General features: G+C 71.0%; 52 protein-coding genes, 1 tRNA gene and 1 riboswitch (2 of these 54 running past the window's edge). Of the genes, 27 read left to right on the top strand and 26 right to left on the bottom strand.

Going from position 1 to position 55834, the window contains the following annotated elements:
• The 3 genes from G408_RS0103140 to G408_RS0103150 all read left to right on the top strand — a co-directional run.
• Window positions 1–399, top strand: partial view of a GGDEF domain-containing protein gene (locus tag G408_RS0103140; RefSeq protein WP_037412059.1) — the 3' portion only. 645 nt of this gene lie to the left of the window's left edge; the window shows 399 of its 1044 coding nt (coding positions 646–1044); its start codon lies beyond the left edge, outside the window; its stop codon occupies window positions 397–399.
• Window positions 400–413: 14 nt separating this feature from the next.
• Window positions 414–1985, top strand: coding sequence for a protein adenylyltransferase SelO (locus G408_RS0103145; protein ID WP_028769902.1), 1572 nt, complete (start codon window positions 414–416; stop codon window positions 1983–1985).
• Window positions 1986–2071: 86 nt separating this feature from the next.
• Entirely contained in the window at window positions 2072–2965 is an 894-nt protein-coding gene (locus G408_RS0103150; RefSeq protein WP_028769903.1) for an acyltransferase, read from the top strand.
• 352 nt (window positions 2966–3317) lie between these two features.
• Here the strand turns inward: G408_RS0103150 and G408_RS0103155 are convergent, their stop codons facing one another.
• Complete coding sequence (locus G408_RS0103155) at window positions 3318–5102, bottom strand: phosphoenolpyruvate carboxykinase (GTP) (RefSeq protein ID WP_028769904.1); 1785 nt, start codon at window positions 5100–5102, stop codon at window positions 3318–3320.
• Window positions 5103–5301: 199 nt separating this feature from the next.
• Window positions 5302–5883: a TetR/AcrR family transcriptional regulator gene (locus tag G408_RS0103160; protein ID WP_028769905.1), complete on the bottom strand. Its 582-nt coding sequence runs from the start codon at window positions 5881–5883 to the stop codon at window positions 5302–5304.
• Window positions 5884–5990: 107 nt separating this feature from the next.
• Between G408_RS0103160 and G408_RS0103165 the strand changes: the two genes are divergently transcribed.
• From G408_RS0103165 to G408_RS0103175, 3 genes are all read left to right on the top strand, one after another.
• Window positions 5991–6893: an alpha/beta fold hydrolase gene (locus tag G408_RS0103165; RefSeq protein WP_028769906.1), complete on the top strand. Its 903-nt coding sequence runs from the start codon at window positions 5991–5993 to the stop codon at window positions 6891–6893.
• Window positions 6890–9364, top strand: coding sequence for an acyl-CoA dehydrogenase (locus G408_RS0103170; protein ID WP_028769907.1), 2475 nt, complete (start codon window positions 6890–6892; stop codon window positions 9362–9364). Before G408_RS0103165 ends, G408_RS0103170 begins: the two co-directional genes overlap by 4 nt.
• A 72-nt stretch (window positions 9365–9436) precedes the next feature.
• Window positions 9437–9928, top strand: a complete 492-nt coding sequence (locus G408_RS0103175; RefSeq protein ID WP_028769908.1) for a hotdog fold domain-containing protein — start codon at window positions 9437–9439, stop codon at window positions 9926–9928.
• A 16-nt stretch (window positions 9929–9944) separates the two neighbouring features.
• Here the strand turns inward: G408_RS0103175 and G408_RS0103180 are convergent, their stop codons facing one another.
• The gene (locus tag G408_RS0103180) at window positions 9945–11282 is read right to left on the bottom strand and encodes an NTP/NDP exchange transporter (protein WP_028769909.1); all 1338 of its coding nucleotides are present in this window, start codon (window positions 11280–11282) and stop codon (window positions 9945–9947) included.
• 127 nt (window positions 11283–11409) lie between these two features.
• Here G408_RS0103180 and G408_RS0103185 point away from each other — a divergent pair, with 127 nt between their 5' ends.
• On the top strand, window positions 11410–13005 hold the full coding sequence (locus tag G408_RS0103185) for a GMC family oxidoreductase (RefSeq protein ID WP_028769910.1): 1596 nt from the start codon (window positions 11410–11412) through the stop codon (window positions 13003–13005).
• Between the two features lie 7 nt (window positions 13006–13012).
• On the opposite strand, the gene G408_RS0103190 is transcribed toward G408_RS0103185, so the two are convergent.
• Together G408_RS0103190 and G408_RS0103195 are read right to left on the bottom strand one after the other, a co-directional pair.
• Window positions 13013–14914, bottom strand: coding sequence for a M48 family metallopeptidase (locus G408_RS0103190; protein WP_028769911.1), 1902 nt, complete (start codon window positions 14912–14914; stop codon window positions 13013–13015).
• Window positions 14915–14920: 6 nt separating this feature from the next.
• Window positions 14921–15517, bottom strand: coding sequence for a LemA family protein (locus G408_RS0103195; RefSeq protein WP_028769912.1), 597 nt, complete (start codon window positions 15515–15517; stop codon window positions 14921–14923).
• Window positions 15518–15593: 76 nt separating this feature from the next.
• Between G408_RS0103195 and G408_RS12930 the strand changes: the two genes are divergently transcribed.
• The gene (locus G408_RS12930) at window positions 15594–16814 is read left to right on the top strand and encodes a serine hydrolase domain-containing protein (RefSeq protein WP_051282559.1); all 1221 of its coding nucleotides are present in this window, start codon (window positions 15594–15596) and stop codon (window positions 16812–16814) included.
• A gap of 98 nt (window positions 16815–16912) precedes the next feature.
• Here the strand turns inward: G408_RS12930 and G408_RS12935 are convergent, their stop codons facing one another.
• The 7 genes from G408_RS12935 to G408_RS0103235 all read right to left on the bottom strand — a co-directional run bounded on the left by G408_RS12935 (window position 16913) and on the right by G408_RS0103235 (window position 23699).
• Entirely contained in the window at window positions 16913–17206 is a 294-nt protein-coding gene (locus G408_RS12935) for a hypothetical protein (RefSeq protein WP_084628040.1), read from the bottom strand.
• A 744-nt stretch (window positions 17207–17950) separates the two neighbouring features.
• Window positions 17951–18337, bottom strand: a complete 387-nt coding sequence (gcvH, locus tag G408_RS0103210) for a glycine cleavage system protein GcvH (protein ID WP_028769913.1) — start codon at window positions 18335–18337, stop codon at window positions 17951–17953.
• Window positions 18338–18425: 88 nt separating this feature from the next.
• Window positions 18426–19550, bottom strand: coding sequence for a glycine cleavage system aminomethyltransferase GcvT (gene gcvT / locus G408_RS0103215; protein ID WP_028769914.1), 1125 nt, complete (start codon window positions 19548–19550; stop codon window positions 18426–18428).
• Between the two features lie 65 nt (window positions 19551–19615).
• Window positions 19616–21139 carry an ABC transporter permease gene (locus G408_RS12940; protein ID WP_169719201.1) on the bottom strand — a complete coding sequence of 508 codons (1524 nt, stop codon included), beginning with the start codon at window positions 21137–21139 and terminating at the stop codon, window positions 19616–19618.
• A 56-nt stretch (window positions 21140–21195) separates the two neighbouring features.
• A complete protein-coding gene (locus G408_RS0103225) occupies window positions 21196–22260 on the bottom strand; it encodes an extracellular solute-binding protein (protein ID WP_037412062.1) in 1065 nt (354 codons plus the stop codon).
• 68 nt (window positions 22261–22328) lie between these two features.
• Window positions 22329–22778 carry an NfeD family protein gene (locus G408_RS0103230; protein WP_245584247.1) on the bottom strand — a complete coding sequence of 150 codons (450 nt, stop codon included), beginning with the start codon at window positions 22776–22778 and terminating at the stop codon, window positions 22329–22331.
• A 15-nt stretch (window positions 22779–22793) separates the two neighbouring features.
• On the bottom strand, window positions 22794–23699 hold the full coding sequence (locus G408_RS0103235; RefSeq protein WP_084628053.1) for an SPFH domain-containing protein: 906 nt from the start codon (window positions 23697–23699) through the stop codon (window positions 22794–22796).
• A gap of 161 nt (window positions 23700–23860) precedes the next feature.
• Here G408_RS0103235 and G408_RS0103240 point away from each other — a divergent pair, with 161 nt between their 5' ends.
• From G408_RS0103240 to G408_RS0103250, 3 genes are read left to right on the top strand one after another with little or no spacing between them, the layout of a single operon-like run.
• Window positions 23861–24430: an RNA polymerase sigma factor gene (locus G408_RS0103240; protein WP_245584248.1), complete on the top strand. Its 570-nt coding sequence runs from the start codon at window positions 23861–23863 to the stop codon at window positions 24428–24430.
• A complete protein-coding gene (locus G408_RS0103245; protein WP_028769919.1) occupies window positions 24423–24977 on the top strand; it encodes a hypothetical protein in 555 nt (184 codons plus the stop codon). The genes G408_RS0103240 and G408_RS0103245 overlap by 8 nt, the downstream gene beginning before the upstream one ends.
• 30 nt (window positions 24978–25007) lie before the next feature.
• Entirely contained in the window at window positions 25008–26048 is a 1041-nt protein-coding gene (locus tag G408_RS0103250; RefSeq protein WP_028769920.1) for a PDZ domain-containing protein, read from the top strand.
• A 7-nt stretch (window positions 26049–26055) separates the two neighbouring features.
• Here G408_RS0103250 and G408_RS0103255 read toward each other — a convergent pair whose 3' ends face one another.
• From G408_RS0103255 to G408_RS0103270, 4 genes are all read right to left on the bottom strand, one after another.
• Complete coding sequence (locus G408_RS0103255) at window positions 26056–27009, bottom strand: DUF6607 family protein (RefSeq protein WP_037412164.1); 954 nt, start codon at window positions 27007–27009, stop codon at window positions 26056–26058.
• A 61-nt stretch (window positions 27010–27070) separates the two neighbouring features.
• Complete coding sequence (locus G408_RS0103260) at window positions 27071–29344, bottom strand: TonB-dependent hemoglobin/transferrin/lactoferrin family receptor (RefSeq protein ID WP_037412064.1); 2274 nt, start codon at window positions 29342–29344, stop codon at window positions 27071–27073.
• A 100-nt stretch (window positions 29345–29444) separates the two neighbouring features.
• On the bottom strand, window positions 29445–29600 hold the full coding sequence (gene hemP, locus G408_RS15000; protein ID WP_245584257.1) for a hemin uptake protein HemP: 156 nt from the start codon (window positions 29598–29600) through the stop codon (window positions 29445–29447).
• A gap of 150 nt (window positions 29601–29750) precedes the next feature.
• Window positions 29751–30722, bottom strand: coding sequence for an aldo/keto reductase (locus G408_RS0103270; protein ID WP_028769924.1), 972 nt, complete (start codon window positions 30720–30722; stop codon window positions 29751–29753).
• A gap of 334 nt (window positions 30723–31056) precedes the next feature.
• Here G408_RS0103270 and G408_RS0103275 point away from each other — a divergent pair, with 334 nt between their 5' ends.
• From G408_RS0103275 to dusB, 6 genes are all read left to right on the top strand, one after another.
• The gene (locus tag G408_RS0103275; protein ID WP_028769925.1) at window positions 31057–31626 is read left to right on the top strand and encodes a TMEM165/GDT1 family protein; all 570 of its coding nucleotides are present in this window, start codon (window positions 31057–31059) and stop codon (window positions 31624–31626) included.
• Between the two features lie 70 nt (window positions 31627–31696).
• Window positions 31697–33049: a NupC/NupG family nucleoside CNT transporter gene (locus tag G408_RS0103280; protein WP_028769926.1), complete on the top strand. Its 1353-nt coding sequence runs from the start codon at window positions 31697–31699 to the stop codon at window positions 33047–33049.
• Window positions 33050–33065: 16 nt separating this feature from the next.
• The gene (locus G408_RS0103285; protein ID WP_028769927.1) at window positions 33066–34022 is read left to right on the top strand and encodes a ribokinase; all 957 of its coding nucleotides are present in this window, start codon (window positions 33066–33068) and stop codon (window positions 34020–34022) included.
• A 65-nt stretch (window positions 34023–34087) separates the two neighbouring features.
• Window positions 34088–34951: a flagellar motor stator protein MotA gene (gene motA / locus G408_RS0103290; RefSeq protein WP_028769928.1), complete on the top strand. Its 864-nt coding sequence runs from the start codon at window positions 34088–34090 to the stop codon at window positions 34949–34951.
• 24 nt (window positions 34952–34975) lie between these two features.
• The gene (gene motB, locus G408_RS12945; protein WP_051282563.1) at window positions 34976–35959 is read left to right on the top strand and encodes a flagellar motor protein MotB; all 984 of its coding nucleotides are present in this window, start codon (window positions 34976–34978) and stop codon (window positions 35957–35959) included.
• Window positions 35960–35965: 6 nt separating this feature from the next.
• Window positions 35966–36964, top strand: a complete 999-nt coding sequence (gene dusB / locus G408_RS0103300; protein WP_028769929.1) for a tRNA dihydrouridine synthase DusB — start codon at window positions 35966–35968, stop codon at window positions 36962–36964.
• Here dusB and G408_RS12950 read toward each other — a convergent pair.
• From G408_RS12950 to olsF, 3 genes are read right to left on the bottom strand one after another with little or no spacing between them, the layout of a single operon-like run.
• Window positions 36910–38022: a metal-dependent hydrolase gene (locus G408_RS12950; protein ID WP_084628042.1), complete on the bottom strand. Its 1113-nt coding sequence runs from the start codon at window positions 38020–38022 to the stop codon at window positions 36910–36912. The genes dusB and G408_RS12950 overlap by 55 nt on opposite strands.
• 42 nt (window positions 38023–38064) lie before the next feature.
• Window positions 38065–38919, bottom strand: coding sequence for a UDP-2,3-diacylglucosamine diphosphatase (locus tag G408_RS12955; RefSeq protein WP_084628043.1), 855 nt, complete (start codon window positions 38917–38919; stop codon window positions 38065–38067).
• On the bottom strand, window positions 38916–40682 hold the full coding sequence (olsF, locus tag G408_RS0103315) for a bifunctional ornithine lipid synthase OlsF (RefSeq protein WP_028769930.1): 1767 nt from the start codon (window positions 40680–40682) through the stop codon (window positions 38916–38918). Before olsF ends, G408_RS12955 begins: the two co-directional genes overlap by 4 nt.
• A gap of 196 nt (window positions 40683–40878) precedes the next feature.
• Between olsF and metK the strand changes: the two genes are divergently transcribed.
• On the top strand, window positions 40879–42120 hold the full coding sequence (metK, locus tag G408_RS0103320) for a methionine adenosyltransferase (protein ID WP_028769931.1): 1242 nt from the start codon (window positions 40879–40881) through the stop codon (window positions 42118–42120).
• 134 nt (window positions 42121–42254) lie between these two features.
• Window positions 42255–42352: riboswitch (S-adenosyl-L-homocysteine riboswitch) on the top strand.
• Window positions 42353–42399: 47 nt separating this feature from the next.
• Window positions 42400–43824: an adenosylhomocysteinase gene (gene ahcY / locus G408_RS0103325; protein ID WP_028769932.1), complete on the top strand. Its 1425-nt coding sequence runs from the start codon at window positions 42400–42402 to the stop codon at window positions 43822–43824.
• Between the two features lie 22 nt (window positions 43825–43846).
• Here the strand turns inward: ahcY and G408_RS0103330 are convergent, their stop codons facing one another.
• Complete coding sequence (locus tag G408_RS0103330; RefSeq protein WP_028769933.1) at window positions 43847–44977, bottom strand: GGDEF domain-containing protein; 1131 nt, start codon at window positions 44975–44977, stop codon at window positions 43847–43849.
• Window positions 44978–45099: 122 nt separating this feature from the next.
• Between G408_RS0103330 and metF the strand changes: the two genes are divergently transcribed.
• The 3 genes from metF (at window position 45100) to G408_RS0103345 (ending at window position 47512) form a co-directional block, all read left to right on the top strand.
• The gene (gene metF / locus G408_RS0103335) at window positions 45100–45921 is read left to right on the top strand and encodes a methylenetetrahydrofolate reductase [NAD(P)H] (RefSeq protein ID WP_028769934.1); all 822 of its coding nucleotides are present in this window, start codon (window positions 45100–45102) and stop codon (window positions 45919–45921) included.
• 78 nt (window positions 45922–45999) lie between these two features.
• Window positions 46000–46506, top strand: coding sequence for a hypothetical protein (locus tag G408_RS14705; RefSeq protein WP_211226640.1), 507 nt, complete (start codon window positions 46000–46002; stop codon window positions 46504–46506).
• Between the two features lie 88 nt (window positions 46507–46594).
• Window positions 46595–47512 carry a branched-chain amino acid transaminase gene (locus tag G408_RS0103345; RefSeq protein ID WP_028769935.1) on the top strand — a complete coding sequence of 306 codons (918 nt, stop codon included), beginning with the start codon at window positions 46595–46597 and terminating at the stop codon, window positions 47510–47512.
• A gap of 50 nt (window positions 47513–47562) precedes the next feature.
• Here the strand turns inward: G408_RS0103345 and G408_RS0103350 are convergent, their stop codons facing one another.
• The 5 genes from G408_RS0103350 to G408_RS0103370 form a co-directional block, all read right to left on the bottom strand.
• The gene (locus tag G408_RS0103350) at window positions 47563–48672 is read right to left on the bottom strand and encodes a CNNM domain-containing protein (RefSeq protein WP_211226641.1); all 1110 of its coding nucleotides are present in this window, start codon (window positions 48670–48672) and stop codon (window positions 47563–47565) included.
• 8 nt (window positions 48673–48680) lie between these two features.
• The gene (locus G408_RS0103355) at window positions 48681–49982 is read right to left on the bottom strand and encodes a HAMP domain-containing sensor histidine kinase (protein WP_028769937.1); all 1302 of its coding nucleotides are present in this window, start codon (window positions 49980–49982) and stop codon (window positions 48681–48683) included.
• Window positions 49983–49986: 4 nt separating this feature from the next.
• Entirely contained in the window at window positions 49987–50673 is a 687-nt protein-coding gene (locus G408_RS0103360) for a response regulator transcription factor (RefSeq protein WP_028769938.1), read from the bottom strand.
• Between the two features lie 239 nt (window positions 50674–50912).
• Complete coding sequence (rimK, locus tag G408_RS12965) at window positions 50913–51851, bottom strand: 30S ribosomal protein S6--L-glutamate ligase (protein ID WP_051282601.1); 939 nt, start codon at window positions 51849–51851, stop codon at window positions 50913–50915.
• Window positions 51820–52299 (bottom strand): ATP-dependent zinc protease family protein, encoded by a 480-nt coding sequence (locus tag G408_RS0103370; RefSeq protein ID WP_051282565.1) that lies wholly within the window; start codon window positions 52297–52299, stop codon window positions 51820–51822. The genes rimK and G408_RS0103370 overlap by 32 nt, the downstream gene beginning before the upstream one ends.
• 119 nt (window positions 52300–52418) lie before the next feature.
• On the opposite strand from G408_RS0103370, the gene G408_RS0103375 reads away from it, so the two are divergent.
• On the top strand, window positions 52419–53519 hold the full coding sequence (locus G408_RS0103375; protein WP_028769940.1) for a calcium:cation antiporter: 1101 nt from the start codon (window positions 52419–52421) through the stop codon (window positions 53517–53519).
• 41 nt (window positions 53520–53560) lie between these two features.
• Here the strand turns inward: G408_RS0103375 and G408_RS0103380 are convergent.
• Window positions 53561–53634, bottom strand: a tRNA-Gly gene (locus tag G408_RS0103380).
• A gap of 50 nt (window positions 53635–53684) precedes the next feature.
• Here G408_RS0103380 and thiS point away from each other — a divergent pair.
• The 4 genes in view from thiS to G408_RS0103400 are tightly spaced (at most 52 nt apart) and all read left to right on the top strand, a layout consistent with a single transcriptional unit that may run on beyond the window.
• Window positions 53685–53885, top strand: a complete 201-nt coding sequence (thiS, locus tag G408_RS0103385; RefSeq protein WP_028769941.1) for a sulfur carrier protein ThiS — start codon at window positions 53685–53687, stop codon at window positions 53883–53885.
• A 52-nt stretch (window positions 53886–53937) separates the two neighbouring features.
• A complete protein-coding gene (locus tag G408_RS0103390; RefSeq protein WP_028769942.1) occupies window positions 53938–54735 on the top strand; it encodes a thiazole synthase in 798 nt (265 codons plus the stop codon).
• 4 nt (window positions 54736–54739) lie between these two features.
• Window positions 54740–55459, top strand: coding sequence for a tRNA (guanosine(46)-N7)-methyltransferase TrmB (gene trmB, locus G408_RS0103395; RefSeq protein ID WP_028769943.1), 720 nt, complete (start codon window positions 54740–54742; stop codon window positions 55457–55459).
• A gap of 15 nt (window positions 55460–55474) precedes the next feature.
• Window positions 55475–55834, top strand: partial view of an SLC13 family permease gene (locus tag G408_RS0103400; RefSeq protein WP_028769944.1) — the beginning only. 1500 nt of this gene lie beyond the right edge of the window; the window shows 360 of its 1860 coding nt (coding positions 1–360); its start codon is at window positions 55475–55477; the stop codon falls past the right edge of the window.

Genomic DNA, 55834 nt, shown 5'->3' on the forward strand with positions numbered 1-55834 from the left:
CGTTTCGGCCATCTCTACGGCGACGAAGTGCTGCTGACGACCTCGCAGATCCTCAAGCGCAGCTTCCGCCAGTCGGACCTGCTGTTCCGCTTCGGCGGTGAGGAGTTCGTGGTGATCCTGCGCGACACCGACCGAGAGGGCGCACTGGCGGCCCTCGAGCACTTCCGCGCGGCCATGGCGGCCCATGTGTTCCCGCAGCTGGGGCAGATCACGGTGTCGATCGGCGTGGTCGAGCTCAAGGGCCGGGCCGATGTCGTCGATCTCGTCGACCGGGCCGACCGGGCGCTGTATTTCGCCAAGGGCAATGGCCGCAACCAGGTGGCGGTGTACGAGGATCTGGTCGGGCGCGGCCTGGTGCGCGAGGCACAGCCCCGGGCAGGCGAGGTCGAGCTGTTCTGAGCCCTGCCAGGCCAATGGAACTTCTGCCCAGCCGCTTCGCCGCCGCGCTGCCGGGCGATCCTTCGCCGGATCCGCATCCCCGCGTGGTGCGCGGCGCCCTGTGGTCGGCGGTGGCGCCCACGCCGGTGGCCGCTCCCCGCCTGCTCGCGCTCTCAGAGCCGATGGCCGGGGCCCTGGGCTTCGATGCGGCGGAGACCGCCTCGCCGGAGTTTCTCGCGTTGTTCTCCGGCAACCGGCTTCCGCCCGGCCTGCGCCCGCTGGCCACCAACTACGGCGGGCACCAGTTCGGCCACTGGGCCGGGCAGCTCGGCGATGGCCGGGCCATCCTGCTCGGCGAGCGCCGCGACCGCGAGGGCCGGCACTGGGAGCTGCAGCTCAAGGGCGCGGGGCCCACGCCCTATTCGCGGCAGGCCGATGGCCGCGCCGTGCTGCGCTCCAGCCTGCGCGAGTTCGTGGCCTCGGAGGCCATGCATGCGCTGGGCGTGCCCACCACGCGGGCGCTCTGCCTCGTCGCCAGCGGCGAGGCCGTGGTGCGCGACCTGCTCTACGACGGCCATCCGCGCCCGGAGCCGGGGGCCATCGTCTGCCGCGTGGCCCCGAGCTTCCTGCGCTTCGGCCACTGCGAGCTGCCGGCCTCGCGCGGCGAGACGGCGCTGCTGGTGGCCCTCGTCGACCACGTCATCGCCACCCACTTCCCGCAGTTCGACGGCCCGCACGCGCGCGGCGACTGGTTTTCCGAGGTGGCGCGGCGCACCGGGGTGCTGATGGCGCACTGGATGCGGGTGGGCTTCGTCCACGGGGTGATGAACACCGACAACCTGAGCCTGCTCGGGCTGACCCTCGACTACGGGCCTTTCGGCTTCCTCGACGACGTGGACCCGGCCTGGACGCCGAACACCACCGATCTTCCAGGGCGCCGCTACTGCTACGCCGCCCAGCCGGCAGTGGCGCACTGGAACCTCTCGGCCCTGGCCTCGGCGCTCTCCGCCCTGTTCCCGGACGACGCGCCCCTGAAGGCCGGCCTCGAGGCTTATGTCGAGGCCTTCCATGCCGCGCAGGCGCAGGCCTGGGCCGGCAAGCTCGGCCTCGAGACGTGGCGTGCCGAGGATGCTGCCCTGGTCTCAGCCCTGTTCGCCGCTCTGGAGGCCATCGAGGCGGACTTCACCGGCTTCTTCCGTCGTCTCGGCGATCTCGTGGGGACGCCCGGGGCGCTCGAGGCAGCGGTCGCCGACCCTCCCGCGGCCTTCGCCGCCGTGCTCTACGACCCGACGAAGGCCGGTCGCGAGGCGCCGAGGCTGGCCGACTGGCTCGCCGCCTATGCGGCGCGGCTGGCCACCGACCCGCAGCCGCCGGCCCGGCGGCAGGCGCGGATGGCCGCGGCCAACCCCTGCTACGTGCCGCGCAACTGGCTGCTGCAGCAGGCCATCGAGGCCGCCGAGCAGGGCGACCTGTCCGAGCTGCGGGCGCTGATGGCGGTGCTCGAGCAGCCCTACACCCCGCAGCCGGGGGCCGAGCGTTTCGCCGCTCGCCGGCCCGACTGGGCCCGCGACCGGCCCGGCTGTTCGGCGCTCAGCTGCAGTTCCTGAACGCCGACCCGGATGCCGGAGCGCGTCCTCACGACGCCGGCCCGGCCGGGCCCTACACTGCACAGGTGTTCTGGAATCCTGTCCCCATGCGTTTCGCTCCGCTCTCCTGGCTCCGCGCCGCCGCCGCCGGCATGCTGGTCGCCGCCAATACCCTGTTCCATGCCGCGCCCCTGCTCTCGCTCGCCGTGGCGAAGGCCGTGGTGCCGTTCCGCCGGGCCCGCGCGGCCATGTCGCGCTGGATGCCGGCGCTGGGCGAGAGCTGGATCGCGGTGAACAGCTGGGCGATGAACCGCTTCACCCCGACGCGCTGGGTGGTGACCGGCGACGCGGCCTTCGACCGCGCCCGCCGCTACCTCGTGCTCAGCAACCACCAGAGCTGGGTCGACATCCCGGTGCTGCAGAAGGTGCTGAACCGCCGCATCCCCTTCCAGCGCTTCTTCCTCAAGGATTCGCTGAAGTGGGTGCCGGTGCTCGGGCTGGCCTGGTGGGCGCTCGACTTCCCCTTCATGAAGCGGGCCAGCAAGTCGCAGATCCAGAAGCACCCCGAACTGGCGCGCCGCGACCTCGAGACCGCACGCCGGGCCTGCGCCAAGTTCCGCGAGATCCCGGTCTCGGTGATGAACTTCGTCGAGGGCACCCGGGCCAATGCGAAGAAGCTCGCCGAAAGCGGCTACCGCCACCTGCTCAAGCCCAAGTCCGGCGGCGTGGCGCAGGTGATGAACTCGATGGGCGAGCTGCTCGACGGCATCGTCGACGTGACCATCGTCTACCCGCAGGGCCGGCCCAGCATCGTCGACCTCTTCGCCGGCAAGGTGCGCGAGATCCGCGTCGACCTGCGCCTGCGGCCGGTGCCGAGGGAGCTCCTGGGCGGCGACTACGAGAACGACCGCGCCTACCGCGCGCGCTTCCAGCAGTGGCTGAACGGCCTCTGGGCAGAGAAGGACGCGAGGATCGACGCGCTGCTGGCGCAGCCGGCCTGAGGTCGTCAGGGGTCTTGGATTGCGCCTGCCTCGCGTGGCGTGCGCCCCCGTGCCGCTCAGACTCTGCGTCCAGCGCCGTATTCGCGGACGCTCGGCATCCCTGCCTCGCTCACGGGGGCGCACTCCCCGCGGGCGCGGCGCTCCGGGGGTTTCGCCGCGAGCCGCGACGCCGCGGGTGGCGTTTCGCGGCAAGCGAGCCATGGATGGCGAGCGCCCGAGTCGGGGCAGGAGTGCCCCGACCGAGGGAAGAGCGAAATGCCGCACGCGGCAGGCAGGCTCGCCCGCGACCGCCGCCCGCACAAGGCAGGCGCTCCCCGAGGAACCTTGTGCAGCAAGCAGGCCCTTGGGAGCCTCAGGCCGCGGCCTTCGCCGCCTCGGTCTCCAGCGCCGATACCACCCGCTGGCGCTCGGCCTCGAGCGCCGCCGGCAGACGCGGCCCGAACTCGGCGAGGTACTCGCCGATCGAGGCCATCTCCGCCTTCCAGCCCTCGCGGTCGCAGGCGAACAGCAGCTGGCGCGCTTCCTCGCTGAGGGTGAGGCCCTCGAGGTTGAGGTCTTCCGGGCGCGGGAACAGGCCCACCGGCGTCTCGACGGCGCCGGCCTTGCCCTCGCAGCGTTTCAGCATCCACTCCAGCACGCGCAGGTTGTCGCCGAAACCCGGCCACAGGAACCTGCCGTCGCTGCCCTTGCGGAACCAGTTGACGTGGAAGACCTTGGGCAGCTTGTCGGCCTTGGCGCCGAAGCTGAGCCAGTGGGCGAAGTAGTCGGCGAAGTTGTAGCCGCAGAAAGGCTTCATCGCCATCGAATCGCGGCGCACCACGCCCACCGCGCCGGTGGCGGCGGCGGTGGTCTCGGAAGCCATGCCGGCGCCGATGAGCACGCCGTGGGTCCAGTCGCGGGCCTCGAACACCAGCGGCACCAGCGAGGCGCGGCGGCCACCGAAGACGATGGCGCTGATCGGCACGCCCTGCGGGTCCTCGGCCTTCGGCGAGTAGGAGGGGCACTGCTTGGCCGACACCGTGAAACGGGCATTCGGATGCGCCGCCGGCCCTTTGGCGGGGTCGAAGGGCTGGCCCTTCCAGTCGAGCGAGGGCACGCGATCGTCGAGACCTTCCCACCAGGGCTGGTTGTCGGCGGTGAGGCCGACATTGGTGAAGATGGCATCGCGGTCGAGCATGGCGAGCGCGTTCGGGTTGCTCTTCGCCCCGGTGCCCGGGGCCACGCCGAAATAGCCGGCTTCCGGGTTGATGGCGTAGAGGCGGCCGTCGGCGCCGGGACGCATCCAGCAGATGTCGTCGCCCACGGTCCAGACCTTCCAGCCCTTCTCGCGGTAGCCCTCGGGCGGGATCAGCATGGCGAGGTTGGTCTTGCCGCAGGCGCTGGGGAAGGCGGCGGCGACGTAATGCGTCTCGCCCTGCGGGTTCTCGATGCCGACGATCAGCATGTGCTCGGCCAGCCAGCCCTCGCTGCGCGCCTGGTAGCTGGCGATGCGCAGGGCATGGCATTTCTTGCCGAGCAGGGCATTGCCGCCGTAGCCCGAGCCATAGCTCTTGATCGTGAGCTCCTCGGGGAAATGCATGATGAAGCGGCGCTCCGGGTCGAGCTCGCCGGTGGAGTGCAGGCCCTTGACGAAATGGCCCTCGCGCTCGATGCGGGCGAGCGCTGCCGCGCCCATGCGGGTCATGATCCGCATGTTGGCGACCACGTAGGGCGAGTCGGTGATCTCGACGCCGCAGCGGGAGAGCGGCGAATCGATCGGGCCCATGCAGTAGGGGATGACGTACATCGTCCGGCCTTTCATGCAGCCGGCGAACAGGGCGTCCATCTTCGCGTGGGCCTCGGCCGGGGCCATCCAGTGGTTGTTCGGGCCGGCGTCCTCGCGCCCGGTGGTGCAGACGAAGGTGAGGTGCTCGACGCGGGCCACGTCGCCCGGATGCGAGCGGTGCAGGTAGCAGCCGGGATGGGTGTCGGGGTTGAGGGCGAGCAGGGTGCCGTCGGCCAGCATGGCCTCCTTGAGCGCGGCGTCCTCCTCGGCCGAGCCATCGCACCAGTGGATGCGGTCGGGCTGGGTGAGGGCGGCGACGGACGCCACCCAGTCGTTCAGGGCCGCGAGGCGGCTCGGCGAGCGGCTGCTCATGTCGGGAAACTCCACGGAAGGGATGAGGGGCGTCGCGAGACGGGACTGCTATCCATGACGCCCGCCACCGGCAGACCCCCGGAACCCGACTCGATGCATACGTATTCTATCCCGTCCCGGCAGGGGGTGCCGGCCCCGCCTGGTCCGGGGACAGGACCGCTGACCGGGGCGGGGCGGGAGACGGCCCGGCCTGCCCGGCTCAGGCCGGGATCAGGGTGTCCATGACGTGGCCGACGTAGGCCTCGAACTCGTCGTGGTGCAGGCGCGGCTGGCCGAGCTGCAGGCTGAGCTGCAGGAAGCCGACGTAGGCGGCGTAGGTGAGGCGGGCGCGGTTGATGGCCTCGAGCCGCGGCAGGCCGGCCTGGCGGAAGCTGGCGGCAAGATAGTCCATGCGCCGCTGCGAGACCCGGGCCAGCACCGGCTGCACCACCGGGTGGTCGAGCGCCTTCAGAAGCTCGCTGTAGATCTTGTGCGGGCGCAGTTCGTGGGCCACCAGGCGGAACAGGTTGCGCAGGCGCTCGCGCGGCTCGGGGAAGGCCTCGAGCTTGCCGAACACCGTCTCCTGCTCCATCGCCTCCCAGGCCTCGAGGGCGGCGGCGAGCAGGGCCTCACGCGAGGGGAAATGCCAGTAGAAGCTGCCCTTGGTGACGCCGAGGCGGCGCGCCAGCGGCTCCACTGCCACCGCCGCCACGCCATCCTCGGCGATCACGTCGAGCGCGGCATGGGCCCAGTCGCTGGCGGAAAGGCGCGTCGGGCGGTCGGTCTTGGCGGCGGCGGGCATCGGAAGCGGGGGCGATTCACGGAAAGGACACAATAATGCGTCCGCGCCGCTTTCACCATACGCAGACGTATTGACAGGGCCGAAGCCCTCAACCCATACTCGCCCGTATGGTTGCATCGCCCCATCCCCTGCCCTCCCTGCATCCGCTCGTCTGGCGCGGATACGGCGGCCTGCCGCTGGCGGCCTCGGCCAGCAGTCCGGAGGCGCCGCCGGCAGTGCTGTTCGCCCACGGCTTCGGCCAGACCCGCCAGGCCTGGAGCCGCAGCATGCAGCAGCTCGCTGCGCAGGGCATCGCCTCGGCGGCCTGGGACATGCGCGGCCACGGGCAGTCGGGCCGCAACGCGCCAGGCGAGCGCTACGAGGTGCAGCAGTTCATCGAGGATGCGCTGGCGGTGCGCCGGGCCCTCCCCGCCGCCCCGGTGCTGGTGGGGGCCTCGATGGGCGGCCTGGTGGGCCTCGCGGCGCAGGCGCGCGGCGCCGGTTTCTCCGCCCTGGTGCTGGTGGACGTGACCCCGAAGTGGGAACTGGCCGGCATGCAGCGCATCCTCGCCTTCATGGGCGCCCACCCCGAGGGCTTCGAGGACTTCGAGCACGCGGCGCGCGAGATCGCTGCCTACCTGCCGCACCGCCGCAGCCGCAAGTCGCCCGCCGATCTCGCCCACCTGCTGGTGCGCGGCGAGGACGGTCGCCTGCGCTGGCACTGGGACCCGCGCCTGCTGCAGGACCTGGCCGACAGCGACAGGCACCAGGACGAGCTCGCCGACGCCGCCCGCCGCATCGAGGTGCCGGTGCTGCTGGTGAGCGGCGGCCGCAGCGACCTCGTCTCGGCCGAGACCATCGCCCACTTCCGCTCGCTGGTGCCCCACGCCGAGCACGTCTGCCTGCCCCATGCCACCCATATGGTGGCCGGCGACGACAACGACGCCTTCACCCGTAGCATCCTGTCCTTCCTCGGACACCGCCCCCACGCGGCCTCCTCCACCGGACCCCTTCGCGGAGCCCTGCCATGAGTGTCTTCCTTCCCTTCGCCGTGCTGCTGCTGGCCAGCCTGGTGGCGGCCTACCACCGCTGGTCACTGGCGGTGTTCACCGCCGTGGCCGGCGCGGCCCTGATGCTGGTCTACCTCACCGGCCTTGCCCCCACCGCCACCCTGGTGGCCGCCGGGCTGCTCGCCGTGGTGGCCCTGCCCCTGCTGCTCACACCGCTGCGGCAGAACCTGATCACCGCGCCGCTGCTGAAGTTCTACACGAAGATCCTGCCGCCGCTCTCCGACACCGAGCGCACCGCGCTGGAGGCCGGTACGGTGGGCTTCGAGGGCGAGCTGTTCTCCGGCGCACCGAAGTGGGAGCAGCTGCTCTCGCAGCCCAAGCCCACCCTCACCGCCGAGGAGCAGGCCTTCCTCGACGGGCCGGTGGAGGAGGTCTGCCGGATGGTGAACGACTGGGAGACCACCCACGTGCGCGCCGACCTGGCGCCCGAGGTCTGGGAGTTCCTGAAGAAGCACAAGTTCTTCGGCATGATCATCCCGAAGGAATACGGCGGCCTTGGCTTCTCGGCACTGGCCCACCACAAGGTGATCCAGAAGCTGGCCTCGATCTCCTCGGTGCTGAGCTCCACCGTGGGTGTGCCGAACTCGCTGGGCCCGGCCGAGCTGCTGCTGCACTACGGCACCGACGAGCAGAAGAAGCACTACCTGCCGCGCCTCGCCGACGGCCGCGAGATCCCCTGCTTTGCCCTCACCGGCCCCAGCGCCGGCTCCGACGCCACCTCGCTGCCCGACTACGGCATCGTCTGCGAGGGCGAGTGGAACGGCGCCAAGGTGCTGGGCGTGAAGCTCACCTTCGACAAGCGCTACATCACCCTCGCCCCGGTGGCCACGGTGATCGGCCTCGCTTTCCGCCTCTACGACCCCGACAGGCTGCTCTCCGAGGAGGTAGACCGCGGCATCACCCTCGCCCTGATCCCGCGCGAGACGCCGGGACTCCACATCGGCCGCCGCCACTTCCCGCTCAACTGCACCTTCATGAACGGCCCCCTGCACGGCAAGGACGTGTTCCTGCCGCTCTCGCAGCTGATCGGCGGCGAGGAGTACGTGGGCCACGGCTGGCGCATGCTGGTGGAATGCCTCTCGGTGGGCCGCGCCATCACTCTGCCCTCCACCTCCAGCGGCTGCGCCAAGATCGGGGCGGCGGCCACCGGCGCCTATGCCCGCATCCGCAAGCAGTTCGGCCTGTCGATCGGCCGCTTCGAGGGCGTGGAGGAGGCCCTGGCGCGGATCGCCGGCTACACCTATGCCACCACCGCACTCTCGCAGGCCACGGCGGCGGCGGTGGACCGCGGCGAGAAGCCGGCCGTGCCCTCGGCCATCGCCAAGTACCACGCCACCGAGATGGCACGCGAGATCGGCCGCGACGCCATGGACATCCATGGCGGCAAGGGCGTGATCCTCGGTCCTTCGAACTACATCGGCCGCGCTTGGCAGGCCGCGCCCATCTCCATCACCGTGGAGGGCGCGAACATCATGACCCGCTCGCTGATGATCTTCGGGCAGGGCGCCATCCGCTGCCATCCCTGGGTGCTGAAGGAAATGCAGGCCGCCATGCACCCCGACCCGGCGGTGCGGCTGCGCGAGTTCGACGCCAACCTGTTCGGCCACATCGGCTTTGCCATCAGCAATGCGGTGCGCAGCCTGTGGATGGGCCTCAGCTTCGCCGCCTTCGGCAAGGCCCCGGGCGATGACTACACCCGCCGCTTCTACCGCAAGCTCAACCGCTACTCGGCCAACCTGGCCCTGGTGGCCGATACCTCGATGCTCACCCTGGGCGGCAAGCTGAAGTTCAAGGAAAGCCTCTCGGGCCGCCTCGGCGACGTGCTCTCGCAGCTCTACATCGCCAGCGCCATGCTGAAGCGCTACGAGGACGAGGGCCGCCCGGCCTCGGAGCGTCCGCTGCTGGCCTGGGCCTTCCACGACAGCGTGCACAAGATCGAGCTGGCGCTCTCGGGCGCCCTGCGCAACTACCCGATCCGTCCGGTGGGCTGGCTGCTCTGGCTGCTGGTGTTCCCGCTCGGCCGCCGCGCCCAGCCGCCCAGCGACCGCCTCGGCCACCGCGCCGCCGCGCTCTTGATGTCGCCCTCCGATGCCCGCGACCGGCTGGTGCAGGGCGTGTTCCTCACCCCTTGCGCCAACAACCCCGCGGGCCGGGTGAATGCCGCGCTGCCGAAGGTGATCGCGGCCGAGCCGGTGGAGCGCAAGTTCCTGAAGGCGGTGAAGGGCGGCGAGATCACCGCCCTCGACTTCGCCGGCCAGCTTGCCGAGGCGGTGCGCAAAGGCCTTCTCAGCAACGAGGAGAAGGCCCAGCTGGAAGAGCTGCGCCGCCTGACCTGGGATGCCATCAGCGTGGACGACTTCGACCACGAGGACCTGGTGGCCGCCTCGCTGTACCGCGGCCAGAAGTCCGGCGAGACGCGGCGCGCCGCCTGAGGCCCTGCCGCAGGCCGTGATTCCTCGTGACGGCGGGCTTCGGGCCCGCCGTCCCGTCTTTACGGAGGCCCCATGCTGGATGCCGCTCCCCTGCTCCGCCTGTACCGCCGCTTCGCGCGCCTGCCGCTGGGACGCTGGCTGTTCTCGCGCGCGCTGTGCTTCAAGGCGCCCTACTTCGCCAGCATCCACCCCACCATCCTCGCGCTCGAGCTCGGGCGCTGCGAGGCGCGCATCCCGCACCGCCGCAGCATGCAGAACCACCTCGGCAGCGTGCATGCCATCGCCCTTTGCAACCTTGCCGAGCTCTGCGCCGGGGTGATGGTGGACGCCTCGATCCCGCCGGGCATGCGCTGGATCCCCAAGGGCATGACGGTGCAGTACCTGAAGAAGGCCATGGGGCCGCAGACCGGCATCGCCCAGCCCGCGCAGCCCATCGTCGCCGCCGGGGCAGGCTACGAGCTGCCGGTGCGGGTGGAGGTGCACGACGCCGGCGGCGAGCCCACCTTCCGCGCCGAAGTGCTGATGTGGGTGTCGCCGAAACCGGCCCGCCCCCGGGGCGGGTGAGCCCGCGCCCGGCGGATCAGCGCGGAAGCGCCCCGCCCGGCGCTTCGGGCAGCCGGTCGGTCTCGCGCAGCAGGCGCCAGACGCTGGCCGTCATCACCAGGGCCACCAACAGGCCGGCGCCGAACACCACCGAGGAGCCGAAGGCCGAGAGCGCCTTGTAGGTCCAGGAGAAGGTGATCTCGCCGCCGCGGAAGAAGGCGGTGTCGATGGCCGCGCCGGCCTTGTAGCGCCACTGCCGGTCGACCCGGGTGTAGATGGTCTCACGCCCCGGCTTCATCAGCGAGAACTCGTTGGAGCGGGTGAGCACCAGCACGGCGCTGACCAGCAGGGGCAGCGGCGAGGCGGCGAGCACGGCGAAGCCCAGCACGGCGGCGGCCATCGGCACCAGCAGCACCGGGGCGAGGCCGAAGCGCGAGAGCAGCCAGCGGGTGGCGAAGAGCTGCACCAGCAGGGTGAGCACGTTGACCGCGATGTCGAGGCCGGCGAAGAAGGCGGTGCGTTCCTCGGCGGTGGCGAAACGCTCGCGCACGATCAGCACCTGCTCGTTGTAGAGGAACTGGCCGATGCCGACCCCGAGGAAGACCAGGACGGCCAGCCAGCGCAGCAGGGGTTCTTTCGCGATCAGGGTGAGCCCGGCCAGCAGGCCGCCGCCCATGGCGCTCTCGTTGTCGCGGCCGATCCGCTCGTCGCGCTGCACCGCCCAGCGCCGCAGGCGCCAGATGCAGGCCACGCCGAGGGCGAGGAAGCCGGCCGAAACCAGCATCAGGTTGGCGATGCCGAGCTGCTCGGCGAGCAGCCGGGTGAGCACCGGGCCGGTGAAGGCCCCCACGGTGCCGGCAGCGCCGATGTAGCCGTAGTAGCGCCGCGACTCGGCATGGGTGAACACATCGGCCATGAAGCTCCAGAACACGGCCACCGAGAACACGTTGAACACCGTGACCCAGAGGAAGAAGGCCATGCCGCGCCCCGCCACCTGGGTATGGAACAGGGCATGGAAGCCCAGCAGGCAGAGAATGGAGAGGCCGAACACCACCGGCAGGAACACCCGGCGCGGGAAGCGGCTCACCAGCGCCCCGTAGACCGGCTGGGCGAGCAGGATCAGCAGGAAGGTGCAGGTGGAGAGCACCTGCAGGGTGAGCTCCCGCAGCGGGATGCCGTGGGCGGCGAAAAAGGCCACCATCGCCGGCGGGAACACCGCCTCGACCTCGCTGGAAGCGCCCATCGCGTCGCGCACCGGGCGCAGCACGTAATAGCCGCTCAGCAGGCTGAAGAAGAACAGGAAGGACCAGAACAGCGGCGGCGATTCCGCGACCGACTCGCGGAACCGCCGCCATCGTCCTGCCGTGTGCTCCATACCCGCCATCCGGGGCTCCCCGCTGCCGATGGCGAACGGTAACCGCAAGCGCGGGCGCAAACCATCCTCGAGCAAATGCTCTAGACCAGCATCCCAGCATCGGGCACCGCTTCACTTCGGCCCGCTCGTGTACGACTTCATCATCGTGGGCGCCGGCTCCGCCGGCTGCGTTCTCGCCAACCGGCTCAGCGCCGACCCCGCCGTCCGGGTCCTCCTGCTCGAAGCCGGCCCGCGCGACTGGCACCCCTTCGTGCACATGCCGGCCGGCCTTGCCAAGCTGGTAGGCCGCAAGGGCGTGAACTGGGACTACAGCACCGCCCCGGAGCCGCAGCTCGACGGCCGCATGCTCTGGTGGCCGCGCGGCAAGGTGCTGGGCGGCAGCAGTTCGATCAACGCCATGTGCTATGTCCGCGGCCACCACCGCGACTATGACGAATGGGCGGCGCTGGGGGCGGAAGGCTGGAACTGGGCCTCGGTGCTGCCGTATTTCCGCAAATCGGAAGGCAACGAGCGCGGCGCCGATGCCTTCCACGGCGGCGACGGCCCGCTCGGGGTGAGCGACCACCGCTACCGCAACCCGCTCTCGGCGGCATTCCTCGAGGCGGCGTCGCAGGCCGGCTTCCCGCTCAACCCCGACTTCAACGGGCCGGTGCAGGAAGGCTTCGGCTACTACCAGACCACCACCCGGGACGGCGCGCGCTGCTCGGCCGCCACCGCCTACCTCGAGCCGGTGCGGAAACGGCCGAACCTGAAGGTCATCACCGGTGCCATGGCGCGCAGGGTGCTGTTCGAGAAGGATCGCGCGAGCGGCGTGCTCTACACCACGGCATCCGGCGCCTTCGCCGAGGGCGCGGCGTGCGAGGTGATCCTCTGCGGCGGCGCCATCAACAGCCCGCAGCTGCTGATGCTCTCCGGCATCGGCCCGGCCCCGCAGCTGCGCCAGCACGGCATCGAGGTGCGGGTAGACCTGCCCGGCGTGGGCGGAAACCTGCAGGACCACCTCGACATCTGCACCCTCCGGCGCTCGACCCAGCCCATCACCTACGACGGCTCCGATACCCTGCTGAACGAGCTGCGCATCGCCCTCGAGTACTACCTGCGCCGGCAGGGCCCGGGCACCAGCAACATCGCCGAGGCCGGCGGCTTCCTGCGCTCGGCGCTGGCCGAGGACGAGCGCCCGGACATCCAGTTCCACTTCGTGCCGGCCCAGCTCGACGACCACGGCCGCAACAAGCTGCCGGGCCACGGCTTCACCGTGCATGCCTGCTTCCTGCGGCCGAAGAGCCGCGGCCGGCTCTACCTCGCCGGCCCGGATGCCGACACCAAGCCGCGCATCGAGGCCAACTACCTCGGCGACGAGGCCGGCTTCGACCTCGCGGTGATGCGCGAGTGCGTGCGTCTCTCGCGCGAGCTGATCGCCCAGCCGGCCTTCGCCCCCTACCGCGGCGAGGAGCTGTTCCCCGGCGAGCGGGTGCAGGACACGGCGGCCCTCGATGCCTTCATCCGCCGCAAGGCGGAATCGATCTACCACCCGGTGGGCACCTGCGCCATCGGCCGCGAGGACGACCCGCAGGCCGTCGTCGACCCGGCGCTGCGCGTGCGCGGGGTGCAGGGCCTGCGGGTGGTGGATGCCTCGGTGATGCCGAAGCTGATCGGCGGCAACACCAATGCGCCGACGATGATGATCGCCGAGCGCGCCGCCGACCTCATCCTGGGCGGCTGAACGCCCGTTAGTCGCGCCGCCCGGGACAGAGGGCCGCCGGCAGCGGCGCGTGCAGGATGGCGCAGACGATGCGCAGCAGCTCGCCTTCCGCCACCGTGAGCCGGCCATCGTGCAGGGCCGCAGCCACCAGGGCCTCGACCAGCATCAGCTTGCCCTTGGGCAGCAGGGCATCGAGCCGCGGCCAGGCCTCGTCGAGCAGGGCAAGCCCGCCTACCGGCGGCTGGTAGCGCGCCGCCGACTGCGGCAGCACCGCCTGCAGGCCGGCGAGGAAGGCACGCTGCGCCTCGGCCGGCGCGGCATGGCCGGCCTGCGCCATCACCGACAGCAGCAACGCGACCTCGGCCTCCACCTGGGAAAGCTTGAGCCGCGGCCGGCGCCAGGCCTCTCCTGGCGTGGCCGATTCCGCCAGCTCGTTGCGCAGCAGCTGGGCCAGGCCGTAGTGCAGGAAATCCACGCCGCCATCGGCATGCGAGAGGGCGAAACACAGATCGGCGATGGCCTCCAGCTCGGCCCGGGGCCGCTGCTTCACCGTGGACAGGGCGATCATCGCCAGCGGCAGGCGCAGGGCGGCATGCAGGCCGGCGAGACGCTCGGCGTAGTCGCGGGCCTGCCCCACCACGGCCTCGCTGCTGCGGGCCTTGAGCTCGAAACACTGCCGCTCGCGCACCGCCGGGCGCGCCGAGATCAGCAGGCCGTAGAGCAGCAGCACGGCTTCCTCACGGTCGCGGGCGGCGCGGTCGAGCACCTCCGGGATGGCCGCAGCCACGGCCCGGGCGCGCTCGACATCCCCCTCGCGCCACTGCCCCACGCCGGCGGCAAGGGCCGGCGCGGCCACCGGCAGCGCGGCCTCCTCCGGCGGCAGGGGCGGCGGCCCGGCAAGGCCGAGCGCATGGTCCTCCTCGAGACCGGAGGGCGGCGGCAGCCCGCGCCGCGCCAGCACCTCCTCCCACTGCGCCGGCCGGAAGCCCGGGCGAAGGGCACGGATGCGGTCGAGCAGCGGCGGGTGGGTGGCCATCCAGCGGGAGAACCCGATGCCGTCCTCGAACAGCATATGGCTCACTTCCTCGGCCTCGGGCTGCTCCAGCCGGCCGCCCTGCGGGCAGCCACCGATCTTGCAGAAGGCCCCGACGAGGGCGTCCGGATCGCGGGTGTACTGCACGGCGGAGGCATCGGCGAGGTACTCGCGCTGGCGGCTGATGCCGGCCTTGATCAGGCGGGCGAACAGCAGGCCCACGGCGCCGATCAGGATCAGGGCCAGGGCGAGCAGCAGGAGCGGCAGGGCCTTGCGGTCGCTGCCATGTGAGGCCTTCAGCAGTTCGCGGCCGGCGATGCCCACCACCAGGATGCCGAACAGCCAGCCGACGAGGCGCAGGTTGAGGCGGATGTCGCCATTCACGATGTGGCCGAACTCGTGTGCCACCACCGCCTGCAGCTCGCTGCGGTTGAGCCGGTCGAGCGCCCCGCGGGTCACGGCCACCGCGGCATCGGCCGGGGTGAAGCCGGCGGCGAAGGCATTGATGCCGGCCTCGCGCTCCAGCACGAAGACCCGCGGCATCGGCATGCCGGCGGCAATGGCCATTTCCTCCACCACGTTGCGCAGACGGCGCAGGTTGGCATCCTGGGTGTCCGCCGGCACCAGGGTGCCGCCCAGGGCCTGCGCCACCGCAGCCCCGCCCTGGCGCAGACCGAGGCTGCGGTAGAGGCTGGCCCCGGCGATCAGCAGCAGGGTGAGCACCGTGGTGGCCACCAGCACCGGGGCGGTGGCCCCGGGCTGGCCGAAGACCCCGACGAACAGCAGCCAGGCCACCGCGTCTACCGCCAGCACCACCCCGAGCACGGCGGCGGCGAACAGCCATACCAGGCGGCGCGAACGGCGGCGCACCGCCTCCTGGCGTTCGAACAGGTTCATGCCGGCTCAGAACTGGACGCGCGGCGCATCGCGCTTGTGGGCCTCGTCGGCCCCAATCTCCAACAGGGCCGCCGGAGCGAAGCGGAACTGCGCGGCCACCAGGCTGCCGGGGAACATCTCGCGGCGGTTGTTGTAGGCCATCACCGCATCGTTGTAGGCCTGGCGCGCGAAGGCGATGCGGTTCTCGGTGCTGGTGAGTTCCTCGGTGAGCTGCTGCATGTTGGCGCTGGCCTTGAGTTCGGGATAGGCCTCGACCGTGACCAGCAGGCGCGAGAGCGCCCCGCCGAGCGCCCCTTCGGCCCCGGCGAGCTGGGCCATGGCGGCGGCATCACCCGGCGCGGCCTTGGCGGCCCCGAGGCCGGCCAGCGCGGCGCTGCGGGCACGCACCACGGCTTCCAGGGTCTCGCGCTCGTGCTTCAGGTAGGCCTTGGCGGTCTCGACGAGATTGGGGATCAGGTCATAGCGCCGGGTGAGCTGCACGTCGATCTGGGCGAAGGCATTGCGGTAGGCGTTGCGCGCCGCCACCAGCCCGTTGTAGGCACCGATCCCCCACAGCACGAGGGCACCCAGGGCGCCGAACACGACCAGCAGGAACAGGAACATCCAGGGCTCTCCTCGAGATAGGGATGGGGATTGCGCCGCAACGGTAGAATCGGCGCATTTCCAGCATACGTCGCCCATGCGCTGCCGCAAGCTGTTCACTCTCCTGCTCGTCCTCGCGGCCTGCGGAGCCGCACTGCCCACCACCGCCCAGGCACCGGCCACGCCCGCGCCGCCGATGGCGGAGCGCCAGCCGGTGCAGGCCTCGGTGGTGGAGGCTGCGGCGAAGGAGGTGGATGCACTGGCCGAAGGCATCCTCGCCCGCGGCGTGCCCGGGCTTGCCGTGGCGGTGGTACACGGGCCGCGCACCGTGCTGGCCAAGGGCTATGGCCGCACCGGCGGGCGCCAGGGCGAGCGCATCGACGCCGACACGGCCTTCCGCATCGCCTCGCTCTCCAAGGGCATGGCCGGCACCCTGGCCGGGCTGCTGGTGGAGCGCGGCGAACTGCGCTGGGACATGCCGCTAAACCAGCAGCTGCCCACCTTCCAGCTCGCCGATGCCGCCGGCTCGGCCCAGCTCACGGTGCGCGACGTGCTCGCCCACCGCCTCGGCCTGCGTTACCACACCTATGACCGCGACCTCGAGGGCGATACCCCCTACCCGATCCTGGCGGCGCGGCTCTCCGAGGCTCCGCTGCTGTGCTCGCCGGGCGAATGCTTCGGCTACCAGAACGTGGCCTTCAGCCTGATCGGCGACGTGGTGTTCGCCGTCACCGGCGATTTCTTCACCCGCCAGGTAGAGAACCGCCTGTTCGCCCCGCTCGGGATGACGAACGCCACCTACGGCCGCGAGGGCCTCGAGGGCAGCCCGCGCTGGGCGCGCCCGCACGTGCGCACGAACAACGGCTGGGTGGCGGTGCGTCCGCGCGAGAACTACTACCGCGTTCCTCCGGCCGCTGGCGTCAATGCCTCGATCAACGACATGGCGATCTGGGCCCAGGCCCAGCTCGGGCACCGCCCGGACGTGCTCTCGCCCGCCCTGCTCGAGGACCTGCACACGCCGCTGGTGCGCACCCCCGACCAGCTCACCGGCTCCCCCTGGCGCCGCGCGCGGCTGCGCGACGCGCACTACGCCACCGGCTGGCGGGTGTTCGATTACCAGGGTGAGAAGCTCGTCTACCACGCCGGCGCGGTGCAGGGCTACCGCGGCATGATCGGCCTGCTGCCACGCCGCGACGTGGCCATCGTGGTGCTGTGGAACAGCGAATCGGCCCTGCCCTCGGGCCTGATGCCCACGTTCCTCGACCGCGTGCTCGGCCTGCCCGGCGAGCCCTGGGTCGATCTGCGGAACGGGCGCTGAGAAAAGCTAACGCCCCTTACGGGGCGTTAAGGCCTTTGCGGAATCCCCCGGCCCGCCTGGGCAACGGGCCGGGGGCGATTACGGCAATCGGGAGCCGCTTACATGCTCGGCACGGGCGCGGCGGGAGCCGGAGCCTGGACCACCGGAGCCTTGGCCTTGGGGGCCGACTTCTTCTTGGCGGCCTTCTTCGGCGCCGCCTTCTTGGCGGCCTTCTTCGGGGCGGCCTTCTTCACCGCCTTCTTGGCGGCCTTCTTCGGGGCCGCCTTCTTCGCCACCTTCTTGGCAGCCTTCTTCGGGGCCGCCTTCTTGGCGACCTTCTTCACCGCCTTCTTGGCCGCAGCCTTCTTGGCAGGTTTCTTGGCGGCTTTCTTCGCAGCTTTCTTGACAGCCATGGTGCACTCCTCGTCAGTGGTTTGGCGTTTCGCTTTTCGACTTACCCAGTCGCAAAGGCAGGGCCGCGACGCGAGCGTCGTGGCGAACCCGCGCCGCCGGCAGGGCCGCCGGCACGGATGGGGTGGCGCGAAGCGGAGGCCGCGCGCAGGAAGGCCCGCTCCATGCCGGCGGCATGGACACGGGGCATTCCAGGAAAGGGGGACCCGGGATCGCGAGGGAGGGAGTCCGTCCGCACGCCCGGAGCGCTGGCCATCGGGGCGTGTGCGTGGTGTTCGCGATGCAGGTGGAGGTCCGTTCGTGTCACTCGTCAGGTGCTGACTTGCGTTGCGGCGGAAACTAGCCACGCATTTTTTTTGTGTCAACAACTTTGCGCGATTTTTTTTCGCCCGCCTTCGGCGCGTCTCACAGCACTTCGTCGAAGGCCGGCGCACAAAGACCGCCGCATGCCACCGCGCGTGCGGCTGCAATGCCGTAAATGCAGCAATGGCGCGGCTTCCAGCGACGGCATCGACAGGTGCGGAAGCATGCATGCCTCCACTCCGGCGCCATCCGGGCCGATGCCGGCAGGCAATGCCGGCACGCTCCGCCCCCTGGCCTGGGCATGCGCAGATGCATTTTGCTGCAACGCACAAATCGAAACTGCGCGAACTTTTCCGCCGGAAAAACGAAGGCCGCGCCCGAGGGCGCGGCCTTGGCCGTGTGCAGTGCCACCTCACCCGGCAGGGCAGGCGGGCAGCAGGCGGTCAGTCGTCGATGCTGGCGGCGTAGTCGGCAGCCGTGAGCAGCGCCTCCAGCTGCGAGGGATCGCTGGCCTCGAGCACGAACATCCAGCCCTCGCCATAGGGATCGGCATTGATGGTCTCGGGCTTGTCGGCCAGCGCGGCGTTCACCGCCACCACCTTGCCGGAGAGTGGGGCATAGACGTCGGAGGCGGCCTTGACCGACTCGACCACGGCGCAGGCGGCCCCCTGCGAAAGCTCGTCGCCCTCTGCCGGCAGCTCGACGTAGACGAGGTCGCCCAGCGCCCCCTGCGCATGGTCGCTGATGCCGACGGTGAAGCGGTTGCCGCCCTCCGGGCGCACCCACTCGTGGGACTTCATGAACTTCAGGTCGGCAGGAACGTTGCTCATCGGGCTCTCCGGGCGGGTTCGGTGCGGCGGGGCCTCCGCCGCGGGCAAGGGGAAGAAAGGAACGCGGGTGGAAGGATCGGTCCGGGCCTCAGCCCAGCACGCCGGGCTGGGCCTGGCCCTCGCGGACGAAAGGATATTTCACGACACGCACCGGGAGGCGCCTGCCGCGGATATCGACCTCGACGGCGCCCAGCTCGCCGCCCGGCACCCGGGCCAGCGCGATCGAGCGCCCGAGGGTGGGCGAGAAGGTGCCGGAGAGGATCTCGCCGGTGCCGCTGGCGGTGTGCACCGGCTGGCCATGGCGCAGCACGCCCTTCTCGTCCATCACAAGACCGATGGTCTGGCGCGGCACGCCGGCCGCCTTCTGCGCCTCCAGCGCCGCGCGGCCGATGAAGTCGCGGCCCTCGTCGAAAGCCACCGTCCAGGCGAGGCCAGCTTCCAGCGGACTCACCGTCTCATCCATGTCCTGGCCGTAGAGCGCCATGCCAGCTTCGAGGCGCAGGGTGTCGCGGGCGCCGAGCCCGGCCGGGCCGACGCCGGCCTGCTCCAGCGCCTCCCACAGGGCGACGGCATCGCCCTCGGGCACGATCACCTCGAAGCCGTCCTCGCCGGTGTAGCCGGTGCGGGCGACGAACAGCGGACCGGAGAGGGTGGCGCCCGCCACCTGCGCGCCCGGCACCTCGGCGGCGGCGAAGCGCCCGAGGGCCAGCACCGTGGCGGCGGCCTCGGCCGAGAGCAGGGAGGCGAACTTGGCGCGGGCGTTCGGGCCCTGCACCGCGATCATCGAGAGCTCCGGGCGCTCCTGCACGGCCACACCGAAGGGTGCGGCCTGCGATTCGATCCAGGGCAGGTCCTTGTCGCGGGTAGCGGCATTCACCACCACGCGGAACCAGTCCTCGGCCATGAAATAGACGATCAGGTCGTCGATGACGCCGCCTTCGGGGGTGAGCATGCAGGCATACAGGGCCTTGCCGGGCAGCTTCAGCTTGTCCACCGAATTGGCGATGAGCCGGCGCAGGAAGGGCCGCGCCTCTGCGCCACGCAGGTCGACCACGGTCATGTGCGAGACATCGAACATGCCGGCATCGCGGCGCACCCGATGGTGCTCGTCGATCTGCGAGCCGTAGTTGAGCGGCATGTCCCAGCCGCCGAAGTCGACCATGCGCGCCCCGCGGGCGCGGTGGGTGGCATTGAGGATGGTGGACTTCGGCATCGCGCGCCCTGCGGTGGTTTCGGATGGAACCAAGTATCGCAGATGCCGCGGCGCCCGCGCCGGCCCTAGCGTCCGCCGCGGAACAGCAGCAGCACCGGCACGAGGCCCACGAGCACCAGCAGCAGGGCCGGCAGGGCGGCCTGCGCCCAGAGTCCTTCAGCAGTGGCGTTGTACACCCCCACCGCCAGCGTGTCCCAGCCGAAGGGCCGCAGCATGAGGGTGGCGGGCAGTTCCTTCATCGCCTCGACGAAGACCAGCAGCAGGGCGGTGAGCAGACCCGGGCGCAGCACCGGCAGGCCCACCCGCCACCAGCGCGAGAGCCGGCCATGGCCGAGGGTGGCAGCGCCCTGCATCAGGCTGGGGCGCAGGGTGGCGAGTGCCGCATTGGTGGCCGAGAGCCCGACACGCTGGAAGCGCATCACCAGCGCGGCGACCAGGGCGAACAGGCCGGTGGAGAGGCCGAGCCCGGACGCGGCAGGCCCCAGCAGCCGCTCGATGGCGAGCAGGCACCAGAACACCGCCACCGCCATCACCGCCCCCGGCACGGCATAGCCGAGGCCGGCGGCGAAATGCCCCACGGCGATCCAGCGGTCCTGCGGATGCCGCCGGCGCAGGGCCGAGAGCAGCAGGCCGAGCGCCACGGCCACCAGCGCGGCGAGCCCGGCGATGGCAAGCGTGCCGCGCATCGCCGCCCAGGGTAGGGCATCGAGGACGCCCGGCGGCATCCAGGCAAGCAGCTGCCCGATCGGCCAGAGCACGCCGAGCAGCAGCACGAGGCCGCAGGCCAGGGCGGCCAGCGCGCCCGCCGCCGGCCCCAGCGCTTGCCGGCGTGGCGCGCGCAGCTCCGGGCCAGCGATGCCCTCGCGCCCCCGCAGCCAGTGCCCGAGGGCGAGCACCACCATCACGCCGAGCAGCACCAGCAGGGCGAGCTGGGCGGCCAGCGCCAGCGACTTCAGCGCCGTCCAGCTCTGGATCACCAGGGGGGTGAGCGTGGTGAGGCCAAGCAGGCGTACCGCCCCGAAATCGGCCAGGGTCTCGAGCAGGACGAGGCCGAGGCCGCCAAGCCAGGCCGCGCGGGTGGCCGGCAGCACCACGCGCAGGAAGGCGCGGGCGGGGCTGGCGCCGAGCAGACGGGCGGCATCGAAGGCCGCGCTGCCCTGGCGCAGCAGCATGGCCCGCATCATCAGATACACATAAGGAAAGAAGGCGAGGCCGAGCACCAGCACCGCGCCGCCGAGGCTGCGGATCTCCGGAAACCACGCCGCCGGCAGGCCGAGCCCGCGCCAGGCGGTGGCCAGCGCTCCGGAGTAGGCGAAGCCGGCGACATAGACATAGGCCAGCACATAGGCCGGAAAGGCGAGCGGCAGGGCCAGCGCCCACTCGAAGACGCGGCGGCCGGGAAACTCGTGGCGCACCACCAGCCAGGCGAGGCCGATGCCGAGGACGAGGGTGCTGGCGCCCACGCCCACCAGCAGCAGCAGGGTCTGGACGAGGGCCCGCGGCAGCAGCACCTCGCGCAGATGCGCCCACAGGCCTTCCGGCACCTCGCCCGGAACCGCGGCAAGGAACAGCAGCGGGGCGCACAACACGAACGCGGCGCCGAGGACGGCGCCGCGCGCGAGCCAGGAGGGGGCAGGCGAAGGACTCAGCGCCACCCCGCCCGGTCCATCAGCATCACCGCTTCGGCCTGGCGGCGGCCGGCCACCGCGATGTCCCCCGGGTCGGCCTTGAACTCGCCCCAGCCGCGGACGATGGGATCGACCTCGAGGCCGGGCTTCACCGGGTACTCGAAGTTCAGGCCGGCGAGCAGGGTCTGCGCCGTGTCGCCGGACATCCACTCGAGGAAGCGCTTCGCGGTGTCCTTACGCTGGCTGGCCGCCAGCACCCCGGCGCCGGAAATGTTGACGTGCACCCCGGCATCGGCCTGGTTCGGCCAGAAAGGCGCCACCGGGAAATCGGGGTTCTCCTTCTCCAGGCGACCAAGGTAGTAGGTGTTGGCAATACCCACCTCGCACTGCCCGGCGGCGATGGCCTGGAGCAGCAGGGTGTCGTCGGCGAAGGGCGCGGTGGCGAGGTTGGCCACCCAGCCGCGCAGCACCTCGAGGGTGCGGTCCGGGCCGAGGCGCTCGACCATCATCGCCACCAGGCTCTGGTTGTAGACCTTGGAGGCCGAGCGCAGGCAGAGCTTGCCCTTCCACTGCGGCTCGGCCAGGGCCTCGTAGGTGGAGAGCGTGGCAGGATCGACGCGGCCTTCCGCATACATGATGGTGCGGGCACGCTCGGAGAGCCCGAACCAGCGGCCCTCGGCATCGCGCAGGTTGGCCGGCACATTGGCCTCCAGCACCGGCGAGACGATCGGGGCGAACAGGCCGCGCTCGGCGGCCTGCCAGAGGTTGCCGGCATCGACGGTGATGAGGACATCGGCCGGAGTGCCGGCGCCTTCCGCCACCAGGCGTTCGATCAGGGCGTCGGCGCTGTCGGTGCGGGTCTCGACGGCGATGCCGGTCTCGGCGGTGAAGGCGGCCAGCACCGGATCGAGCAGGTTGGGCTTGCGCTCGGTGTAGATGACGAGACGCTCGGGCGCGGCGGCGGCCGGCGCCCCGGCATCGGATTCGGACGCGCGCTCGCCGCTGCAGGCGGCAAGGCCGAGCAGGGCGAACAGGGCGGCGGCGAGCGGAAGACGGCGCGGAAGGGAAAGGACGGCAGTCATGGCTTTCAGGAACGAGGGGATTGGCCGCCAATGATAAGCGTTCTCAACAAGAATGCCAGCCCGCCCGCTCATGCCGGCTCCACCTGCAGCACCGTCGAGACCACGCCGACGATGCGCACCCGCGTTCCTTCGGGAAGATCGGGGCCCTCCACCTGCCAGAAGGCATCGCCGATGCGGATGCGGCCCCGGCCATTCTCGATCGCCCGTTCCAGTACGTGCACCTGGCCCACGAGCTGGGCGGCACGGCGGTTGAGCAACGGCTGGGTGGTGGCGATGCCGGTACGGCGCAGGCGGCGCCAGTACACGTAGACGATGGCGAAACTGAGCAGCACGAACAGCACGGCCTGCCAGAACACCGGCAGGTCGGGCACGAACACCACCAGCAGCAGCATCGCCCCGGCGGCCAGCCCGAGCCAGATCAGGGCGGCTCCGGGCACCAGGGTCTCCAGCGCGATCAGGCCCAGCGCCAGGCAGGCCCAGAAGATCACCACCGGACGGAAGTCGAACAGGTCGCCCACGGCCGCCCCCGGCGCTCAGCGCTGGCCCGGCACGGCGGGCGGCGTGCGGGCGCCGGCAGCGCGGGACTGCGGGCTGGAAAGCCCCTCCCGCGCCAGCTCGGCGATGCCGGCGATCGAGGAGATGAGGCCGCTGGTCTCCATCGGCATCATCACGAACTTGCTGTTCTGCGAGTGGGCAAGGTCGCGGAAGGCTTCCACGTACTTCTGGGCCACGAAGTAGTTGATGGCCTGCACATCGCCCTTGGCGATCGCCTCGGACACCATGCGGGTGGCGTTGGCCTCGGCCTCGGCGAGGCGCTCGCGGGCCTCGGCCTCGAGGAAGGCGGCCTCCTTCTTGCCCTGGGCCGCCAGCACCGCCGCCTGCTTCTCGCCCTCGGCGCGCAGGATCTCGGCCGCCCGCAGGCCCTCGGCCTCGAGGATGTTGGCGCGCTTCTCGCGCTCGGCCTTCATCTGCCGGGCCATGGAGTCGATCAGGTTCTGCGGCGGCTGGATGTCCTTGAGCTCGATGCGGTTGACCTTGATGCCCCAGGCATTGGTGGCGGTATCGATGACGCCGAGCAGCTTGGCATTGATCTCGTCGCGCTTGGACAGCGATTCATCGAGGTCCATCGAGCCGATGGCGGTGCGGATGTTGGTCATCACCAGCGCGATCACCGCCTGCTCGAGGTCGGAGACCTCGTAGGCGGCCTTGGCGGCGTCCAGCACCTGGAAGAACACCACGCCGTCCACCTTCACCACGGCGTTGTCCTTGGTGATGACGTCCTGGCTGGGGATGTCGAGCACCTGCTCCATCATGTTGATCTTGCGCCCCACCCCCTGGACGATCGGGAACAGGAAGTGCAGGCCCGGCTCCATGGTGTGGGTGTACTTGCCGAAACGTTCCACCGTCCATTCGTAGCCCTGGGGCACGACGCGCACCATCTTGAACAGGAAGACGATGCCGCCAAGGACGATGATGGCGATCAGGATGCTCACGGGGCGGCTCCTTTCGGACTGCGGGGGACCGCCGCGAGTATAGGCATGCTGAACCGCAGCCGGCAGGGCGCTGCGACGCTATGCCTCCCAGGCGCATCCTCTGGGACGTGAACCGACCTTCCGCCTTCGCCATCGACGTGCCCGCCGCCCTGCTCGACCGGGCGCGGCGCGGCGAGCATGCCGCCTGCGAACAGCTCTACCGCTGGTTCGAGCGCCCGGTGTACTCGCTGGCCCTGCGCATGCTCGGCGATCCGGACGCCGCCATGGACGTGCTGCAGGACACCCTGATGAAGGTGTTCCAGAAGCTGCATGGCTTCCGCGGCGAAGCGCCGTTCTGGGGCTGGCTGCGGCAGGTGGCGGTGAACGAGTGCCTGATGCGGCTGCGCAGCCGCGGCCGCGAGGAACCCTTCGAGGCCGAGGCCTTCGAGCCCGACCTGCTGGCGCACGAGGGCCTGCTGCCGCCCATGGCCGCCGACGCCGCGCGGCTGGCCGAGGCCCTGGCGCAGCTGCCGGAGCGCACCCGCGCGGTGCTCTGGCTGCACCACGTCGAGGGCTACACCCACGAGGAAATCGCGGCCCTGCTCGGCGGCACGCCGAGCTTCTCCAAATCCCAGCTGGCGCGCGGCACCCGCCGGCTCCGCGCCCTGCTCGACCTCAAGGAGGCCACCCATGCCTGACCTCGGCCACCCCCTGCCCCCGCGCGATGCCGTGCCGATCGGCGAGGCCCTGCGCGCCCTGCCGCTCGTCAGTCCGCCGCGCAGCGCCTGGCCGGCGCTGGCAAAGGGCCTGCCGCCGCCGGCCGCCCGCTGGCAACGCTACCTGCCGCATTCACTGGCCACCGCGGCGGCGCTCGCCCTCGCCCTGCTGCTGCCGGTGCCCGGCACGCCGCCCGGCACTGCCGCTGGCGGCAGCAAGGCGGCCCTCGCCGCCGATACCGGGCTGCCACGGCTGATGGCCGAATCGGCCCGCCTGGAGCGCCTGATCGCCGCCGCCGGGGAAGACCCGCTGCAGCCGGCAGAGACCCTGCTGCTCGGCCTCGCCCTGGAGGACGCGATCGCCGAGATCGATGCCGAACTGGCCGAGAGCCCGTCCGGGCCGGCCGTGGACGCGCTCTGGCGCCAGCGCGTCGAACTGCTCGCCGAATACGCCGAGCTCGAACTTGCCCGCCGCCGTAGCGCCGAGGCTGGCGGCCCCTTCGACACCGCCCTCGTGAGCCTCTACTGACCCCCCCCCAAGACCTCTGGAGTCCCTGCCATGAATCCCCTGCCCCTGCGATCCCTGCTCGTCTCCGCCCTGGCCCTGGCCCTGGCACTGCCCGCCGCCGCCCAGGGCCCTGCCCCGCCCCCGCCCGCCAGCGCCAGCTCGGTGGAAGCCAAACGCGCCGAACTCGCCCGCCTGCAACGCGAGATGGCGGTGCTGGCCCGGCAGCAGGCCGAACTGGCCCGCGAGCTCGGGCTCTCGCCGCGTGAACTGCGCCGGGCCGGCCGCGAGGCCCGCATCGGCCTCGGCGTGGTGCTCGGCGAGGCCCGCGACGGCGGCGTGCTGGTGGCCGCCGTGAGCCCCGGCAGCCCGGCGGAAAAGGCCGGCCTGCGTTCAGGCGACCTCATCCGCAGCGCCCAGGGCCGGAACGTGGCGAATGGCCGCGAGCTGGTGGAAGCCCTGCGCGGCGTGCAGAAGGGCCAGGCGGTGAACATCGGCTACCTGCGCGAAGGCCGTTCGGCCAGCGCCGTGGTGGTGGCCGACGAGATCGGCCGGATGGCCGGCATCCACCGCCTCGGCGGGCCGGGCGAACGCTTGCGCCGCATCGAGATCCTCACCGAGACGCAGGGGCCGGGCGGCCGGGCCGGCCGCCCCGGCCGCCTCGCGGTGCTGACCTGCCTCGAGGGCGAGCGCGACTGCGACCGCGACGCGATCCGCCAGGCCTTCCGCTTCCGCGGCCTCAATCTCGCCAGCCTCGACGGCGACCTTGGCCGCTACTTCGGCACCGAGCGCGGCGTGCTGCTGATCAAGGCCAGCGACGCCCTGCCCGGCCTGAAGTCGGGCGACGTGATCACCGCGGTGGAAGGCCGGGCGGTCGATTCCCCCCGCGACGTGATGCGCGCGCTGGGCGGCAAGGCCGCCGGCGAGACCCTGGCGCTCGAAGTGCTGCGCGACAAGCGCCAGCAGGCCGTGCGCATCACCGTGCCCGAAGGCCGGCCGCTCGACTTCCTGCCCCCGCCGCCTCCGGCCCCGCCCGCACCGCCGGCCCCGCCCGCACCGCCGGCCCCGCCTGCCGGGGCCGGCCTCACGGTCTGAAGGAGAGTCAGCGCTGGGCGGTGGCCTCGGCCGCCGCCAGCGGCCGCACATGCCGCGCGAAGACGCCGTCGATGGCCCCTGCCTCGACGGCGTCGCCGTTCTCGCGCTTCGCCGCCAGTTCGAACAGGGCCTCGATCACCGGCATGCCGTCCACCGGCGTGTCCAGCACCAAGCCACCCGAGGCCAGGGCTGCCTGCCAGCGCGCCCGCACCTCGGCCCAGAACGGCGCCGTGGCCTGCCAGTAGCGGTAGGCCGGGCCGAAATCGGTGGCCGTGGTGCGCCGGTAGTCGTTGAAGCCGAACTCGCGGGTGAGAGTGCCGACGGTGCGCTCGCCCTCGCGCCGCACCTTGGTGTTGTCCTGCTCGTGGGTCCAGCCGAAGGGCGTGATGGTATGGCGGTTCTCCGCGTTGAGGGCGTTGTAGTCGGAGCGCACCGTGTATTCGCGGCGCGGCAGGGGCCGCCAGCTGCGGTCGGAGGTCCAGGTGGGATTGCCATACTTGTGGTTCCAGGCCCCCGTGCCGCAGTAGCGCGGCGCATCCGAGACCTCGTAGACGCACTGCGTCCACTTCCCCGCCGTCTCCTCCGGCGCCAGCGGGCGCAGGCGCCAGGTCTGCTCGGCCACGAATTCGAAGCGCTCCGGCGCCTCGTACACCCAGTCCTGCCGCCAGTGCTTGGTCACATGGCCCTTGGGCGAGACCAGCAGGTGCTGCAGCACGATCTTGGTTGGCGAGTCCTCGACCAGGATCACCACTTCGCGCGCGCCGCTGTCCTTCGCCTGCCGCGCCTCATAGCCCGGCGACAGCGGCACGGTCTCCTGGAAATGGAAACGCACCGCGTACTCGCCCTGCATGGCGAGGATGGCGGCACGGTCCTCGGGCGGCGGCAGGGCGGCCATGACCTGGCCAGTGCCGAGGGCGGCGGAGAGGAGGATCGGAAGAAGGCGGACGGAAGTGGATCGCATGGGGTACTCCATGGGCGGATGAGGCCGGGCGCAAGGCCGGCCGAGGGACGTGGCCGCCTGCTCAGAACGCGGCGGTGAGGGTGATCCGGGCATGGCGCCCGGGGCGGGTGTAGCGGTCGAGCACCGTGGAGCTGGCGGGGACGCCGGCGGTGTCGCTGGGGTCCCAGACCTTGCGGTCGGCGAGGTTGAATACCGCCGCTTCCAGCCGCCAGCGCGGCCCGAGCTCGAGATCGGCCAGCAGGTCGAACAGGGCGTGGCCGGGGGCGACGAACGGAACTGCCTCGCCCGGCGCCAGCGTGAGGTCGCGGCGTCGGGCCACGCCGGTGGCCGCCAGTTCCACCCCGGCGGTATCGCCACGCCAGCCGAGCCCCAGGCTGCCGCGCAGCGGGTCGATCGAGGCCAGCCAGGCATCGTCGGTGCGGTCGATGCCGCGGCTGCGGCTGCCGGCGAAACGCAGGTAGCCGCCTTCCCAGCCGATGCCATCGAGGGCGAGGCGGGCACTGGCCTCGGCGCCCCAGGTCTCGACCCGGGAGCGGTTCACCGACTGGAACTGCAGGAGGCCGGTGAGCGGATCGATGCCCACGGCGGCCCGCGATTCGATGAAGTCGCGGTAGCGGCTGGCATGCAGGCCGAGCGTCCATTGCAGGGCCCCGGTATCGCCACGCAGGCCAAGATCGAGGCCGCGGCTGGTCTCCGGCTTCAGATCGGGGTTCGGCAGGGCCACATAGCCCGAGGCCACGTTGGTGAAACCGAGGTTGGCATCGTCGTAGGGCGGTGCGCGAAAGCCGCTGGCGGCATTGGCGAACAGCGAGAGCGTCTCGCCCAGGCGCCAGGTGAGCCCGAGCTTGGGGCTGGTGCGGCTGGCGCGCAGGCCGGTGGGGATGAAGCCCGGATTGTCCCCGGCGAAGATCGGGTCGAGCGAGGGCGAGAGGCGGTAGCAGTCATGGCGCAGGGCCGGCACCAGCCGCAGGCGGCCATCGAGCAGGTCGAGGTCGAGCTGGGCGAAGAGGCCGGTCTCGCGGGTGCGGCTCAGGGGAAAGTCCCGCACCGGGAAGACATCGGGGAAGATCACGTTGCTCGACGTGCCCGTGGTGAGATTGGTGGCGCGGCCGTCGCGCTTCTGGCGGATGTCGGTCTCGGTGTGCTGCAGGCCATAGCGCAGGGCGTGGCCGCCGAGGCGGGTCTCGGCCGTGAGCTCGAGGCCCTGCTCGCGCTGGAAGAAATCGAACTGGCGCTCGCGGCGCACCGGGTTCACCGCGGCGCCCGCGAGCACGGTGGCCCGGCGCTCGTCGGTGCGCTGCACGGTCTCGCTGTCCTGGCGGTGCAGGCTCCAGCGCACTACCTCGGCAAGGCCGCTGCCGAGTTCGTGCCGGCCATCGAAGGACAGCCGGGCCCGGGTCTTGCGATCGTCGGCGGCCAGACCCTGCACGCGGATGCGCTGGCCGAATACCAGGCTCTCGCCGCGGGCGCTCAGCACCTCCGTTCTGGCCCGGGTCTCGGAGGCATCGAGGGTGAGCCGGAGGCGATGCCCGTCTGCGGGCTCGAATACGCCTTTCGCCAGCAGGGCATGCTGGCGCTGATCGGACGGATTGGCGGCGGTGCGGCGGGCATCCTCGCTATCGTCTTTTCCGGCGCTGCGCGTCTCGTTCCCATCGCGAGCCTGGGCATGCACCATCCAGGAAACGCCACCGGGCGCCCCGGCCAGACTGAGACCGAGGCGCCGGCTGGTGTCCACCCCGGACACGCCGGCCCGGACACGGGCGCGGAAGGCCTCGCCCTGCAGCAGGTCCTCGGGGTCGAGGGTGACGAAGCGCACCGTGCCGCCCAGGGCATCGGAGCCGTAGAGCGCGCTGGCCGGGCCGCGCAGCACCTCTACCTGCTTGAGGATGGACACATCCACCGCGTCGCGGTCGGCATCGGCGAAGCTGCCAATGCTGAAAGCATCGGCCACGTCTACACCGTCCACCTGCACCTGCACGCGGTTGCCGCCGAGGCCGCGGATGCGCAGGTCGCCGAGCCCGAAGCGGCCGGCGCTGCCGCCCACCGTCACCGAGGGCTCGTAGCGGAACAGCTCGCGCAGATCCTGCGCCTGGATCCGTTCGATCTCGGCGCGCGGCACCACGGTGACGCTGGCCGGTGCCGCATCGAGCCGCTCCTCGCCACGGGTGGCGACGACGATCACCGCATCCAACACGGTGGCCTCGCCCGAGGACGCGGCCGGGCCATCGCCCGCCTCCGAAGGAGGAGCCGCAGCGGAAACCGAAGAAACGGGGAGGGAAAACGCGGCGGCGGCGAGCGCGAGGCCCACCGCCGCCGGTAGGCAGCGAAGACGCATGGACAACTCCGGAACGAAGGAAAAAGCGAGTCCGGCGGAGCTGGCATGCGGCGTGATGCCGCGGCGGGCAACCGGGCCGTTGGAGAATGGCGTAGGGGGATTACTTCACGAGGATCAGCTTGTCGTTCCGCGTGTGGCGCAGGCGGTAGACCTTGTCACCGTGGACGATCTCGATCTCGCGGGCGCCACGCAGCAACTGGCGGCTGTCGACCACCGGCGCCGTGGAGGCGAAGGTGGGCAGGGGGCCGGACAGCAGACGGGCGGGGCTGGGGGGCAACGGAGGGACCTGAACGACGGGCATCGCACTTCTCCTGTGGGCTGGGGGAATGGCCACGACGCAAATGCTACTGATTCGCATTTGCTAGTCAACCCCCCTCTGCCCGCCCCGGCATGGCCAGGCCTCGGTTCAGGCCAGGGCCGCGTCGATCCGTGCCAGCAGCGCCTCGTCGAGCTTCGGCAGCAGTTCGAGCGCCCCGAGGTTGGCCTCCAGCTGCTCGATGCGGGTCGCGCCCAGCAACACGCAGGAGACGGCCGGGTTGCGCAGGCACCAGGCGATGGCCAGCGCCGCCGGGTCCATGCCGGCCTCACGGGCCACGGCCACGTAGCGGTCGATGCGGGCGAGCAGCGCCCGGCCTTCCTCGCCCTGCACCCGCTCCTGCAGCCATTCGTAGCCCGGCGTGCGCAGGCGCGACCCCTCCGGTACGCCGCCCGAATACTTGCCGGTGAGCAGGCCGGAGGCCAGCGGCGACCAGACGGTGGTGCCGAGACCCTGGCTTTCGTAGAGCGGGGCGTACTCGCGCTCCACCCGATCGCGATGCAGCAGGTTGTACTGCGGCTGCTCCATGCTCGGTCCCACCAGATGGTGTTCGCGGGCGATGCGCGCGGCCTCCGCGATGGCCTCGACCGGCCATTCCGAGGTGCCCCAGTAGAGGACCTTGCCGGCCTGCACCAGCTGATGCATGGCCCAGACCGTCTCGGCCACCGGCACCTCCGGGTCGGGGCGGTGGCAGAAATAAAGATCGAGGTAGTCCACCCGCAGGCGCTTCAGCGCCCCGTCGCAGGCATCGCGCACGTGCTTGCGCGAGAGCCCGCGCTGCATCGGCCGCGGTTCCTTGGCCGAGCCGAAGAACACCTTGCTGGTCACCGCGTAGGCATCGCGCGGGAAGCGCATGTCAGCGAGCACGTCGCCCATGATCCGCTCGGCTTCGCCCTTGGCATAGACCTCGGCGTTGTCGAACAGGTTGATCCCGGCATCGAAGGCCCGCGTCAGCAGGGCTCGCGCCTCGCCGCGTCCCAGGGTGTTGCCGAAGGTGACCCAGGCGCCGAAGCCGAGGACGGAGACGGGAAGGCCAGTGCGGCCGAGAGGGCGGTAGAGCATTGCGGAGCGCCTGCGCGTCGGGGAAGGGGAGCGCGAGCATAGCCATGGCGCCGTGAGCGCGCCGGCAGGCATGGCGCCATGCAGGGCGGCCCGCCCTTCCTCCCGCCGCGGGGCTGCGCTAGGATGCGCCGCCCTTCGGGGAGTAGCCCTGCCAGCCTGCTGGCACCGCGCGTCAACATGCTTGGCCTGCACCGGCCATGGCGCGCGACCCGACCGCACCGGCCCTGCCGGACGTTCGGCGGGCAAGACCGGAGACCCCGCTGGCGCTCCCGACCGGGCCGCCGGCGTGGTCTTCGCCGTCTGCCCTGCCGCCCGGTCGCTGAAAGGAACCCCGATGGACGCCCTCCTCGTTTCCACCGCCGCCGTGGCCATCGCCGAGATCGGCGACAAGACCATGCTGCTGGCGCTCTTCCTCGCCGCCCGCTACCGCCAGCCCTGGGCCATCGTGCTCGGCATCGCCGTAGCCACCGTGGCCAACCATGCCGTGGCCGGTTGGGCCGGCGCCTGGCTCGCCTCGCTGGTCTCGCCAGGAGTACTGAAGTGGGCGGTGGTGGCCTGCTTCGCCGCCGTCGCCCTGTGGACCCTGGTGCCGGACAAGCTGGACGAGGACGAGGCGCCGAAGCCCTCGCGCTTCGGTGCGTTCCTGGCCACGACGCTTGCCTTCTTCGTGGTCGAGATCGGCGACAAGACGCAGATCGCCACCGTGGTGCTGGCGGCCAAGTACGAGCCGCTCTGGCAGGTGGTGGCCGGCACCAGTCTCGGCATGCTGCTGGCCAACGGCCCGGTGGTACTGCTCGGCCACCGCTACGCCGACCGCCTGCCGCTGAAGGCCGCGCGCTATGCCGCCGCCGCCCTGTTCGCGGCCCTGGCGCTGTGGGTGGCGCTGCGGGGCCTGGGCGGCTGAATGCTCCGGGCCATTGCCGGCCCGGCCCCTGTCCCCTACCCTGCCGCGGTTCCCTCATCCGGTCAGCGCGATGTCCCAGATCCTGTTCGGCCTGTTCGGCCTTTCCGTCCTCATCGGCATTGCCTGGCTGTTCTCCAGCAACCGGCGTGGGGTGGACTGGACCCTGGTGGCCACCGGCCTCGCCCTGCAGATCGCCATCGCCCTCTTCGTGCTGGCCACGCCCTGGGGCGAGCGGGTGTTCGGCTGGATTTCCGCCGGCTTCGTCGCCCTGCTCGGCTACACCGCGGCCGGCGCCAGCCTGATCTTCGGCGACCTTGGCACGCCGCAGAAGTTCGGCTTCATCTTCGCCCTCCAGGTACTGCCCACCATCATCTTCTTCGCCGCCTTCATGAGCGTGCTCTATCACCTCGGGGTGATGCAGGCCATCGTGAAGGGCATGGCCTGGGTGATCATGAAGGTGATGCGCGTCTCCGGCGCCGAGACCCTCTCGGTCTGCGCCAATGCCTTCATCGGCCAGACCGAGGCGCCGCTGGTGGTGAAGCCCTACGTGGCCGGCATGACCCGCTCCGAACTGCTCTGCCTGATGGTGGGCGGCATGGCCACCATCGCCGGCGGCGTGATGGCCGCCTATGTGCAAATGCTGGGCGGCCCGGACCCGGAATCGCAGCGTCTGTTCGCCAAGCACCTGCTCACCGCCTCGATCATGGCCGCCCCGGCGGCCCTGCTGGTGGCCAAGGTGCTCTACCCGGAGACCGAGCAGCCGCAGACCGCCGGTACCGCCACCGTGCCGGTGGAGAAAACCGCCACCAACGTGATCGATGCCGCCGCCGCCGGCGCCTCGGATGGCCTGAAGCTGGCCCTGAACGTGGGCGCCATGCTGCTTGCCTTCACCGCGCTCATCGCCCTGCTGAACGGCATCATCGGCGGGCTTGCCGACTGGAGCGGGCTCACGGCTCGGATGAATCCCGGCATCGATCCGCGCTGCATCGGCGATGCGGCCTTCGCCGCCGACCCGGCCAACGCCTGTACGGTGAGCCGCTTGAGCCTGTCGATGCTGCTCGGCTGGGTGATGGCGCCGCTCGCCTGGGTGATTGGCGTGCCCTGGAGCGAGGCCAGTACGGTGGGCAGCCTGATCGGCACCAAGGTGGTACTGAACGAGTTCATCGCCTACAGCGCGCTCGCCGACATCGTCAACGGCAAGGTCGACGGTGTGAGCCTCTCGCCAAGCTCGGTGCTGATCGCCACCTACGCGCTCTGCGGCTTTGCCAACTTCAGCTCGATCGCCATCCAACTCGGCGGCATCGGCAGCATCGCCCCGGAACGCCGCGCCGACCTGGCCCGCTTCGGCCTACGCGCGGTGCTGGGCGGCTCGCTCGCCACCATGATGACGGCGACCATCGCCGGCGTGATCAGCCGCGTCTGAGCCCGGAGCTTTCGGCATGGGCCGGGTCCTCGTGGTCGGCAGCTACAACCAGGATCTCGTCTGGGAGGTGCCGGAACTGCCGGCCCCGGGCGAGACCCGCGCCGGCACCGCCTTCCGCAGCGGGCCGGGCGGCAAGGGTTTCAACCAGGCCGTGGCCGCCGCCCGGCTGGGCGCCCGCACCACCTTCATCGCTGCCGTGGGCGAGGATGCCCTGGCCGAGAGCGCCACAGCGCTCGCCCAGACGGAAGGCATCGAGGCCCGCTGGCAGCGCGTGTCCGGACAGGCCACCGGCACCGCCGGCTTGTTCGTGGATGGCGCGGGCCGCAACAGCATCGTGGTGGCCCTGGGAGCGAACGCCCACCTCAGCATCGCCCATGTCGAGGCCCAGGCCGATGCCTTCACCGGCGCCACCGTGTTGCTCGCACCGCTGGAATCCCCGCTGCCGGCGATCTGCGCCGCCATGCGCCTCGGCCGCGCGGCGGGCGCGCACACCGTGCTCAACCCGGCCCCCGTGCCCGCCGACCTCGCGGCAGACGCGCTTGCAGACGTCGAGTTGCTGACGCCGAACGAGACCGAGTTCTGCCTGCTGCTGCGCCAACTCGCCGATACCGCCGTCGATCCCGCCAGCCTGCATGGCCTGCCCGACGAGGCCCTGGCCGCGCTCTGCGCCCGGCTGCCGGTGCCGGGGGTGCTGGTGACGCTCGGCGAAGCCGGGGCCTTCCATGCCCCCGGCGCCCTGGGTCATGGCCCCGCCACGCGGGCGCCGGCCGCCGCGGTGAGGGCCATCGATACCACCGGGGCCGGAGATGCCTTCAATGGCGCGCTGGCCGCCGCCTGGGCGGAAACGCCGTCCGCCCCGGTGGCCACGCTGCTGCCCTTCGCCATCGCCGCGGCCGGCCTGTCCACGGAACGGGCCGGCGCGGCCTCGGCCATGCCGCGGCGCGCGGACCTGCGCCACCGATTCGGGCTGTGAAGGCGGCAGGTGTCGCAGCCTTGGGCTAGCATGGCCCGGCATCGATCGGAGAGTCGGAGGGAAGCGTGTTCGTCCTGATCGGATATGTGGTGGTCATCGCCTGCGTCTTCGGCGGGTTCATCCTTGCCGGCGGCAACATCATGGTCATCGTCAAGGCGGTGGCGGTCGAGGCGATGATCATCGGCGGCGGCGCGGCCGGCGCCTTCGTCGCCGCCAACTCGATGAAGACCATCAAGGGCAGCATCGGCGGCGCGCTCGGCCTGCTCAAGGGGCCGAAGTTCGGCAGGGCCGACTACGTGGAGCTGCTGAAGCTGCTCTACGAGCTCTTGATGAAGATCCGCAAGGAAGGCCTGATGGCCATCGAATCGCACGTCGAGAACCCGGAATCGAGCGCGATCTTCCAGAAGTACCCGAAGGTGATGGCCGACCACCACCTGCTCGACTTCATCACCGACTGCCTGCGGCTGATGATCGGCGGCAACATGAACCCGCACGAGCTGGAGGCCGTGCTGGAGGCCGAGCTCGAAACCCACCACAAGGAGGCCCACGCACCGGCGCATTCGGTGCAGGTGGTGGCCGACGGCCTGCCGGCCTTCGGCATCGTGGCGGCGGTGCTCGGCATCGTGAAGGTGATGGAATACGTGGGCAACTCGCCGCCGGAGGTCATCGGCCAGAAGGTGGCCTCGGCCCTGGTCGGCACCTTCCTCGGCATCCTGCTCGGCTATGGCTTCGTCGGCCCGGTGGCCGCGGCCATGGCGGCGCGCAGCGAGGAGGACGGCAAGCCCTTCGAGCTGGTGAAGACCGCCCTCATCGCCTCGGTGCGCGGCTATCCGCCGCCGGTGGCCATCGAGTTCGCGCGAAAGCAGCTGTTCTCCGACGTCCGCCCGAGCTTCGCGGACCTCGAAGCCGAGCTGAAAGGCGCGAAGTAAGCGCCGGCCCGGGAGAGCGCCGCCATGGCGGGGAAGGAAGAACAACCCATCATCGTCGTCAAGAAGAAGATCACCGCGGGCGGCCACCATGGCGGCGCCTGGAAGGTGGCCTATGCCGACTTCGTGACCGCGATGATGGCCTTCTTCATGGTGATGTGGCTCACCGCCACCATGCCGCAAGAACAGCTGGGGGGCATCGCCAACTACTTCAAGAACCCTTCGGTGATCGAAGGCCGCTCGGCGGCCATGGCCCCGGGCGCCATGGGGCCCGGCGGCGCCGGCGATGCTCCGGTGCGGATCTTCGACGCCACCAAACCCCCTGAGCCCGCCAAGGGCGAGACCGAGGGCCGCGAGGATGGCCGGCCCGCGCCGATGAGCGACGAGGAGATCGAGGCCCAGGCCCGCGAGATCGAGAAGCGCCGGCTCGAGGAGCTGATGCAGGAGCTGAAGGAGGCGATCGAGAACAGCGCCTCCCTGCGCGCCTTCAAGGAGCAGCTGCTGCTCGACATCACGCCCGAGGGCCTGCGCATCCAGATCGTCGACCGGCAGAACCGGCCGATGTTCGATTCCGGCAGCTTCCGCCTGCAGAGCTACACCATCGCCATCCTCAACGAGCTGGCGCCCTACCTCGGCAGCGTGCCGAACCGGCTCAGCATCACCGGCCATACCGACATCACCCCCTTCGCCGGCGGCGATACCGGCTACACCAACTGGGAACTCTCGGCCGACCGCGCCAATGCCGCGCGCCGCGCCCTGATCAGCGGCGGACTCTCGCCGGACAAGATCGCGCGGGTGGTGGGCACCGCCTCGACGGTGCTGTTCGACCAGGAAAACCCCACCAACCCGATCAACCGCCGCATCAGCATCATCGTGATGAACAAGGCCGCCGAGGATGCGGCGCTGGGCCGCGCCGAAGAAGGCGAGGCCGACGCGGTGCCGGAAGGCGCGCCGGGCACCGGCGATGGCGCCGCCCAGCCGCCGCCCGGCCTGCCCGCCCCCGCCGGCTGACCCCCCATGCGCATCGGTCCCCATGCCATCGCCCCCGCGGTGGTGCTGGCCCCCATGGCCGGCGTCACCGACAAGCCCTTCCGCATGCTCTGCAAGCGGCTGGGGGCCGGGCTCTGCGTCTCGGAGATGACCACCAGCGACCCGCGCTTCTGGCAGACGCCAAAATCGCTGCGGCGCATGGACCACGCCGGCGAGCCCGAGCCGGTCTCGGTGCAGATCGCCGGCACCGACCCGGCCCAGCTCGCCGAGGCGGCGCGCTACAACGCCGCCCATGGCGCCGAGATCATCGACATCAACATGGGCTGCCCGGCGAAGAAGGTCTGCAATGTCGCCGCCGGCTCCGCCCTGCTGCGCGACGAGGCGCTGGTGGCGCGCATCCTCGAGGCGGTGGTGGCGGCGGTGGATGTACCGGTGACGCTGAAGATCCGCACCGGCTGGTGCCGCGAAAGCCGCAATGCGCTCGCCATCGCCCGCATCGCCGAGGCGAGCGGCATCGCCGCCCTCACCATCCACGGCCGCACCCGCAACGATTTCTACGAGGGCGAGGCGGAATACGAGACCATCGCCGCGGTGAAGGCCGCCATCGGCATCCCGGTGATCGCCAACGGCGACATCGATTCGCCGGACAAGGCCAAAGCCGTGCTCGAGGCCACCGGGGCCGATGCGGTGATGGTGGGCCGCGCGGCCCAGGGCCGGCCCTGGCTCTTCCGCGAGATCGCCCACTTCCTCGCCACCGGCGAGTATCTTGCGCCGCCCTCGATCGCCGAGGTGCGCGAGATCCTGCTCGGCCATCTCGCGCACCTGCATGCCTTCTACGGCGAAGCCCAGGGCGTGCGCATCGCCCGCAAGCACCTCGGCTGGTACGCCAGGGGCCGCCCCGAGCACGCCGCCTTCCGCGCGGTGGTGAACACGGCCGAGACGGCAGAGCGGCAGCTCGCCCTGACCCGCGACTACTTCGACGCGCTGGCCGCCGGGGACGTGCCGCCCTTCGCCTCCGCGGCCTGAGCCGCCCTGAGCGCCTCATCCGCCCCGGCCGCCAGCGTGGCACTGTCTGACGCCACCTGACCGGGATCGCCCTGCCAGATCCGCTGCCAGAGGGCGAAGAGTTGGCCCTCCTGCACCCGCGGCTGCGGGATGGCCCGTGGCTCGACCTCTGCCCAGCCCGCCGCCTCGCGGCGCGCCACGGCATGGGTGAAGAAGAACACCGGGTGCTGGCCCATGCGCAGGTCGGAAAGACGCAGTTCCCCTTCCACCTCGTCGGCACGCAAGAAGCCCTGCGAGAACCACAGCAGGCGCTGCACCGCCCACACATCCCCTGCTTCGGTGAGCAGGCCGCGCTCGAAGGCATGGGCCTCGAAGCGGACCGGCCCGCGGTCGGCCACCAGCGAGTACTGGCCCTCGAGATAGCCCTCCGGCGTGAGCACCACCACCCGCCAGAGCAGGGTATTGAAGGGCGTGGCCACGACGAGCCGGGGCGCATCGGCCTGCGGCGTGCCGGCCAGCGAGGCGGCGGCGATCGCATCCACCCGCTGCTGGGCGGCCAGCCCCCAGCCAAGATAGGCGGTGGACAGCCCGAGGCCCAGCGCCAGCGCCACGCCGGCATGCCGGGCCTCGCCGGCAAGAAGGCCAATGCATACCGCCGCCAGCAGCGGCAGGGTGTAGAGAGGATCGATGATGAACACGCTGCCGCCCATCACCGGCGGCGTGGCGAGCGGCCAGAACAGCTGGGTGCCGTAGACGGTGAGGCTGTCGAGCAGTGGATGGGTGGCGAGCGCCAGCAGGATGCCGGCGAGCCAGCCACGGGGCGCTTCACGCACCGCTCCCCACCGCCAGCGCAGCAGGGCCCACAGCAGGGCCCCGAAAGGCAGCAGCACGAACAGCGAGTGGCTAAAGCCTCGGTGGTAGGTCATGTTGCGCACCGCATCGCCGTAGTCGATGAAGACATCGAGATCCGGCAGGGTGCCGAGCGCGGCCCCGAGCAGCAGGGCCTTGCGGCGATGGCGGGCGGGCACGCAGGCCGCGCAGACGGCCGCGCCGAGCACGGCCTGGGAAACGGAATCCATGATGGAATGCTCGCCGCCGCCGCGTGCGCGCCGGGTGAGCGGTCAGGCGGCGGCGGGCAGGACCTCGGGCTGAGGCGTGGGCGGGGCGGCCACCGGGCGGTGCCCCCCGATCCCGCACGGCCGCGGGCCGAGCGAGCGCAACACTTCGCCGCGGTGGTCGAGCAGGTGGAGGCTGCCGTCGGCCTCTTCCACCAGCGCCGTCAGGCTCTCCACCCAGTCGCCATCGTTGGCATAGACGAGCCCCCCGCGCTCCATCAGGGCCGGTCGGTGGATATGGCCGCAGACGATGCCGTCGAGCCCGCGGCGGCGGGCATCGTCGAGCCCCGCCTCGATGAAGCGCTGGATGTAGCGCTCGGCGGCCCCGCTCTGGCGCTTCAGGAAATCGGCCAGCGACCAGTAGCGCAGGCCGAGGCGGCGGCGCAGGCCGTTGGCCAGGCGGTTGCCGGTGAGGATGCGCTCGTAGAGCCAGTCGCCGAGCTGCTCCTGGAAGCCACCGAACTGGGTGAGGCTGTCGTAGTCGTCGCCATGCACCACCAGCAGGCGGCGGCCGTCGGCGGTGGTGTGGATGAGGCGCCGGCGCACGCTCATGCGCGGCAGCACAAGACCGCAGAAGCGCCGCACCGCGCGGTCGTGGTTGCCGGGCACATAGACCAGCTCGGTGCCGGCGGCACGCAGCCGGTGCAGGGCCTCGACGACATGGTTCTCGGCCTGGCCCCAGCGGGCGCGTTTGGCCGACATCCACCAAAGATCGACGATGTCGCCCACGAGGTAGAGGCGCTCCACCTCGAGCCGGGCGAGGAAGGCCGCGAGTTCCCCGGCATGGCAGTGCGCCGAGCCGAGATGCACGTCGGAGAGGAAGGCGGCGCGGCGGCGGCGGAGCGAGGGCGTCCGGCTCATGCGGCCTCCTGCCCGCCGGGCAGGCCAGAGGCCTCGCCGGCGATGTAGCGCTGGAACTTCTTTGGCCTGATCCGGTGCAGGTCGACCTCGATCAGCCCATCCACGCAGTTGGCGAAGTCCGGATCGACGCCGAAGGCGAGGAAGCGCGCGCCGCCCGGCTCGCACAGCTCGGTGTACTGCTTGTAGAGCACCGGCACCCGGGCGCCGAGGGCCTCGAGGTTCTCGCGCAGCAGGCGGAAGCTCTGCTCGGCATCGAGCGTGGTGTAGCAGGGGGCCTCGGCGAGGAAGCGGAAGGGGTGGCGGGCCCGGGCGGGAGCCGTTCCGGCGGCAGCCAGCGCGCCGGGCGCGCCGAAATGCTGGCCGTAGTAGGCCACCAGATGCTCGCGGGCGGCGATCGGCAGCTCGGCGCTGATCGAGACCGGACCGAACAGGTAGCGCACCCCGGGGTGGGCCCGCAGGTAGGCACCGATGCCGAGCCAGAGGTAGTCGAGGCTGCGCGAGCCCCAGTAGGCCGGGGCGACGAAGCTGCGCCCGAGTTCCATGCCTTCGGCGGCATGCGCCAGGGTCTCGGGGCCGAACTCGAACAGGCTGCTGGTGTAGAGGCCGGAGAGTCCGCGCGTGGCCAGTACCTCGGCCCCGCGGCAGACCCGGTAGGCACCGGCGATCGCCAGCGCCTCGGCATCCCAGAGCACGATGTGCTCGTACCAGGTGTCGTAGGCATCGACATCGAGCGGGCGGCCGGTGCCCTCGCCCACGGCGCGGAAGCTCTGCTCGCGCAGGCGTCCCAGTTCGCGCAGCAGCAGGCTGTCGCTGCGCAGCCGCCCCACCCGGATCTGCTTGCCATCCGGAGTACGGCCGAGTTCACGCAGGGCCATCACTTCCTCGCGCAGCAGGCCGCGGTCCACCGCGTGCGCCAGCGGCATCGGCCCGGGAGGCGCCGTCTCGCGGCGGGTGCCGATGGCCTCCAGGGCCTGGCGGATGGAAGCCAGGGCCTTTGCCGTGTCCGGTGCCGTGCCGGCAGCCCCGCCCCCGGCCTCGAGCAGGCGCGGCAGGCCGACCCGGATGTCGATGCGCAGGCCGCGGGCCTTGAACATCTCGCGCGGCAGCAGGGCGGTGCCCATCGGCTTGTAGAGCGAGGACAGGCCGTAGAACAGGGCGGAGTTCCGCGCCTTGATGCGTACCGGCAGCACCGGCGCTCCGCTCTCGCGGGCGAACTTCACGAAGCCCGGGCGCCAGCGGCCGTCCTGCACACCGCGCCAGGTGAGGCGCGAGACCTCGCCGGCCGGGAAGACGATCACCGCCTGCTCCGCCTCCAGCGCCGCGGATACCGCCTTCAGGCTCTCGCCGCTGGGCCGGCCACCGAGGATGCGCAAAGGCAGCAGCAGCTCGCGCAGGCCCTCGAACTCCAGCAGCAGGTCGTTGGCGAGGATCCGCACATCGCGGCGCACGCTGCCCACGAGGTGCAGCAGGGCCAGCGAATCGAGCGCCCCCAGCGGATGGTTGGCGACGATCAGCAGGCGCCCGGCCTGCGGGATGCGCCCGCGCTCCACGTGATCGACGGTATAGCGCACCCCGAGGTGCTCCAGCACCCCTTCGATGAAATCAAAGCCGTTGCGATGGGCGTTCTCGCCCAGCCAGGCATTGATCTCATCGAGCCGCGCAAGCCGGCCGAGCGATTTCAACAGTGGCTGCGAAATGGCGGCGCGGCGGCCGCTGAACCAGTGGGGATAGCGTTCGGCGAGACGCTGTTCGAGCTGGATCACCCCTGCGGGCTCCACGGTGGTTTGCCGCATGCTGGCCGGGGTGCGCGACGCTGGCATGTCGCCGCGGTTGCAGCAGGATGACGTCCTCGCCCGTCCTTAACCAACGGCAACGCCGCCCGCGGCAGGATGCAGCCCGGGCGAGGGGGGTGTATCATCCGCGCCCATCCTTTCATCCGAATCAAGGGATATAAGACGAATGAGCAGCTACCTCTTCACCTCGGAGTCGGTGTCCGAAGGCCACCCGGACAAGCTGGCCGACCAGATCTCCGATGCGGTGCTCGACGCGATCATCGCGCAGGACCCGCGCGCCCGCGTCGCCTGCGAGACCCTGGTGAAGACCGGTGCCGCCATCGTCGCCGGCGAGATCACCACCTCGGCCTGGGTCGACATCGAGGCCCTGGCCCGCCAGGTGATCAACGGCATCGGCTACGACAACTCCAACGTCGGCTTCGACGGCCATACCTGCGCCATCGTCAACATGATCGGCAAGCAGTCGCCCGACATCAATCAGGGCGTGGACCGCAAGAAGCCCGAGGAACAGGGCGCGGGCGACCAGGGCCTGATGTTCGGCTTCGCCTGCGACGAGGCCCCCGAGTTCATGCCCGCCCCGATCTACTACGCGCACCGCCTGGTCGAGCAGCAGGCCAAGGTGCGCAAGAGCGGCAAGCTGAAGTGGCTGCGCCCGGACGCCAAGAGCCAGGTCACCCTGCGCTATGACGGCAACACCATCGCCGGCCTCGACGCCGTGGTGCTCTCCACCCAGCACGACGAAGGCATCAAGCACAAGGACATCGTCGAGGCCGTGGTCGAGCACATCTTCAAGCCGGTGCTGCCGAAGGAATGGCTGGCCAGGCTGCCGAAGTCGAAGATGCACATCAACCCGACCGGCAAGTTCGTGATCGGCGGCCCGGTGGGCGACTGCGGCCTGACCGGCCGCAAGATCATCGTCGATACCTACGGCGGCATGGCCCGTCATGGCGGCGGCGCGTTCTCCGGCAAGGACCCCTCGAAGGTCGACCGCTCGGCGGCCTATGCCGCCCGCTACGTGGCGAAGAACGTGGTCGCCGCCGGCCTGGCCCGCCGCTGCGAGGTGCAGGTGAGCTATGCCATCGGCGTGGCCGAGCCGACCTCCATCTCGGTGACCACCTTCGGTACCGGCGTGGTCGAGGATGCAGTGATCGAGAAGCTGATCCGCGCCCACTTCGATCTGCGCCCCTATGGCATCACCCGGATGCTCGACCTCGAGCATCCGATCTACCAGGCCACCGCCAGCTACGGCCACTTCGGCCGCAAGCCGAAGGAGGTCAGCTATGTCGGCGCCGACGGCAAGAAGAAGACCGCCACCGCCTTCTCCTGGGAGAAGACCGACCGCGCCGAGGCCCTGAAGGAGGCCGCCGGCCTCGGCAAGGCCGGCAAGCCAAAGGCGAAGAAGAAGTAAGCCGGGTGCCGCGGGACCATCCCGCGGCCGGCATCGACTCGCATCCTCCCGACGGCCCGCCCCTGCGGGCCGTCGGCGTTTCTTGCGGCCTTCATCCTGGGGCCGCAAGGCAGGAGTAGAATCTTCGCGCCACGCCCGCCGAGGGGCGCTGCACGCCGGAGACCAGAGCCCGGCTCAGGCTCGGCGGATGCCCCGCTCCCCGGGGCTGCCATCCGAACGGCGCCCGATTTGCCACCACCGCCCCGCGCGCCGCGCGGCGGCAAATCCCGGAGACGAGGAATGAATGCTGTCGTGAACCTGCCGACCGACTACAAGGTCGCCGATCTCTCGCTGGCCGACTGGGGCCGCAAGGAAATCGACATCGCCGAGCAGGAGATGCCCGGCCTGATGGCCATCCGCCAGAAGTACGCGCCGAGCCAGCCGCTGAAGGGCGTGCGCATCACCGGCTCGCTGCACATGACGATCCAGACCGCGGTGCTGATCGAGACCCTGAAGGACCTCGGCGCCGACGTGCGCTGGGCCTCCTGCAACATCTTCTCCACCCAGGACCATGCCGCCGCCGCCATCGCCAAATCGGGCACGCCGGTGTTCGCCTGGAAGGGCGAGACGCTGGAGGAGTACTGGGACTGCACGCTGGATGCCATCAGCTTCCCGGGCGGACGAGGTCCTGAGCTGGTCGTCGACGATGGCGGCGACGTCACCCTGCTGATCCACAAGGGCTACGAGCTGGAACAGGGTGACGAGCGCTGGGTGAACTCGCCCTCGGGCTCGCACGAGGAGCAGGTGATCAAGAACCTGCTGAAACGCGTGGCGAAGGAGCGCCCGGGCTTCTGGACCGGTGTGGTGAAAGAGTGGAAGGGTGTCTCCGAGGAGACCACCACCGGCGTGCACCGCCTCTACCAGCTCGCCCAGGCAGGCAAGCTGCTGGTGCCGGCGATCAACGTCAACGACTCGGTCACCAAGTCGAAGTTCGACAACCTCTACGGCTGCCGCGAGTCGCTGGCCGACGGCCTGAAGCGCGCGATGGACGTGATGCTGGCCGGCAAGGTGGCGGTGGTCTGCGGCTATGGCGATGTCGGCAAGGGCTCGGCCCACAGCCTGCGCGCCTACGGCTGCCGCGTGGTGGTCACCGAGATCGACCCGATCAATGCCCTGCAGGCGGCGATGGAGGGCTTCGAGGTGAACACCGTCGAGAGCACCCTGGGCCGTGCCGACATCTATGTGACCACCACCGGCAACAGGGATGTGATCACGCTGGAACACATGCAGCAGATGAAGGACCAGGCCATCGTCTGCAACATCGGCCACTTCGACAACGAGATCCAGGTCGACCGCCTGAACCACTCCGGCGCCACCCGCCTCAACATCAAGCCGCAGGTGGACAAGTACACCTTCCCGGACGGCCGCTCGATCTTCCTGCTGGCCGAGGGCCGGCTGGTGAACCTGGGCTGCGCCACCGGCCACCCGAGCTTCGTGATGTCGAACTCCTTCTCCAACCAGACGCTGGCCCAGATCGACCTCTGGGCCAACCGCGACCGCTACGAGAAGAAGGTCTACATCCTGCCGAAGAAGCTCGACGAGGAAGTGGCGCGCCTGCATCTCGAGAAGATCGGGGTGAAGCTCACCACCCTCACCCCGGAACAGGCGGCCTACCTCGGCGTGCCGGTGGAAGGCCCCTACAAGCCCGAGCACTACCGCTACTGACCGTGCGCCCGATGTTCCGGGGCTAGTTGATGGCCACCACCCGGTTGCGGCCACCGGCCTTGGCCCGGTACAGGGCGGCATCGACCTCGCGGTAGAGCGCGTCGGCATCGCGGTGACGGCGCGGATCGAAGGCCCCAAGGCCGATGCTGGCCGTCACCTGGAACTCGCTGCCGTCCGGCAAGGGAAAACGCAGGGCGCCGATGCGCCGGCGCAGGTCCTCGGCCAGGGCCAGGGCCTGCGCCGAGTCCATGCCGCGCAGCAGGGCGCCGAACTCCTCGCCCCCCAGCCGGGCCGCCACGCCATCCACCGATTCCACTCCGCTGCGCAGGGCCTCGGCCACACTGGCGATCACCCGGTCGCCGGCGGCATGGCCGAAGCGGTCGTTCACCTGCTTGAAGCGATCGACGTCGAGCACCAGCAGCACGGTGCCGCCATCGCGGTTGGCCACCGCGGCCTCGAACAGCCCCTGGAAATGCCCGCGGTTCGACAGCCCGCTCAGGGCATCCACCCGGCTCAGGCGCACGTAGCGGTCGCGTTCGGTGCGCAGTTCCACTTCCAGTGCCAGCCGGGTCTCGTACTCGCGGTTGGCACGGAAGATGACCGCCGCGAGGTAGGCCAGGTTCACGAGGAGCATCAGCACCAGGCCCTCGTAGCCCCCCTCGCGGGCCATGGCCAGCAAGGTGGGCAGCACCATCAGGGCGATGCCGGCGAAGGCCTGCGGCCGGCCCACGGCGTAGAGCTGGGCGAAGGCGGTGGCCAGCGAGACCACGCCGAGCACGGTGAGCATGCGGCTCTCGGCGAAGGCCGGATCGACCCAGGCCCAGGCGCACAGCCCGCCCCAGAGGGCCGCCATCGCCATCAGCAGCGCCCAGAGCCGGGCCCGGGCCCGGCGTGCCGCGGCCTGGTCGGGCATGGCCGGGGTGGGCAGGAAGCGCAGGGCGGCGAGCACGGCAAGCCCCAGGCCGCCCAACACGACACCGGTGGTGCGCAGCGCCATGGCCTCGCTGAAGCCGGCGATCAGGAACCAGCTGATGACGTAGAACCCCCCACCTAGCAGCGAGCGCTCGCGCAGGTCGACCACGCGCTGCCGCTCGGAGGCCAGGGTGGCGGCACGCCGCAGGGCAGTGATAGTGGTCATGCGGGGCGGGTTCATCGCTGCATTATGCGGTGGCCGGACGGCAATCCCGTGACCCCGCCCGACGGGCCGAAAAACAAATCTTTTTATCGCGAATAAAAGATATGATTCCGAGCGCCCGCTGCTCTGCCCCACGAACGATGGCCCTCTCCTTCGAGTTCTTCCCGCCCAAGACCGATGAACAACGCCAGCAGCTCGATCGCACGGTGGCGAAGCTCAAAGCCTTCTCACCGCGCTTCGTTTCGGTGACCTTCGGTGCCGGCGGCTCGACCCTGAGCTACACCCCGGAGACGGTGCGGCACCTGCGCGAGGTACACGGTCTCGATACCGCGCCGCACCTGAGCTGCATGGGCGGCACCCGCGCCGAGCTCCTCGAACTCCTGGAGCGCTACCACGCCATGGGCTGCACCCGTCTGATAGCGCTGCGCGGTGACCTGCCTTCCGGCATGGGATCGCTTGGTGAGCTGCGGCATGCCGCCGATCTGGTGCGCCTGGTGCGCGAGGCCTTCGGCGATGCCTTCCACATCGAGGTGGGCGCCTACCCCGAGGTGCATCCGCAGGCCGAGGATGCCGTCGCCGACCTCGGCCACTTCGTGGCCAAGATGGCGGCCGGCGCCGATGGCGCCATCACCCAGTACTTCTACAACGCCGACGCCTACTTCCGCTTCGTCGACGCCGCCCGGGCCGCAGGGGTCACCCAGCCGATCGTGCCCGGCATCATGCCGATCTCGAACTTCACCCAGCTCAGGCGCTTTTCCGAAAGCTGCGGTGCCGAGATTCCGCGCTGGCTCGGCAAGCGGCTCTCAGCCTTCGGCGACGACGTGGAGGGCCTGCGCGCCTACGCCGCCGACGTGGTGGCTGCGCTCTGCCGCCGCCTGCTCGAGGGCGGCGCGCCGGAGCTGCACTTCTACACCCTCAACCTCGCCCGCCCGACGCTGGCCGTGCTGGAGCGCCTGCGCTAGCGTTGGCGCATGCGTGCCCCTGCCGCCCTCCTTCTGTCCCTCTCTTTCGTCCTTGCCGCCAGCGTCCGGCCCGACGCCGTGGCTGCGCAACCGGTGCTCAACCGCTGCATCGCCGCCGACGGCACCCCGGTCTTCACCGACCGAGCCTGCGAGCTGCTAGATGCTCGCCCCACGACCGCCGCGAACACGGATGCCAGCACCGGAACCAGGGGCGAGGGCGCTGCCGCCACCGGCCCCCTGCCCGACTGCGCGCGCCGGCCCGAGGCCCTGCGCGAGGCCGTAGAGGCGGCCCTGGCGGCCGCCGACGGCAACCGGCTGGCCGCCTACTACGACTGGCGTGGCCGCTCCTCGGGCGCAGCGCGGGTGGTGATGCCGCGGCTGGAGGCCATCGCCCGCTCGCAGCCGGTCGCGGTGCGCCTCTACCACAGCGCCGAGCGCAGCGAAGATCCGCTGCTCGCCGCCGAAGCCCTGGCCGCCCCGCCGGACCGCCTTGCCATCGAGCATGCACCGCAGGGCGGAGGGTTTGCCGAGGTGGAGGAGTTCCGCCTGGTGCGCGCCGCCGGCTGCTGGTGGTTCGCCGACTAGGGCCGCCCCCGGCACCGGCGGCTACAATCGGCGGCCCGGCGCGGTCCCACGCGCCTTCCCGCTTCCCTCCCTTCCCGAGACCTTCGCGATGGCCCAGACCTACCCGCCCTTCATCTGGCACAACGGCCGCATCAAGCCCTGGGCCGAAGCCACCGTGCACGTCATGGCGCATGCCCTGCACTACGGCTCCTCGGTATTCGAAGGCATCCGCTGCTATGCCACGCCGAAGGGCCCGGCGATCTTCCGCCTCGACGACCACAACCGGCGGCTGTTCGCCTCGGCCAAGATCTACGAGATGCCGATCCCCTACACGCTGGAGGAGATCAATGCCGCCTGCCGCGAGGTGATCCAGGCCAACGGACTCGGCAAAGGCTACCTGCGCCCGATCGCCTTCCGCGGCCTTGGCGGCTTCGGCCTCTCGGCCGACTGCCCCACGGAAGTGGCGGTGGCGGCCTGGGACATGGGCCGCTACCTCGGCGAGGACGTGCTGGAGGCCGGCATCGACGCCTGCGTCTCGTCCTGGCAGCGCTTCGCCCCGAACACCATCCCGGCCGGCGCCAAGGCCGGCGGCAACTACCTCTCCGGCCAGCTGGTGGCCCGCGAAGCACGCCGCCTCGGCTTCGGCGAGGGCATCGCGCTCGCCAGCACCGGCCTCCTGAGCGAGGGCGCCGGCGAGAACCTGTTCCTGGTGATGAACGGCGAGCTGCATACCACGCCGGTCTCGGCGGCCCTGCTGAACGGCATCACCCGCCACAGCCTGATCACCCTGGCGCAGGACGCCGGCATCCGCGTGGTCGAGCGCGATCTGCCGCGCGAATACCTCTATCTTTGCGACGAGCTCTTCATGTGCGGCACGGCGGCGGAAGTCACGCCGATCCGCAGTGTCGACGGCCGCCAGGTGGGCAGCGGCAAGCCCGGCCCGGTGACCCGCCGGATCCAGGACCTGTTCTTCGGCCTGTTCGACGGCCGCACCCCGGACAAGTACGGCTGGCTCGATCCGGTCTGAACGGCCTCCGGCCTGCCCCGCAGCGCGGCGCCCCTGCCGCCGCGGGGCCTTCAGGAATCCAGCAGGTCTTCCGGCAGGCCGAGGCGGCGCGCCCGCTTCACCCAGAGCTGGCGGGCGAACTGCTGCATGTCGGCCACATCGTCGCCCTCGTCGAGGATCTCCTCGCCGAGCAGGGTTTCCACCACGTCCTCGAGGGTGACGATGCCGAGCGTCTCACCGAACTCGCCGACCACCAGGGCGATGTGCTGGCGTTGCTCGAGCAGGGTCTCGAGCAGCTTGGAGAGCAGCATGCTGCCCGGCAGGGCGATGATGTCGCGGCGGAACTCGCCCACCTTCGCGTCGCCGCGGCCCTTGGCCTTGGCCATCAACAGGTCTTCCAGCAGCACGAAGCCGGTGACGGTGTCGATCGAGGTCTCGTAGACCGGCAGGCGTGAGAACTGCCGCCCGGTGGCGGTGGCGGCCAGCGCCTCGTCCACGCTGCGGTCCACCTGCAGCGCCGCCACCACCACGCGCGGAGTCATCACCGTCGAGGCACGCACCGACTTCAGCAGGAAGAGGTTGCGCACGATCTTCGACTCGCGGTCGCTGAGCTGGCCGTGCTCGCGGCCGAGGCCGGCCATGGCCACGAATTCCTCGCGGCTGAACTGCTGCGGTTTCTCTCCCCCGGAGATCCAGCGCGTCATCCACTGCGAGACCACGATCAGCGGGTACATCAGCACCACGAGTGCTGCCACGAAGTGCGCGGTGGGTCCGGCCAGCCGGCGCCAGTACACCGCCCCCAGGGTCTTCGGCAGGATCTCGGAGCCGAACAGGATGAGCAGGGTCATCACCGCCGAGAACACCCCGAACCAGGCATCGCCGAACACCACCGTGGCCTGGGCACCGGCACCGATGGCGCCGACCGTGTGGGCCATGGTGTTGAGGGTGAGGATGGCCGCCAGCGAGCGGTCGATGTCGTCTTCGCGCAGGCGTTTCAGCAGCTCGGCGCGCCTGGGGTGGCTCTCGCGCAGGCCGGCGATGTAGCCCGGGGTCAGGCTGAGCAGGGTGGCCTCGGCCAGCGAGCAGAGGAAGGACACCAGCAGGGCCGCGCCCACGTAGGCGAGCAGCAGGCCCCAGGCGCCGAGGGCGGCGGGCTCGGGGGGGATCACGGTGGCGATCATCGGCACCATCATGCCGCGGCGCCCTCACGGAAGACGAGGGTGGCCACCGCCCCGCCCTCCGGACGCGGAGCCACCGAGACCGCCCAGCGGTAGAGCTCGCACAGGCGGCTGACGATCGACAGGCCGATGCCACCACCGGTGGTACCGCCGGCCCCCGAGCCGCGGTAGCCGCGCTCGAACAGGCGGGCGGCATCCTCGGCGCTGAGGCCGGGGCCGGTGTCGAAGACCTGCACCCGGTCGGCGGCCAGCACGATGCGCACCTCGCCCTCCTGGGTGTACTTGCAGGCATTGCCCACGAGATTGCCGAGCGCCACCGCCAGCACCGCTTCCGGGGCATCGACGAAGACATCCTCGGCGCCCTCCACCACGATCGCCACCGGCTTGCCACCGAGCTGGGCGCGGTTCGCCTCGGCGAGCTGCAGGGCCAGCCGCCGCAGATCGGTATGCCCGGTGCCGCGCTCGTTGCGCGAGAGCATCAGCAGGGCCACGGTGAGGTCGGTGCACTGCTGCGCCGCCCGCTCGATGCGCTGCAGCCGGATGCGGGTCTTGTCGTCGAGGTCGGGACGGGCGAGCAGCAGCTCGGCCGCCCCGCGGATCACCGCCAGCGGGGTGCGCAGCTCGTGGCTGACATCGGCATTGAACTCGCGGTCGCGGCGGTTGGCCTCGCTCAGGCGCTCGGCATAGTCGTCGAAGGCGGCGGCGAGCTGGCCCACCTCGTCGTCGGCGAAGCGGTCGGCGAGGCGCTTGCGCTCACCCCCCACACGCAGTTCGCCGATGCGCCGCGCCAGCTCGGTCACCGGTTTCATCACCCGCCGCGAGGACCAGGCACCCAGCACCAGCGACAGGAAGGAGAACACCAGCACCGCACCCACCAGCGCGATGGCGAGCTGGCGCTGCCCAAGAGCCTCCTGCTGGAAGCTGTAGCGCATGTACGCCACGAAATCGCCATCGTGGCGCACCGCCAGCTTGTAGTGGCGATCGCGGCCGCCGGGGCCGGGCTCGACGAAATCGTGTACGCCATCCTCCAGCCCGCGCCATTCCGGCGGCGTGTTCGGGCTGTCCGGACGGCGGTAGTAGAGCTCGATCTTGTTGTCGGAGAGCTGATACTGGGCGTCCGGCTGCGGGTTCTCGCGCTTGAACTGCACGAAGGCCGCGGTCTCCTGCATCAGGAAGGCACCGATCAGCTGGTCCTCCAGACGCTCGCGCAGCACCAGGGTGGCGAGCGCGAAGGTAGCCGTGAGCGCGAAGCCCAGCAGGGCGAAGGAAACGATGAGCCGGCTGCGCAGCCGACGTCGGTAACGCAAGGCCAAGGGATCAGCCCGAAACTGCCTCGGGGTCGGCGATGCGGTAGCCGATGCCGTGGCGGGTCTGGATCAGCGCCTTGCCGAAGGGCTTGTCGATGGCGGCGCGCAGGCCGTGGATGTGCACCCGCAGCGAGTCGGAATCCGGCAGTTCCTCGCCCCAGACCCGGGTTTCCAGCTCCTGCCGCGGCACCACCGCCGGCGAGGCCTCCATCAGCGCCTGGAGGATCTTCAGCGCCGTGGGGTTGAGCGGCAGCAGCCTGCCCTGGCGCCGCACCTCGAGGGTGTCGAGGTTGTATTCGAGGTCGGCCACGTGCAGTACCCGCGGCTGCGCGGCCTTGCCGCGGCGGGCCAGCACCTGCAGGCGTGCCTCCACCTCCTGCAGGGCGAAGGGCTTGACGAGGTAGTCGTCGGCCCCGGCATCGAAACCGATGAGCTTGTTCTCCAGCGAATCGCGGGCGGTGAGCATCAGCACCGGGGTCTGCTTGCGGGCGTCCTGGCGCAGCCGACGGCACAGCTCGAGCCCGTCCATGCCCGGCAGGTTGAGGTCGAGCACGATGGCGTCGAAGTCGTTGACCACGGCGAGGTGCAGGCCGGTCACGCCGTCGGCGGCGAAATCGACGGTGTGGCCGCGGTCCTCGAGGTAGTCGCCGAGGTTGGAGGCGATGTCGCGGTTGTCTTCGATGACGAGAACGCGCACGGACAGGTCCTTCGGGATGTTCCGGCCCGGATCACGGACCGTTCGGTGGTGGTTCGCCAGAAATAGGCGCCGTTCGCTACGAAAACAAGGGCAAAAAGAAAGGCCCGACCGATGCGGAGCATGCACCGGTACGGGCCAAACAAGCTACTGCCCCGATTACCGTAATCCGCCTCTGCGCCGGAGCGCTGACGGGAGTGACGGTCGGGGGAGAGCCTAGGCCCGCCGCCGTTCGGTTTTCGTTAATCGGCAGGGAGGGATTGGTTAACCCGCCGTCCACGCCGGGAACGGGACACCCGCGGCGGCACCAGGGAGAGCACATAGTCGATGATGGCGCCGGCGATATCGACCCCCGAGGCGGCCTCGATGCCCTCGAGACCCGGCGAGGAGTTCACCTCCAATAGCAGCGGACCGCGGCGTGATCGCAGCAGATCGACGCCGGCCACTCCCAGTCCCAGCAGCCGGGCCGCCTTCACCGCCACCGCCGCCTCGGCCTCGTCGAGATCGGCCAGGGCCGCCCGCCCGCCGCGGTGCAGGTTGGCGCGGAAGTCGCCCGGGGCGGCATGGCGCTGCATGGCCGCCACCACCCGGTCGCCCACCACGAAGCAGCGCAGGTCGATGCCTTTCGCCTCGCCGATGAACTCCTGCACGAGGAAGTTGGCGTACAGGCCGCGGAAGGCCTCGATCACGCTGCGCGAGGCGGCGAGGTCGCGGGCCAGCACCACGCCGCTGCCCTGGGTGCCCTCGTTGAGCTTCACCACATGCGGGGCCGGCCCCACCATGTCCAGCAGGGCCGGGGTGTCGTCCGGACTGTCGCCGAAGGCCGTCACCGGCAGGTCGATGCCCTCGGCGGCCAGCAGCTGGTGGCAGCGCAGCTTGTCGCGGGCGCGCAGGATGGCATCGGCGCTGCTCGGGGTGGCCGCGCCCATCAGCTCGAACTGCCGCAGCACCGTGGTGCCATGGAAGGTGACCGAGTGGCCGATGCGCGGGATCACCACGTCCTGCCGTGGCAGCGGACGGCCCTTGTAGCGCACTTCGAAGGCTCCCGGGGCCACCTTGAGGGCGCAGCGCAGGGGGTCGATCACCCGAACCGTGCAGCCGCGCTCGCGGGCGGCTTCCACCAGGCGCTGCGAGGAGTAGAGCGCGGGATTACGCGAGAGCAGGGTGAGCTTGGTCGGCACCGGGGTCACCGAGGACGAAGGAGCGCGCGGGATCCACGAGGAAGCGCCCGGCCATGGCGGTGCGGCCGAGCAGCATGGGAAAGAGCATGTTGCGCCGATGCGTCAGGTTGATTTCGATCGGCCACTCCTCGCCCGCCAGCCGCAGCGGGGTGAGGATGAAGATGCGCTCGCTGCGGTGGCCGCCGGAATCGGTGACGATGCGGCGGTCGAGCACCGGCGCCTCGGCCCAGTGCGGCGGGCGGCCCTCGCCCGGGGCGAGCAGGAAGCGCACCTGCTCGCGCCCAGCCTGATTCCGGGTCTCGATGGCCTCGACGTGCAGGCAGGAACTGCGCGCGCCGGTATCGATCTTGGCGCGGATGGCAGGCAGGCCGAGGGCCGGCAGGGCCAGCCATTCCCGCCAGCCGAGCACGCGGATCGGGGCAGCACCGGACATCGTGGGGGCGGGCATGGACGGGAGGCGGTGGCGATGCCGGCAGCCTGCCCGAACGGCGTTCCTGGGGCAATGCGCGGGCGGGCGGCGGCGGCTTCGGCATACTCCCCGGCCGGTTCCATCCCGAGCGACTGCCGATGCCCGCCCCCGAGCGCCTGCTGCCCTACTGGACGATCGCCGTGCCGCCGCTGGCACTCACGGTGCACTTCCTGCTGCACAGCAGCGCCGGGCCGGCCGCGGCGGCAGTGCTGGTCGCCGCCCTGCTCGGTGCCGTGCTCTCGGCCGTGCACCATGCCGAGGTGGTGGCCCGCCGGGTCGGCGAGCCCTTCGGCGCGGTACTGCTGGCCCTGGCGGTCACGGTGATCGAGCTCGGCCTGATCGTCTCGATCATGTTCGGCGGCCAGCCCGAACCCACGCTGCTGCGCGACACCATCCACGCCACCGTGGTGCTGGTGCTGCATGGCGTGGCCGGCCTGTGCATCGTGGTGGGCGCGATCCGCCACCGCGAGCAGGACTTCAGCACCCGCGGCGCCCAGGCCTACCTCACGGTGCTGCTGCCGATGGTGGCGCTCACCCTGGTACTGCCGAACTTCACCACCAGCCTGCCCGGCCCCTACTACACCGCCACCCAGCTCGCCTTCGTGAGCGCGAGCTGCCTCGTGCTCTGGCTGGCCTTCACCTTCGTGCAGACGGTGCGCCACCGCGAATACTTCCTGCCGCTGCCGGCCACGACCGCGGACGAGGCCCCTTCGCCCGCCGCGGTGGCGCCGGCACGCCCGCCAGGCCGGCAGTCGCTGGCCGCGCTGGCGCTGCTGCTGCTCGCGCTCGCCGCCGTGGTGCTGCTGGCCAAGGATGTCTCGCCCTACCTGCAGTCCCTGGTGACGAAAGCCGGCGCGCCGGCGGCCCTGGTCGGCGTGATCGTGGCCGCCATCGTGCTGATGCCCGAAGGCATGACCGCCGTGCGGGCGGCGAAGAAGAACCAGCTGCAGACCTCGATCAACCTGGCGCTGGGCTCCGGCGTGGCCAGCATCGGCCTCACCGTGCCGGCGGTCTCGCTGGTGGCCTGGTGGACCCACACCCCGGTGGCGCTCGGCGTGACCCCGGGCGGCGCCGTGCTGCTCGGCCTGTCCTTCCTGATGGCCATCCTCACCTACGGCAACGGCCGCGCCAGCCTGCTCTCCGGCGTGGTGCACCTGATCCTGCTGGCGACCTGGCTGTTCCTCATCGTGGTGCCCTGACGCGCCTTCGCGGCGGTGCGGCCCCGGCGGCAGCCATCGGCTGGAGCGGGTGATGGGAATCGAACCCACGTTCACAGCTTGGGAAGCTGTTGTCTTACCATTAGACGACACCCGCGGCGCCGCCGATTATGGGCAAGGCCGCCGCTTCTCCGCAATGCAGGCCCCATGCAGATCCTCCTGAACGGCGAACCCCACGAGATCGAGGCCGGGCTGAGCCTCGCCGGCCTCCTCGAGCGTTTCGGCCTGGCCCAGCGCCGGGTGGCCATCGAGGTGAACGGCGAGATCGTGCCGCGCGGCCTGCATGCCGGGCACGCGCTGCGCGAGGGCGACCGCATCGAGGTGGTGCACGCCCTGGGCGGTGGCTGAACCGGCGCCGCGCAATGCGCCACGGCGGCCCCTGCGGGGCCATAATGGCGCGATGACCCACCTTCCCCCGAACGACGACCCGCTGATCATCGCGGGCAAGCCCTACCGCTCGCGCCTGCTCACCGGCACCGGCAAGTTCAAGGACCTCGAGGAAACCCGCCGCGCCACCGAGGCCGCCGGGGCCGAGATCGTCACCGTGGCGATCCGCCGCACGAACATCGGCCAGAACGCCGACGAGCCCAACCTGCTCGACGTGCTGCCGCCGGAGCGCTACACGATCCTGCCGAACACCGCCGGCTGCTACACCGCCGAGGACGCGGTGCGCACCTGCCGCCTCGCCCGCGAACTGCTCGATGGGCACCGCCTCGTGAAGCTCGAGGTGCTGGGCGATCCGAAGACCCTCTACCCGCACATGCCGGAGACCCTGAAGGCCGCCGAGATCCTGGTCGCCGAGGGCTTCCAGGTGATGGTGTACTGCACCGACGACCCGATCCAGGCCAAGCGCCTCGAGGAGATCGGCTGCGTGGCGGTGATGCCGCTGGCGGCCCCGATCGGCTCGGGCCTCGGCATCCAGAACAAGTGGAGCCTGCTCGAGATCGTCGACAACGCGAAGGTGCCGATCCTGGTCGATGCCGGCGTGGGCACGGCCTCGGACGCCGCGGTGGCGATGGAGCTGGGCTGCGACGGGGTGCTGATGAACACCGCCATCGCCGGGGCGAAGGACCCGGTGCTGATGGCCTCGGCCATGCGCAAGGCCGTCGAGGCCGGCCGCGAGGCCTTCCGCGCCGGGCGCATCCCGAAGAAGCGCTACGCCTCGGCCTCCTCGCCCACCGACGGCCTGTTCTTCTGAGCCGATGGCCGAGCACGCGCCCCTGAAGAAGCCTTTCACCGAGGTACCCGGCCAGCGCCAGGTGCGCAGCTTCGTGCTGCGCCAGGGCCGGCTCACCCCGGGCCAGCAGCGGGCGCTCGACGAGCAGTGGCCGCGCTTCGGCCTCGACTACACCGGCCAGCCGCGCGACCTCGGCGCCACCTTCGGCCGCGAGGCGCCGCGGGTGGTGGAGATCGGCTTCGGCAATGGCGAGCAGCTGCTGTTCGCCTGCGCCCACGAGCCCGGAAAGGACTTCCTCGGCATCGAGGTGCATGCCCCCGGCGTCGGCCGGCTGCTGCACGGGGCCGCGGCGCAGGGGCTCGCGAACCTGCGCGTGTACTGCCACGACGCGGTGGAGGTGCTGCAGCACGAGCTGGCCGAAGGCTCGCTCGACGAGGTGCGCATCTATTTTCCCGATCCCTGGCACAAGAAGCGCCACCACAAGCGGCGCCTGGTGCAGCCGGGCTTCGTGGCCCTGCTGGCAGACAGGCTGAAGCCCGGCGGCCTGCTGCATCTGGCCACCGACTGGGAGGACTACGCCCGGCAGATGTTCGAGGTCTGCGATGCCGAGCCGCGGCTGCGCAACCGGGCCGGGCCCGGGGGCGCGGTGGCGCGGCCGCAATGGCGGCGGCAGACCCACTTCGAGACCCGCGGCCTGAAACTCGGCCACGGGGTCTGGGACCTGCTCTACGACCGCATCGACTGACGGGGAGCAGGACGCATGGAGAACGCCGGGCTCGCGCTGACCACCGACATGCTGGTGGTGCTGGGGCTGGTCGGCTTCACCATGCTGATGTTCATGATGGAGCGCATCCGCGCCGACGCCACGGCGCTGGTGGTGCTGGTGGCGCTGGGCCTGTTCGGCATCGTGCCGGCCACGCAGCTCTTCGACGGCTTCGCCGGCAATGCGGTGATCAGCCTGATGGCCACCATGGTGCTCGGCGCCGGCCTCGACCGCACCGGCGTGCTGAACCGCCTCGCGGTGAACCTGCTGCGCTGGTCGAAGGGCATGGAATCGCGGCTGCTGCTGCTGGCCTCGGGCACCGGCGCCCTGCTCTCGGCCTTCATGCAGAACCCGGCA

Source organism: Silanimonas lenta DSM 16282 (assembly GCF_000429065.1).
Classification (GTDB): Bacteria; Pseudomonadota; Gammaproteobacteria; order Xanthomonadales; family Xanthomonadaceae; genus Silanimonas; species Silanimonas lenta.

What these genes read in the sequence shown, in the direction of transcription:
- G408_RS0103145 (WP_028769902.1), top strand. Translation starts at nt 414, where the DNA reads ATGGAACTTCTGCCCAGCCGCTTCGCCGCCGCGCTGCCGGGCGATCCT.
- G408_RS0103150 (WP_028769903.1), top strand. Translation starts at nt 2,072, where the DNA reads ATGCGTTTCGCTCCGCTCTCCTGGCTCCGCGCCGCCGCCGCCGGCATG.
- G408_RS0103155 (WP_028769904.1), bottom strand. Translation starts at nt 5,102, where the DNA reads ATGAGCAGCCGCTCGCCGAGCCGCCTCGCGGCCCTGAACGACTGGGTG.
- G408_RS0103160 (WP_028769905.1), bottom strand. Translation starts at nt 5,883, where the DNA reads ATGCCCGCCGCCGCCAAGACCGACCGCCCGACGCGCCTTTCCGCCAGC.
- G408_RS0103165 (WP_028769906.1), top strand. Translation starts at nt 5,991, where the DNA reads ATGGTTGCATCGCCCCATCCCCTGCCCTCCCTGCATCCGCTCGTCTGG.
- G408_RS0103170 (WP_028769907.1), top strand. Translation starts at nt 6,890, where the DNA reads ATGAGTGTCTTCCTTCCCTTCGCCGTGCTGCTGCTGGCCAGCCTGGTG.
- G408_RS0103175 (WP_028769908.1), top strand. Translation starts at nt 9,437, where the DNA reads ATGCTGGATGCCGCTCCCCTGCTCCGCCTGTACCGCCGCTTCGCGCGC.
- G408_RS0103180 (WP_028769909.1), bottom strand. Translation starts at nt 11,282, where the DNA reads ATGGAGCACACGGCAGGACGATGGCGGCGGTTCCGCGAGTCGGTCGCG.
- G408_RS0103190 (WP_028769911.1), bottom strand. Translation starts at nt 14,914, where the DNA reads ATGAACCTGTTCGAACGCCAGGAGGCGGTGCGCCGCCGTTCGCGCCGC.
- G408_RS0103195 (WP_028769912.1), bottom strand. Translation starts at nt 15,517, where the DNA reads ATGTTCCTGTTCCTGCTGGTCGTGTTCGGCGCCCTGGGTGCCCTCGTG.
- G408_RS12930 (WP_051282559.1), top strand. Translation starts at nt 15,594, where the DNA reads ATGCGCTGCCGCAAGCTGTTCACTCTCCTGCTCGTCCTCGCGGCCTGC.
- G408_RS12935 (WP_084628040.1), bottom strand. Translation starts at nt 17,206, where the DNA reads ATGGCTGTCAAGAAAGCTGCGAAGAAAGCCGCCAAGAAACCTGCCAAG.
- gcvH (WP_028769913.1), bottom strand. Translation starts at nt 18,337, where the DNA reads ATGAGCAACGTTCCTGCCGACCTGAAGTTCATGAAGTCCCACGAGTGG.
- gcvT (WP_028769914.1), bottom strand. Translation starts at nt 19,550, where the DNA reads ATGCCGAAGTCCACCATCCTCAATGCCACCCACCGCGCCCGCGGGGCG.
- G408_RS0103225 (WP_037412062.1), bottom strand. Translation starts at nt 22,260, where the DNA reads ATGACTGCCGTCCTTTCCCTTCCGCGCCGTCTTCCGCTCGCCGCCGCC.
- G408_RS0103235 (WP_084628053.1), bottom strand. Translation starts at nt 23,699, where the DNA reads ATGGTGCGCGTCGTGCCCCAGGGCTACGAATGGACGGTGGAACGTTTC.
- G408_RS0103245 (WP_028769919.1), top strand. Translation starts at nt 24,423, where the DNA reads ATGCCTGACCTCGGCCACCCCCTGCCCCCGCGCGATGCCGTGCCGATC.
- G408_RS0103250 (WP_028769920.1), top strand. Translation starts at nt 25,008, where the DNA reads ATGAATCCCCTGCCCCTGCGATCCCTGCTCGTCTCCGCCCTGGCCCTG.
- G408_RS0103255 (WP_037412164.1), bottom strand. Translation starts at nt 27,009, where the DNA reads ATGCGATCCACTTCCGTCCGCCTTCTTCCGATCCTCCTCTCCGCCGCC.
- G408_RS0103260 (WP_037412064.1), bottom strand. Translation starts at nt 29,344, where the DNA reads ATGCGTCTTCGCTGCCTACCGGCGGCGGTGGGCCTCGCGCTCGCCGCC.
- G408_RS0103270 (WP_028769924.1), bottom strand. Translation starts at nt 30,722, where the DNA reads ATGCTCTACCGCCCTCTCGGCCGCACTGGCCTTCCCGTCTCCGTCCTC.
- G408_RS0103275 (WP_028769925.1), top strand. Translation starts at nt 31,057, where the DNA reads ATGGACGCCCTCCTCGTTTCCACCGCCGCCGTGGCCATCGCCGAGATC.
- G408_RS0103280 (WP_028769926.1), top strand. Translation starts at nt 31,697, where the DNA reads ATGTCCCAGATCCTGTTCGGCCTGTTCGGCCTTTCCGTCCTCATCGGC.
- G408_RS0103285 (WP_028769927.1), top strand. Translation starts at nt 33,066, where the DNA reads ATGGGCCGGGTCCTCGTGGTCGGCAGCTACAACCAGGATCTCGTCTGG.
- motB (WP_051282563.1), top strand. Translation starts at nt 34,976, where the DNA reads ATGGCGGGGAAGGAAGAACAACCCATCATCGTCGTCAAGAAGAAGATC.
- dusB (WP_028769929.1), top strand. Translation starts at nt 35,966, where the DNA reads ATGCGCATCGGTCCCCATGCCATCGCCCCCGCGGTGGTGCTGGCCCCC.
- G408_RS12950 (WP_084628042.1), bottom strand. Translation starts at nt 38,022, where the DNA reads ATGGATTCCGTTTCCCAGGCCGTGCTCGGCGCGGCCGTCTGCGCGGCC.
- G408_RS12955 (WP_084628043.1), bottom strand. Translation starts at nt 38,919, where the DNA reads ATGAGCCGGACGCCCTCGCTCCGCCGCCGCCGCGCCGCCTTCCTCTCC.
- metK (WP_028769931.1), top strand. Translation starts at nt 40,879, where the DNA reads ATGAGCAGCTACCTCTTCACCTCGGAGTCGGTGTCCGAAGGCCACCCG.
- ahcY (WP_028769932.1), top strand. Translation starts at nt 42,400, where the DNA reads ATGAATGCTGTCGTGAACCTGCCGACCGACTACAAGGTCGCCGATCTC.
- G408_RS0103330 (WP_028769933.1), bottom strand. Translation starts at nt 44,977, where the DNA reads ATGAACCCGCCCCGCATGACCACTATCACTGCCCTGCGGCGTGCCGCC.
- metF (WP_028769934.1), top strand. Translation starts at nt 45,100, where the DNA reads ATGGCCCTCTCCTTCGAGTTCTTCCCGCCCAAGACCGATGAACAACGC.
- G408_RS0103345 (WP_028769935.1), top strand. Translation starts at nt 46,595, where the DNA reads ATGGCCCAGACCTACCCGCCCTTCATCTGGCACAACGGCCGCATCAAG.
- G408_RS0103350 (WP_211226641.1), bottom strand. Translation starts at nt 48,672, where the DNA reads ATGATCGCCACCGTGATCCCCCCCGAGCCCGCCGCCCTCGGCGCCTGG.
- G408_RS0103370 (WP_051282565.1), bottom strand. Translation starts at nt 52,299, where the DNA reads ATGCCCGCCCCCACGATGTCCGGTGCTGCCCCGATCCGCGTGCTCGGC.
- G408_RS0103375 (WP_028769940.1), top strand. Translation starts at nt 52,419, where the DNA reads ATGCCCGCCCCCGAGCGCCTGCTGCCCTACTGGACGATCGCCGTGCCG.
- thiS (WP_028769941.1), top strand. Translation starts at nt 53,685, where the DNA reads ATGCAGATCCTCCTGAACGGCGAACCCCACGAGATCGAGGCCGGGCTG.
- G408_RS0103390 (WP_028769942.1), top strand. Translation starts at nt 53,938, where the DNA reads ATGACCCACCTTCCCCCGAACGACGACCCGCTGATCATCGCGGGCAAG.
- trmB (WP_028769943.1), top strand. Translation starts at nt 54,740, where the DNA reads ATGGCCGAGCACGCGCCCCTGAAGAAGCCTTTCACCGAGGTACCCGGC.